This window comes from Dongia sp., assembly GCF_041905885.1.
GTDB lineage: Bacteria > Pseudomonadota > Alphaproteobacteria > Dongiales > Dongiaceae > Dongia.
Genome location: NZ_JAYRKD010000009.1, coordinates 110,308 through 167,978, shown reverse-complemented (window position 1 = coordinate 167,978; position 57,671 = coordinate 110,308). Strand labels below are relative to the sequence as shown.

The 57,671-nt window shown below is 66.2% G+C and carries 49 protein-coding genes (2 of these 49 only partly in view); 20 read left to right on the top strand and 29 right to left on the bottom strand.

Annotated elements, in window-relative coordinates; all coding sequences use genetic code 11:
- Window positions 1-567, top strand: partial view of a response regulator gene (locus ACH2CY_RS12000; RefSeq protein WP_395019308.1) — the 3' portion only. Its footprint begins 87 nt before the window's first position; 567 of the gene's 654 nt are visible here — the last part of the coding sequence; its start codon lies beyond the left edge, outside the window; its stop codon occupies window positions 565-567.
- Here the strand turns inward: ACH2CY_RS12000 and ACH2CY_RS11995 are convergent, their stop codons facing one another.
- Window positions 568-4,140, bottom strand: a complete 3,573-nt coding sequence (locus ACH2CY_RS11995) for an ABC transporter ATP-binding protein (RefSeq protein WP_395019306.1) — start codon at window positions 4,138-4,140, stop codon at window positions 568-570.
- A gap of 1,031 nt (window positions 4,141-5,171) precedes the next feature.
- Between ACH2CY_RS11995 and ACH2CY_RS11990 the strand changes: the two genes are divergently transcribed.
- From ACH2CY_RS11990 to ACH2CY_RS11970, 5 genes are all read left to right on the top strand, one after another.
- Entirely contained in the window at window positions 5,172-5,423 is a 252-nt protein-coding gene (locus ACH2CY_RS11990) for a type II toxin-antitoxin system Phd/YefM family antitoxin (RefSeq protein WP_395019304.1), read from the top strand.
- Entirely contained in the window at window positions 5,420-5,845 is a 426-nt protein-coding gene (locus ACH2CY_RS11985) for a type II toxin-antitoxin system VapC family toxin (RefSeq protein WP_395019302.1), read from the top strand. The genes ACH2CY_RS11990 and ACH2CY_RS11985 overlap by 4 nt, the downstream gene beginning before the upstream one ends.
- Before the next feature lie 778 nt (window positions 5,846-6,623).
- Complete coding sequence (locus ACH2CY_RS11980; RefSeq protein ID WP_395019300.1) at window positions 6,624-6,935, top strand: lysozyme inhibitor LprI family protein; 312 nt, start codon at window positions 6,624-6,626, stop codon at window positions 6,933-6,935.
- 229 nt (window positions 6,936-7,164) lie between these two features.
- Entirely contained in the window at window positions 7,165-8,100 is a 936-nt protein-coding gene (locus ACH2CY_RS11975) for a LysR family transcriptional regulator (protein ID WP_395019298.1), read from the top strand.
- A gap of 99 nt (window positions 8,101-8,199) precedes the next feature.
- Window positions 8,200-9,867, top strand: coding sequence for a glycosyltransferase family 4 protein (locus ACH2CY_RS11970; protein ID WP_395019297.1), 1,668 nt, complete (start codon window positions 8,200-8,202; stop codon window positions 9,865-9,867).
- Here the strand turns inward: ACH2CY_RS11970 and ACH2CY_RS11965 are convergent.
- Window positions 9,864-10,529, bottom strand: coding sequence for a TetR/AcrR family transcriptional regulator (locus ACH2CY_RS11965; protein ID WP_395019295.1), 666 nt, complete (start codon window positions 10,527-10,529; stop codon window positions 9,864-9,866). The genes ACH2CY_RS11970 and ACH2CY_RS11965 overlap by 4 nt on opposite strands.
- 180 nt (window positions 10,530-10,709) lie before the next feature.
- On the opposite strand from ACH2CY_RS11965, the gene ACH2CY_RS11960 reads away from it, so the two are divergent.
- Window positions 10,710-11,819, top strand: coding sequence for an HlyD family secretion protein (locus ACH2CY_RS11960; protein ID WP_395019293.1), 1,110 nt, complete (start codon window positions 10,710-10,712; stop codon window positions 11,817-11,819).
- Between the two features lie 74 nt (window positions 11,820-11,893).
- Window positions 11,894-13,438, top strand: coding sequence for a DHA2 family efflux MFS transporter permease subunit (locus ACH2CY_RS11955; RefSeq protein WP_395019291.1), 1,545 nt, complete (start codon window positions 11,894-11,896; stop codon window positions 13,436-13,438).
- Between the two features lie 57 nt (window positions 13,439-13,495).
- On the opposite strand, the gene glnT is transcribed toward ACH2CY_RS11955, so the two are convergent.
- The 5 genes from glnT to ACH2CY_RS11930 form a co-directional block, all read right to left on the bottom strand.
- Window positions 13,496-14,803: a type III glutamate--ammonia ligase gene (glnT, locus tag ACH2CY_RS11950; protein ID WP_395019289.1), complete on the bottom strand. Its 1,308-nt coding sequence runs from the start codon at window positions 14,801-14,803 to the stop codon at window positions 13,496-13,498.
- 72 nt (window positions 14,804-14,875) lie between these two features.
- Window positions 14,876-16,216, bottom strand: a complete 1,341-nt coding sequence (locus ACH2CY_RS11945; protein ID WP_395019287.1) for an FMN-binding glutamate synthase family protein — start codon at window positions 16,214-16,216, stop codon at window positions 14,876-14,878.
- Between the two features lie 12 nt (window positions 16,217-16,228).
- Window positions 16,229-16,912 (bottom strand): protein glxC, encoded by a 684-nt coding sequence (locus ACH2CY_RS11940; protein WP_395019285.1) that lies wholly within the window; start codon window positions 16,910-16,912, stop codon window positions 16,229-16,231.
- 12 nt (window positions 16,913-16,924) lie between these two features.
- On the bottom strand, window positions 16,925-17,824 hold the full coding sequence (locus tag ACH2CY_RS11935; protein ID WP_395019283.1) for a glutamine amidotransferase family protein: 900 nt from the start codon (window positions 17,822-17,824) through the stop codon (window positions 16,925-16,927).
- Between the two features lie 111 nt (window positions 17,825-17,935).
- Window positions 17,936-18,649 (bottom strand): helix-turn-helix domain-containing protein, encoded by a 714-nt coding sequence (locus tag ACH2CY_RS11930; RefSeq protein ID WP_395019282.1) that lies wholly within the window; start codon window positions 18,647-18,649, stop codon window positions 17,936-17,938.
- A 239-nt stretch (window positions 18,650-18,888) separates the two neighbouring features.
- On the opposite strand from ACH2CY_RS11930, the gene ACH2CY_RS11925 reads away from it, so the two are divergent.
- Window positions 18,889-19,155, top strand: coding sequence for an HU family DNA-binding protein (locus ACH2CY_RS11925; RefSeq protein WP_395019280.1), 267 nt, complete (start codon window positions 18,889-18,891; stop codon window positions 19,153-19,155).
- Window positions 19,156-19,418: 263 nt separating this feature from the next.
- A complete protein-coding gene (locus ACH2CY_RS11920; RefSeq protein ID WP_395019278.1) occupies window positions 19,419-20,906 on the top strand; it encodes a DHA2 family efflux MFS transporter permease subunit in 1,488 nt (495 codons plus the stop codon).
- A 5-nt stretch (window positions 20,907-20,911) separates the two neighbouring features.
- On the opposite strand, the gene ACH2CY_RS11915 is transcribed toward ACH2CY_RS11920, so the two are convergent.
- Window positions 20,912-21,685, bottom strand: coding sequence for an SDR family NAD(P)-dependent oxidoreductase (locus ACH2CY_RS11915; protein WP_395019276.1), 774 nt, complete (start codon window positions 21,683-21,685; stop codon window positions 20,912-20,914).
- A gap of 54 nt (window positions 21,686-21,739) precedes the next feature.
- Window positions 21,740-22,510 carry a FadR/GntR family transcriptional regulator gene (locus ACH2CY_RS11910; RefSeq protein ID WP_395019274.1) on the bottom strand — a complete coding sequence of 257 codons (771 nt, stop codon included), beginning with the start codon at window positions 22,508-22,510 and terminating at the stop codon, window positions 21,740-21,742.
- 382 nt (window positions 22,511-22,892) lie between these two features.
- On the opposite strand from ACH2CY_RS11910, the gene chvE reads away from it, so the two are divergent.
- The 5 genes from chvE to ACH2CY_RS11885 all read left to right on the top strand — a co-directional run bounded on the left by chvE (window position 22,893) and on the right by ACH2CY_RS11885 (window position 28,859).
- Window positions 22,893-23,960, top strand: coding sequence for a multiple monosaccharide ABC transporter substrate-binding protein (gene chvE, locus ACH2CY_RS11905; protein WP_395019272.1), 1,068 nt, complete (start codon window positions 22,893-22,895; stop codon window positions 23,958-23,960).
- A gap of 194 nt (window positions 23,961-24,154) precedes the next feature.
- Window positions 24,155-25,684, top strand: a complete 1,530-nt coding sequence (gene mmsA / locus ACH2CY_RS11900; protein WP_395019271.1) for a multiple monosaccharide ABC transporter ATP-binding protein — start codon at window positions 24,155-24,157, stop codon at window positions 25,682-25,684.
- 2 nt (window positions 25,685-25,686) lie between these two features.
- Entirely contained in the window at window positions 25,687-26,922 is a 1,236-nt protein-coding gene (gene mmsB / locus ACH2CY_RS11895; RefSeq protein ID WP_395019268.1) for a multiple monosaccharide ABC transporter permease, read from the top strand.
- Window positions 26,923-26,945: 23 nt separating this feature from the next.
- Entirely contained in the window at window positions 26,946-27,941 is a 996-nt protein-coding gene (gene araD1, locus ACH2CY_RS11890; protein ID WP_395019266.1) for an AraD1 family protein, read from the top strand.
- A 3-nt stretch (window positions 27,942-27,944) separates the two neighbouring features.
- Window positions 27,945-28,859 (top strand): 2-dehydro-3-deoxygalactonokinase, encoded by a 915-nt coding sequence (locus ACH2CY_RS11885; RefSeq protein WP_395019264.1) that lies wholly within the window; start codon window positions 27,945-27,947, stop codon window positions 28,857-28,859.
- Window position 28,860: 1 nt separating this feature from the next.
- Here the strand turns inward: ACH2CY_RS11885 and ACH2CY_RS11880 are convergent, their stop codons facing one another.
- Both ACH2CY_RS11880 and ACH2CY_RS11875 read right to left on the bottom strand, forming a co-directional pair.
- Window positions 28,861-31,968, bottom strand: coding sequence for an efflux RND transporter permease subunit (locus ACH2CY_RS11880; protein ID WP_395019262.1), 3,108 nt, complete (start codon window positions 31,966-31,968; stop codon window positions 28,861-28,863).
- Complete coding sequence (locus ACH2CY_RS11875) at window positions 31,965-33,143, bottom strand: efflux RND transporter periplasmic adaptor subunit (RefSeq protein WP_395019260.1); 1,179 nt, start codon at window positions 33,141-33,143, stop codon at window positions 31,965-31,967. Before ACH2CY_RS11875 ends, ACH2CY_RS11880 begins: the two co-directional genes overlap by 4 nt.
- 162 nt (window positions 33,144-33,305) lie before the next feature.
- Here ACH2CY_RS11875 and ACH2CY_RS11870 point away from each other — a divergent pair, with 162 nt between their 5' ends.
- Entirely contained in the window at window positions 33,306-33,920 is a 615-nt protein-coding gene (locus ACH2CY_RS11870; RefSeq protein ID WP_395019258.1) for a TetR/AcrR family transcriptional regulator, read from the top strand.
- Here the strand turns inward: ACH2CY_RS11870 and ACH2CY_RS11865 are convergent.
- The 12 genes from ACH2CY_RS11865 to ACH2CY_RS11810 form a co-directional block, all read right to left on the bottom strand.
- Window positions 33,917-35,395 carry an SRPBCC family protein gene (locus ACH2CY_RS11865; protein WP_395019257.1) on the bottom strand — a complete coding sequence of 493 codons (1,479 nt, stop codon included), beginning with the start codon at window positions 35,393-35,395 and terminating at the stop codon, window positions 33,917-33,919. The two genes, ACH2CY_RS11870 and ACH2CY_RS11865, sit on opposite strands and share 4 nt — an antisense overlap.
- A 142-nt stretch (window positions 35,396-35,537) precedes the next feature.
- Window positions 35,538-35,978 carry an SRPBCC family protein gene (locus tag ACH2CY_RS11860; RefSeq protein ID WP_395019255.1) on the bottom strand — a complete coding sequence of 147 codons (441 nt, stop codon included), beginning with the start codon at window positions 35,976-35,978 and terminating at the stop codon, window positions 35,538-35,540.
- A 3-nt stretch (window positions 35,979-35,981) separates the two neighbouring features.
- Entirely contained in the window at window positions 35,982-37,667 is a 1,686-nt protein-coding gene (locus ACH2CY_RS11855; protein WP_395019253.1) for a flotillin family protein, read from the bottom strand.
- Between the two features lie 35 nt (window positions 37,668-37,702).
- Window positions 37,703-38,536, bottom strand: a complete 834-nt coding sequence (locus ACH2CY_RS11850) for a phosphoenolpyruvate hydrolase family protein (RefSeq protein WP_395019251.1) — start codon at window positions 38,534-38,536, stop codon at window positions 37,703-37,705.
- Window positions 38,537-38,540: 4 nt separating this feature from the next.
- Window positions 38,541-40,760 carry an ABC transporter permease gene (locus ACH2CY_RS11845; protein WP_395019249.1) on the bottom strand — a complete coding sequence of 740 codons (2,220 nt, stop codon included), beginning with the start codon at window positions 40,758-40,760 and terminating at the stop codon, window positions 38,541-38,543.
- Entirely contained in the window at window positions 40,753-41,532 is a 780-nt protein-coding gene (locus ACH2CY_RS11840) for an ABC transporter ATP-binding protein (protein ID WP_395019248.1), read from the bottom strand. Before ACH2CY_RS11840 ends, ACH2CY_RS11845 begins: the two co-directional genes overlap by 8 nt.
- A gap of 28 nt (window positions 41,533-41,560) precedes the next feature.
- Window positions 41,561-42,814: an ABC transporter substrate-binding protein gene (locus tag ACH2CY_RS11835; protein WP_395019246.1), complete on the bottom strand. Its 1,254-nt coding sequence runs from the start codon at window positions 42,812-42,814 to the stop codon at window positions 41,561-41,563.
- Between the two features lie 14 nt (window positions 42,815-42,828).
- Window positions 42,829-43,890 carry a branched-chain amino acid ABC transporter permease gene (locus ACH2CY_RS11830; protein ID WP_395019245.1) on the bottom strand — a complete coding sequence of 354 codons (1,062 nt, stop codon included), beginning with the start codon at window positions 43,888-43,890 and terminating at the stop codon, window positions 42,829-42,831.
- 10 nt (window positions 43,891-43,900) lie between these two features.
- Complete coding sequence (locus ACH2CY_RS11825) at window positions 43,901-44,767, bottom strand: branched-chain amino acid ABC transporter permease (protein ID WP_395019243.1); 867 nt, start codon at window positions 44,765-44,767, stop codon at window positions 43,901-43,903.
- 29 nt (window positions 44,768-44,796) lie between these two features.
- Window positions 44,797-46,074 carry an amidohydrolase family protein gene (locus ACH2CY_RS11820; protein WP_395019242.1) on the bottom strand — a complete coding sequence of 426 codons (1,278 nt, stop codon included), beginning with the start codon at window positions 46,072-46,074 and terminating at the stop codon, window positions 44,797-44,799.
- Between the two features lie 53 nt (window positions 46,075-46,127).
- Entirely contained in the window at window positions 46,128-46,904 is a 777-nt protein-coding gene (locus ACH2CY_RS11815; RefSeq protein ID WP_395019240.1) for an alpha/beta fold hydrolase, read from the bottom strand.
- Window positions 46,901-47,818 (bottom strand): fumarylacetoacetate hydrolase family protein, encoded by a 918-nt coding sequence (locus ACH2CY_RS11810; protein WP_395019238.1) that lies wholly within the window; start codon window positions 47,816-47,818, stop codon window positions 46,901-46,903. Before ACH2CY_RS11810 ends, ACH2CY_RS11815 begins: the two co-directional genes overlap by 4 nt.
- Window positions 47,819-47,940: 122 nt before the next feature.
- Between ACH2CY_RS11810 and ACH2CY_RS11805 the strand changes: the two genes are divergently transcribed.
- Together ACH2CY_RS11805 and ACH2CY_RS11800 are read left to right on the top strand one after the other, a co-directional pair.
- Window positions 47,941-48,636, top strand: coding sequence for a FadR/GntR family transcriptional regulator (locus ACH2CY_RS11805; RefSeq protein WP_395019237.1), 696 nt, complete (start codon window positions 47,941-47,943; stop codon window positions 48,634-48,636).
- 37 nt (window positions 48,637-48,673) lie between these two features.
- Window positions 48,674-49,474, top strand: a complete 801-nt coding sequence (locus ACH2CY_RS11800) for a hypothetical protein (RefSeq protein WP_395019236.1) — start codon at window positions 48,674-48,676, stop codon at window positions 49,472-49,474.
- A 12-nt stretch (window positions 49,475-49,486) separates the two neighbouring features.
- On the opposite strand, the gene ACH2CY_RS11795 is transcribed toward ACH2CY_RS11800, so the two are convergent.
- A complete protein-coding gene (locus ACH2CY_RS11795; protein WP_395019234.1) occupies window positions 49,487-50,260 on the bottom strand; it encodes an SDR family NAD(P)-dependent oxidoreductase in 774 nt (257 codons plus the stop codon).
- An 82-nt stretch (window positions 50,261-50,342) separates the two neighbouring features.
- Here ACH2CY_RS11795 and ACH2CY_RS11790 point away from each other — a divergent pair, with 82 nt between their 5' ends.
- Both ACH2CY_RS11790 and ACH2CY_RS11785 read left to right on the top strand, forming a co-directional pair.
- Window positions 50,343-51,125, top strand: coding sequence for a 2-keto-4-pentenoate hydratase (locus ACH2CY_RS11790; protein WP_395019232.1), 783 nt, complete (start codon window positions 50,343-50,345; stop codon window positions 51,123-51,125).
- A 119-nt stretch (window positions 51,126-51,244) separates the two neighbouring features.
- Window positions 51,245-52,816 carry an alkaline phosphatase D family protein gene (locus ACH2CY_RS11785; RefSeq protein WP_395019231.1) on the top strand — a complete coding sequence of 524 codons (1,572 nt, stop codon included), beginning with the start codon at window positions 51,245-51,247 and terminating at the stop codon, window positions 52,814-52,816.
- A gap of 12 nt (window positions 52,817-52,828) precedes the next feature.
- Here the strand turns inward: ACH2CY_RS11785 and ACH2CY_RS11780 are convergent, their stop codons facing one another.
- The 5 genes in view from ACH2CY_RS11780 to ACH2CY_RS11760 are tightly spaced (at most 25 nt apart) and all read right to left on the bottom strand, a layout consistent with a single transcriptional unit that may run on beyond the window.
- Entirely contained in the window at window positions 52,829-53,920 is a 1,092-nt protein-coding gene (locus ACH2CY_RS11780; protein WP_395019229.1) for a Gfo/Idh/MocA family protein, read from the bottom strand.
- Between the two features lies 1 nt (window position 53,921).
- On the bottom strand, window positions 53,922-55,079 hold the full coding sequence (gene nagA / locus ACH2CY_RS11775) for an N-acetylglucosamine-6-phosphate deacetylase (protein ID WP_395019227.1): 1,158 nt from the start codon (window positions 55,077-55,079) through the stop codon (window positions 53,922-53,924).
- A complete protein-coding gene (locus ACH2CY_RS11770) occupies window positions 55,079-56,095 on the bottom strand; it encodes an SIS domain-containing protein (protein ID WP_395019225.1) in 1,017 nt (338 codons plus the stop codon). The genes nagA and ACH2CY_RS11770 overlap by 1 nt, the downstream gene beginning before the upstream one ends.
- A gap of 25 nt (window positions 56,096-56,120) precedes the next feature.
- Window positions 56,121-56,900, bottom strand: coding sequence for a GntR family transcriptional regulator (locus ACH2CY_RS11765; RefSeq protein ID WP_395019224.1), 780 nt, complete (start codon window positions 56,898-56,900; stop codon window positions 56,121-56,123).
- A protein-coding gene (locus tag ACH2CY_RS11760; protein WP_395019221.1) for a BadF/BadG/BcrA/BcrD ATPase family protein crosses the window boundary here: on the bottom strand, window positions 56,897-57,671 show its 3' portion. Its footprint extends 116 nt past the window's final position; 775 of the gene's 891 nt are visible here — the last part of the coding sequence; the start codon falls outside the window, past its right edge; the stop codon is at window positions 56,897-56,899. Before ACH2CY_RS11760 ends, ACH2CY_RS11765 begins: the two co-directional genes overlap by 4 nt.

Below are 57,671 nucleotides of genomic sequence, written 5' to 3'. Positions count from 1 at the left end.
GGCCTGCGCGTCGTCGCCGAGGCCGGCAACGGCGCCGAGGCCTATAAGCTGTTCAAGGCCACGCGACCCGACCTGGTCATCATGGACCTCACCATGCCCGGCGTCAGCGGCATCGAGGGCATCCGCCACATCCGGGAATGGGACCGCGACGCGCGCATCCTGGTCTTCACCATGCACCAGAACGCCGCCTTCGCCCTGCAGGCGATCCGCGCCGGCGCCCGCGGCTATGTCACCAAGATGAGCCCGCCGGAAACGCTGCTGCGCGCGGTTGCCGAGGTGCTCGGCGGCCACATCGCGCTCAGCCCCGACATCGATCATGAGCTCGCCTTGAACCGCCTGGCGGAAGAAGCCAACGCCGCCGATATTCTCTCGGCGCGGGAGTTCGAGGTTCTGGCCCTGCTGCTCGCCGAGCGATCGACCGACGAGATCGCCGGTCTGCTCAACCTGAGTCCGAAGACCGTCGCCAACCTGCATTCGCTGATCAAGAGCAAGCTCGGCGTCGACTCAGACATTGAATTGGTCCGGCTCGCCTTGCGCCAGGGGCTGATGGAACTGAAGGCCGGCTGATCACTGCGCGGCGATGCCGGCGCTGAGCTGGCGCGAGACCAGCCGTGCATAGAGTCCGCCCTTCGAGAGCAGCGCCTCATGCGTGCCGGTCTCGACCAGCCGCCCGCCGTCCAGCACCACGATGAGATCGGCGTCACGCACGGTGGAGAGCCGATGCGCGATGACGATGGTGGTACGATCGGCCTGCAGGCGATCCAGCGCCCGGCGCACCAGCTGCTCGTTGACCGCGTCGAGATGCGAGGTCGCCTCGTCCAGGATCAGCACCGGCGCGTCCTTCAGGAAGGCACGCGCGATCGCCACCCGCTGCCGCTGGCCGCCGGAGAGACTGGTGCCGCGCTCGCCGACCATGGCATCCAACCCGTCCGGCAGTGCTTCCACCAGATCGCCGAGCGCCGCGTGGTCGATCGCGGCCCGGAGCTCGTCCTCGCGGGCATCGGGGCGCGCGATCAGGATGTTGGCACGCAGCGTGTCGTTGAAGAGATAGGTGTCTTGCGAGACCAGGGCGATCTGCCGCCGGAGGTCGTCGAGCTGGTATTGCCGCAAGTCCGTGCCGTTCATGGTGACGCGACCTTGATCGGGATCCCAGAAGCGCATCAGCAGCTGCGCCCCCGTGGTCTTGCCGGCGCCGGACGGTCCGACCAGCGCCACCGTCTGCGCCGCGGGGATGGCGAAGCCCACGCCCTGCAGCGCCGGCCGCGCCTGGCCCGGATACTGGAAGGTCACGTCCTGCAAGGCGAGCGCGACCGGTCCCTGCGCCAGCGCGACCCCCGGCCCGTCGGTCACCGGAACCGGCTCGTGGTAGAGCGCATAGATGCGCCGCGTGGCGCCGAGCGTGTCGGCGAGCTGCCGCCCGACCTGCGCGATCTCCGAGACCGGCAGGAAGGCCGCCATGGCGAGGATGGTCAGCAGCGGCAGGATCGCCGGATCGACGACGCTGTTGACCGCCAGCACGCCGCCCACGACGACAATCGCGAGTCCGCCGAGGCCGGTGAAGATCTCGAGCAAGGCCTGCTGCAAGGTGAGCTCGCGGAAGAACGGCTTCCTGAGCGCGATATGCCGATCCGAAAGCTGGTCGAGCGTGGCACCGCGGCGCGTCTCCTGCTGAAAGGCGACGATCTCGCCCATGCCCTGCAGCGAGTCGATCGCGAAGGCGCCGAGCTCGCCGGCCGCTTCGCGGGCGCGTGAGCCGAGGTGATCGACCCGCTTGCGCATGAGGAAAGGGCTGAGGCCCACCGCGATCAGGAACGGCAGCAGCGCCAGAGCTAGCCAGGGGCTGGCCCAGACCAGCACCGCCAGCACCGTCGCCGGCACCAGCACGGCGACGAAGGCGGGCGCGACGGTATGGGCGAAGAAGTACTCGACCAGCTCGATATCATGGGTGGCGAGCGCCATCAGGTCGCCGGTGCGGCGGCGGGTGAGATAGGCCGGCGCCAGTGCGTCCAGCTTGCGGAAGACCGCGATCCGCATCTCCGCCAGCAGGCGGAAGGCCATCTCATGGGCGATCCAGGATTCCAGCCAATGCAGCACGCCGGAGAGCGGCGCGAGGATGGCGAGCGCGACCAACAGCCCGCCATAACCTTCGCCGTTCTTGAGCGCGGCGAGGATGAGCGCGCTCAGGACGCCGACACCGATGAAGGCGACGACCCGGGTCACGCCGAAGAAGAAGGTCAGCGCCAGGCGGCCCTTCCAGGGCATGATCAGCTTCATCAGCTCGGCCACCAGCTGCGGCCAGCCGAGGCCTTCGGCCTTGATGATGCCTTCGGTCAGCGGCTTCACCGCGGTCTGCGCGGCTTCGCCGGGGCGTTCGAAATTCGCAGCGGGGCTGACGTCGATCGGTTCGCTGCGCGCCGCTTCCGAAGCCTGCTCGGCCATGAGCGTGGCATATACGCCGCCCTGGTGCATGAGATCCGCATGGCGGCCGCTTTCGACCACCTGCCCCTGATCCAGCACCAGGATGCGGTCGCAGCCGATGACACTGGAGAGGCGATGCGCCAGCACCAGGGTGGTGCGGCCCTTCATCAGCCGGTCGAGCGCTTCCTGGATCACCGCCTCGTTTTCGGCATCGACCGCGGAGAGCGCCTCGTCCAGCACCAGGATCGGCGCGTCGCGCAGCAAAGCGCGCGCGATCGCCACGCGCTGGCGCTGGCCGCCGGAGAGCTTCACGCCCTTCTCGCCGATGATGGTCTCATAGCCCTGCGGCAGGCTCGCGATGAAGCCGTGGATATTGGCGGTCTTGGCCGCGGCCTCGATCTCGGCATGGGTGGCCTCGGGGCGGCCCATGCGGATGTTCTCTTCGACCGTGCCGTGGAAGAGGAAGGTGTCCTGGCTGACCACCGCGACCATCGCCCGGATCTGCGCGAAGCTCAATTGCCGGAGATCGCGGCCGCCGAGGCGTACCGTGCCCTGCTCCGGATCGTAGAAACGCAGCAGCAGGCGCACGATCGAGGACTTGCCGCCGCCGGACGATCCGACCACGCCGATCCGCTCGCCGGCCGTGACCTGGAAGTCTATGCCCTGGTGCACGATGCGGGTGGTGCCGGGATAGCGGAACCGCACCTGCTCGAAGGCGATGCTCGGCGTCAGCGGCCGCGCATCGACCGGCGGCAGCGCATCGGCGACCAGCGGTTCGTCCGCCAGGATGTCGAGGATGCCCTTGGCCGCCGCCATGCCGACCATGCCCTGGTGCAGCACCGAGCGCAGCTCGCGCATCGGTCGGAACAGCTCGACGCCCAGCAGCAGGATCATCAGCAAGCCGGCCATCGCCATCGATCCGTCCTCGACCCGGAAGGCGCCGAGCGCGAGGCCCGCCGCCGCACCGCAGGCAATCGCACTGTCGGTGATGCCGCGCGATAACACGTTCAACCCGAGCACCCACATGGTGCGGCGGAACAGTTCCTGCGCCTTCACTTCCAGGCTTGCAGCGCGCGCGCCGCTCTGGCCGAAGGCTTTCAGGGTCGCGAGGCCCTGCACCGAATCCAGGAACTCGGCGGCGAAGGCGCTGTAGGCCTCCTCGTGCTGCGCCGAATGTTTGGAATCGTGCTTGTGCCAGAGCGCCGGGGCGAACAGCGCGACCAAAGCCGCGACCAGCATCACCGCGGCAACCGGCAGGTCGATCCAGGCGATGACGGCGAAGATCAGCAGCGGCGCCAGCAGCGAGACCAGGAACTGCGGCAGGAACTGGCCGAAGTAGACCTCCAGCCGCTCGACGCCGTCGATCAGCGAGAGCGCCAGCGCGCCGCTCCGCCGCCGCGCGACCGCGCCCGGCCCGAGCGCCGCGATCTTATCGTAGATCACGCGGCGAAGATGCTTCTGCACCCGGCCCGCGGTCTCATGCGCCACCATCACGCGCGCATGCTCGAAGGCGCCGCGCAGGATCATGATCGCGGCGACGCCGGCGATCGGCAGCGCGAGGTCGGCGAGATGGCGCCCGGCGAAGACCTCGGCGATCAGCCAGGCGAGCAGCATCAGCTGCGCCATGCCGAGCCCCACCGCGAGCAGGCCGATCAGCGTCGCCCAGGCGATCCGCAGGCGGACGCCGGCGGTGAAGGTCCAGAGCTGGCGGTCGAAATGCATGACGGGGGGACTCCGTGTTCAGAATGGTTCGCAACCATACGCTGGACGTCCGTGTTCACAATCCGACAAAAGCGAACCGCTGCTGGACAAATTTGTTCAGGGATTTGCGCGCCGGGTCGGCGCAGACGGCGAGGTGCTGTTTCCGGCGGGAATCCTTTCTTCCGTCTGTGTCCGGTCTGTGTTGGCTGCGCGTCAAGGTCCCGCCGGCTAACGATAAATTTCTCGCGGTCGACACAGACGGCGAAACTCTTCTCCCGGCGCGAATCTTTTTCCTGTCTGCGTCCGGTCTGCGTTGCAGGTGCGTCAAGGTCCACGATAAGCGGGCCCCGGTCGACACAGACGCCGAAGCTCTGCGCCCGACGGGATTGTCTCTTCTGTCTGTGTCCGGTCTGTGTTGGCGGCGCGCCAAGGTCCCGTCGGCAAACGAGAATCTGGCCCGCGTCGACACAGACGCTGAAGTCCTGATCGCGGCGGGAAAGTCTCTCCTGTCCGGGTCCGGTCCGGGTTGGCTGCGCAGCAAGATCCCGCCGGCGAACGATAATCGGCTCGGGGTCGACACGGACGCGGAAATGCGGCTCCCGGCGGGAATGTTTCTCCTGTCCGGGTCCGGTCCGGGTCGCCGCCCCCGTTTGCTCGGGCGCAGCGTGCTCCGGCGCAGCGACGGGGAACAGCGCGTCTTCGGTGTCGGTGTCGGCTTCGGGCAAGGTCAGCAGGCTTTCCCGCTCGTCCGCCGGATGCCGCGATTCCATGTCCGATCGGCTCTCGTCCGTCGCGGTGTAAGTGAGGTGCATGCTGGACATCCTGGGGCCTCCGGGGATTGGGCGCGGGAGATCGTCGCCCGCTCAGGTTGAGCGAACGGGGTTGGCGCGATGCGCTGAACAACGGCCGCACGAGACGCAGGCGCTTGCCGCGTTGCGGATACTCACACAATAATGTATTATATTTTCCGACTGGCTTCAACAACCGGTTTGGAAACGCGGCGAAATGACTATAATAACCAATTTGGTCATTTGCCTGCAGGGAGCATTGAAATGGCCGACTCCTGGACGGTCGCCGAGGCGAAGGCGAAATTCAGCGAAGTGGTCGAGAAGGCGCGGACGGACGGACCGCAAACGATCACGCGTCACGGCCGCACCGCGGTCGTCGTCGTGGCAGCGGAAGAATGGGACCGTAAGACCAGGCGCACCGGGAATCTGGCGGAGTTCTTCGCCGCCTCGCCGCTGCGCGGCTCCGGGATCAAGATCACGCGCCGGAAGGATCGAGCCCGCAAGGTCGAGTTGTGAGTTTCCTGCTCGATACCAATGTGGTGTCGGAGGCGACGCGACCGCAGCCGCATCCCGGCGTGTTGGAATGGCTCGCCACTGTCGATGAAGATCGCATCCATCTCAGCGTCGTGACCTTGGCCGAAGTTCGGCACGGCATCGAGCGGATGCCCGCCGGATCACGCCGCAAGCGACTGGATGAATGGCTGCGCCATGACCTGGTCTCGCGCTTCGAAGGCAGAATCCTGCCGATCTCACCGGAGATTGCGGATGCCTGGGGAAAGATCGTGGCGCGGCGCGATGCGGTCGGCCGCCCCATCGGCGCGATGGATGCCTTCATCGCCGCAACGGCGGAGACTCATGCACTGACCCTGGTGACGCGCGACGTGGCGGGATTTGAGACGGTCGTGCGGGAGATCGTGAATCCGTGGGATGCGCTGTAGGGATGGTAAACTGTCGCCGGAATGGAAGATCGAGCAGGTGGTTGCCCGGATGCCAGCGTCCGAACTGACTCGTTCGTAGGGTTCGGTGCAGATTGGGGAGCCATGGTTGAGGCACAATCTTGGCATAAGCGTGCATCGTGGCTGGTGCCCAATGCAGCGCGATCTAGGGCGGACTGAAGGAGTGCCTCGCATTAAGTTGCGGTCTATCGTCTTGACTGCCGCTTTGATCGGCGCTGCCGTGGGTTTGGTGCTAACCGGCATATTGGTTAGCCGCGATCCGATCCGCGAACTTTCGAGCTATCCAGACGCTGCGACCTGCATGGTTGTGCAGAACGGCAAGCTCGTTCATTGCGATGCCGCCCTCATTCGGGAAACCGCACTACGGCTAGAGATCGCCCATAGGCTAGCAAGTGGAGCCAGCAGGAGCGAAGTCGCAACCTGGGCGATTGGCATCGGCGTAGATCCCGCGCGGGTCAGCGAGATCTTCGGACTCTCGGTGCATGACTTGGAACCAGGCAATTAACGTTGCTGGCTCAGGTTTGCGAGGTCTCTTCTGACCCTAAGCAAAGGTTTATAGGCATTTTTGGATCAGGGAGAATGCCACGGCATGCGAACACTTTTGGGTTTCACCTCGATCCTGATCTCAGCGGGTGCAGTCTACGCCGATGACACTATTTAACTCGGTTGCGAGGAAACCAGTCTTGCGACCTACAACGAAATCATGAACGAGACGAGGGACATTGACTGTCAGGCGAGCGAATACAACGCCGGTTGATGTATGGCGCGTGACTTGTTTCTTTCAGAGGCGGTATTGGCGAAGGCCAACGACGAGGCTCTCGCCACCATGGACGATCCTCAGGAAAGAGTCGCTTTCACGGAGGCGGCGAACGCTTGGTGCGGCTATCGAGAAGCGATTTGTAATCGGGAACCGAGTGCTCAAGTCGGCGGGAGCATGAGCGGGCAGCTTTCCAGCCAATGCCGCAGAGAGCGCAACGAATCTCACGCCAATATTTTGAGGAAGTGGATCGACTGCGTCACGAATGGAGGCTGCGAGAATCCGCCGCTATTCTTTAAGCTGGATAAGCCCTAACCAGCGTTCTGCTTGAAAACCAGCGAGACGACAGATGTCCGCTCCTGAAGGGCCGTGGAAGTTAGCACCCCCTCCCCCGAGATCGGGGGAGGGGAATGGGGAGAACCTTCGTGATGATCCGCGGCGTTGCGATTGCGCTGTACGCCCACGTTCACAGTTCGACAAAACCGAACCACCGCTGTACAAATTTGTTCAGGGTAGTTGCCGCGATCGGAGCTAGACTTCGGCCATGTTCGAGAACTGGGACGACCTGCGGATCTTTCTGGCCTTGGCGCGCGAGGGGAAGCTCACCGCGGTGGCCAAGAAGCTCAATGTCAGCCATCCGACGGTGGCGCGGCGGGTGAAGCAGCTCGAGGCCACCGTCGGGGCGCGGCTGTTCGATCGGCTGCCCGATCGCTTCGTCTTGACCGCGGCGGGCGAGGCGCTGCTCGGCGACGTGCAGGCGATGGAGGAAGCGGCGGCCTCGATCCACCGCCGCAGCGCCGGCATGAACGGCGACACGCTGGGCACGGTGCGGATCTCCGCCGGCGAGGCGATCACCGATTATCTCGCGCGCAACCTGCCGCGGCTGCGGCACAACCTGAACTGCATCGAGTTCGAGCTGGTGGCCACCCATACGCTGGCCAACCTCTCGCGGCGCGAAGCGGACCTGATGATCCGCGACAAGGTGCCGGAGCTCGCCTCGATCGTGACCCGCAAGCTCGGGTCGGCGAGCTATGCGATCTACGGCGCGGCCGATCTCGCGGTCGGCGGCACCTCGGGCGAGGCCTTGCGCAAGATGAACTGGATCGGCTTCGACGAAGAGCATGCCTATATGCCGGGCCAGGCCTGGATCCACGACCTGCTGGAAGACAAGCGGCCGGTCATCCGTACCAACGACTGGCAGATCCTGGCCGAGGCGACCCGCAGCGGCGCCGGGCTCGCGGTGCTGCCCTGCTATCTCGCCGATCCCGACCCTGCCTTACGCCGCATCGCGCCGCTGAAGGAAGTGGTCGCCGAGCAATGGCTGCTGGTGCATCGCGATCTCCGCGCTTTGCCGCGGGTGCGGGCGGTGATGGATGCGATCATCCGGCTGTTCCACGAGGACCGCGCCCTGCTCGAAGGCCGACAGGCCCGGCGCACAGCAAGATCTAATTCCGGGCCCGCCTTGCGCGTCGCCTCCTGACAGCCCTCGGGCGACCATCGTCACAGCGCTGCAACTTCTCCCTTCGCCCGTCGAGCGGCGCTGGCTATTGTCACGCCAGGGACTGGGGGGAAGCAGAACATGGCACAGGGCGCGAATGCGGCGATTCTCTATCGCCCGGAAGGCTTCGAGACCAGCGGGCCGCGGCTGATGGGAAGGCAGGCCGCCGGCGAGGGCTTCCTCAAGGGCTTCGTGCAGCATGCCGATGTCGACAATCTCTATTGCTACGCGCCACGGCGCGAGCAGGCCGACCACTTCAACGCCGCGGTCAAGGCCAGCGGCAATACGCGGCCGGTGCAGTGGCTGAACGAGATAGACGCGCGCGCGCCGGCCGAGCCCGGCACGCTCTATCTCCCTGATCCCTCGGTCTCGCTGCATGCCTGGCGGCGGCGACATTTCGACCAGCGCGCCTATTCGATCGTCGGCATCACCCATACCACCGCCTCGGCCGGCGCCATGGACTGGATCTCCGGCCTGCAGCTCTCCCCGGCGCAGGACTGGGATGCGTTGATCTGCACCTCGACGGTGGTGAAGCAGACCGTGGATTTCGTGCTCGACGCCCAGGCCGAGTTCCTGGGCGCGCGTTTCGGGGCGCAGAAGTTTCCGCGGCCGCAGCTCCCCGTCATCCCGCTCGGCATCGACACCGCGCGCTTCACGCCCGATGCCGCGAAGCGCGGCCAGGGCCGCGCCGCGCTCGGCATCGGCGAGGACGACATCGTGGTGCTGTTCGTCGGGCGCCTCAGCTTTCACGCCAAGGCGCATCCGCTGCCGATGTATCTGGGGCTGGAGCGCCTCGCCCGCACGATGCCGCAGCGGAAGATCCACCTGCTGCAGGCCGGCTGGTTCGCCAACGAGTTCATCGAGAAGGCGTTCAGGTCGGGGGCCGCGACCTTCTGCCCCTCGGTGCGCTGCCTCTTCGTCGACGGCCGCAACGCCGTGGCGCGGGACCAGGCCTGGGCCGCCGCCGACATCTTCACCTCGCTCTCCGACAACATCCAGGAGACCTACGGACTGGCGCCGGTCGAGGGCATGGCCGCCGGATTGCCGAGCGTGGTGACCGATTGGAACGGCTATCGCGATACCGTCCGCGACGGGGTCGACGGCATCCGGGTGGCGACCGTCATGCCGCCGCCCGGCTGGTCGGAGGATCTCGCCGACCGCCATGCCAACCAGCTCGACAACTACGACCACTATTGCGGCTTCACCAGCCAGTTCGTCGCCATCGATCCCGAGGCCTGCGCCGCGGCCTATGCGCGGCTCGCCCATGATCCCGAGTTGCGCCGGCGGATGGGTGCGGCGGCGCGCGAACGCGCGGTGGCGCAGTTCGACTGGCGCGTCGTCATCCACCAGTACCAGCAGCTCTGGGCCGAGCTCGCCGCGCGCCGGCGGAGCGCGGCGGAATCCGTGCCGCGCGTCGCCGGGCAGCCGGTGCAGCCGACCCGCGCCGATCCCTTCCAGGCCTTCGCTTCCTATGCGACGTCGACCTTGGGCCCGGACGACAAGATCGAGCTGGCGCCGGGCGCGACGCCCGCCACCTTCGACGGCGTCACCAGCTCGGCGCTGATCAGCTTCGCCCGGGCGGTCAACCCGCCGGCCGCGGAGATGCACCGCGTGATGGAGACGCTGAAGGGCGGCAGCCGCTCGGTCGCTGAGATCGCGCAGGACGGGCCGCGCGAATCCCAGAGCTATCGCGCGCGGAGCCTGCTCTGGCTGGCGAAGCTGGGGCTGGTGCGGATCCGGAAGGGCTAGCGCGCCAGCTTCGGCGCGTAGCCTTTCATGAACATCTCGACCGCGCCGGCGACGACGTCGTCGGCGCTCGGCTCGTCCTTCACCAGGTCGCCGAGATCGAGCATGCGCTGCAGGTAAAGCGGGCCGCGCACCAGCCAGATCAGTTGATGGGCGGCGAGCCGTGGGTTGGGGACGTCGAGCGTGCCCCGCCGGTTGTTGGCTTCGAAGAAGGCGGCCAGCATCTTGCGGAACGGCAAGGGCCCGGCTTCGACGAAGGCCTGGACCAGTTCGGGGAAGCGCGGGCCCTCGGCGATGATCACGCGGTAGATGCCGAGCGTCTTCGGCGCCAGCAGGAAGCGTTCGATCTCGCGGCAGATCTGGGTCAGCGCCTCGCGCACATCCTCCATCTCGGTCAGCGCCGGCATCAGGCCCTCGGCGTAGACGCGGCAGGCATTGTGGACCATCGAAGCGAACAGGCGGTCCTTGCTCTCGAAATGGGCGTAGACGGTGGCCTTGGAGACGCCGGCCTCGCGGGCGATCTGGTCCATGCTGACCGCGCCGTAGCCATGCTCGCGGAACAGCTGGCCGGCGGCGTCCAGGATCGCCTCGGTCTTCTCCGGGCGGCGTCCGGCCGAGGGGGCGAAGGTCTCGGCGGCCGGTTGCGCCAGGGGGGCGGAACTCATTCTCTCACTCCAAGGCAGCTGTCCAAACTGTGACGCAGCGCATAGTCCACTGAACTGAACGGTTCAGTTCGCGCTTGACTCTAGGTAGTCCGGCCACCATTCTCCGTCAAGACTAAACTGTACGGTTCAGTTTTACTCCCTGAAACCGACTAAGCCTCTGACGAGGAAAGGATATCCGCCATGGCCAAGCTTACGATTCGTCTTCTCCTGATGCTGATTGTAGCAGCCGGGGCGGTCGGCGGTGGAGCCTATTGGTGGAAGACCGGCCGATTCCAGGAGGGCACCGACAACGCCTATGTCGAGGGCGACATCTCGGTGGTGAGCCCGCTGGTCGAGGGCAAGGTGGCCAGCGTCGCGGTCGGCGACAACCAGGCGGTCAAGGCCGGTGACCTGCTGGTCACGATCGAGAGCGACGATTTCCGCGCCAAGGTCGCCGAGGCCGCGGCCTCGCTCGCCGCCGCGGCCGCGTCGATCGGGACGATCGACAGCCAGATCACCTGGCAGCAGACCAAGATCGACCAGATCGTCGCCCAGCAGCGCAGCGCCGGCGCCGAGCTGACCCGCGCGAAGACGGTCTATGACCGCTACAAGAAGCTGATCGAGAGCAAGGTGATCGGGACCCAGGATCTCGACGAGGCGACCGCCGCTTACGTGAAGGCGCAGGCCGCCGTCTCCGAGACCTCGGCGCAACTGGCCGCCGAGCAGACCCAGCTCGGCGTCTACCAGGCCTCACGCAAGGAAGCCGAGGCCAAGCAGATGGAAGCCGCCGCGACCTTGAAGCTCGCCGAGATCAATCTCGACCGCACCGTGATCAAGGCACCGATCGACGGTGTCGTGGGCAATCGCGGCGTGCGGGTCGGCCAGTATGTGAAGGCGGGCTCGCAGCTCTTGTCGCTGGTGCCGACCGACGTCCATGTGGTCGCCAATTTCAAGGAGACCCAGCTCGACCGCATGCGGCCGGGCCAGGAGGTTGCGATCTCGGTCGATGCCTTTCCGAGCGAGAAGCTGATCGGCACGGTCGAGAGCTTCGCGCCCGCGAGCGGCGCCGAGTTCAGCCTGCTGCCGGCGGAGAATGCGACCGGCAACTTCACCAAGATCGTCCGCCGCGTGCCGGTGCGGATCCAGCTGCCGGAGAACAACCCGCTGCACGGGTTGCTGCGCCCCGGCCTCTCGGTGGTGGTCGATGTCGACACCCGCACCGGGCCCAAGGTTTCGGGCGAAGACCAGGCGCCGAAGATCGCCGCGGGCGGGCTGCTGTTCGGCGCCGCCGTCGCCAGCGACCAGAAGTAAGCGGGTCGTCCGATGCAGCGCGGTTGTCGCACCCCCACCCAACCCTCCCCCAAAGTTGGGGGAGGGCTTAGATCATGAACCGGCCGCTCACCACCCGCGACTGGGTCGGGTTCATGATCATGGTGTTCGGGATGTTCATGGCGATCCTGGACATCCAGATCGTCTCCAGCTCGATCGCCGAGATCCAGGCCGGCCTTGCCGCCAGCGCCGACGAGATCAGCTGGGTGCAGACCTCCTATCTCATCGCCGAGGTGGTGATGATCCCGCTGACCGGCATCCTCTCGCGGCTGATGTCGACGCGGGTCTTCTTCGCGATCGCGGCGGCAGGCTTCACCTTGACCTCGGCCTTGTGCGCGCTGGCCTGGGACATCAACTCGATGATCATCTTCCGGGCGCTGCAGGGATTCCTGGGCGGCGCGATGATCCCGACGGTCTTCGCCACGTCGTTCATCGTGTTCCCGCCGGAGAAGCGCAACTTCCTCTCGGTGCTGATGGGCCTGGTCGCGACCATGGCGCCGACGCTCGGCCCCACGCTCGGCGGCTATCTCACCCAGACCTTCTCCTGGCACTGGCTGTTCCTGGCGAACCTGCTGCCGGGCATCGTCGTCTCCGTCGGCGTCTGGCTGCTGGTCGATTTCGACAAGTCGGACAAGTCGCTGCTGAAGGACTTCGATTATACCGGCCTGCTGCTGATGGCGGTGTTCCTGGGCTGCATGCAATACGCGATCGAGGAAGGCCCGCGCCAGGACTGGTTCGAGGACGCGGCCATCCGCAACGCCGCCGCAGTCGCGGCGCTGTTCGCCGTGCTGTTCTTCTGGCGCAGCTTCACCTACCGCGCGCCGATCGTCGATCTGCGCGGCTTCGCCGACAAGAATTTTGCGCTGGGCTGCATGTACAGCTTCATCATCGGCATCGGTCTCTACGGCTCGACCTATCTCACACCGGTCTTCCTCGGCCAGGTGCGCGGCTTCAACGCGCTGCAGATCGGCCAGATCATGTTCGTGACCGGCGTCTTCCAGTTCATGTCGGCGCCGATCGCCGGCCGGCTCGCCGGCAAGCTCGACCTCAGGGTGATGCTCGCCTTCGGCCTGCTGATGTTCGGCGGCGGCGTCTGGCTGCAGACCTACATGACCTCGGAATGGGGCTTCTGGGAATTCTTCGTACCCCAGGCGGTGCGCGGCTTCGCGCTGATGTTCCTGTTCATCCCGATCAACGCGGTGGCGCTCGGCACGCTTCCTCCTGCAAGACTGAAGAACGCCAGCGGCCTCTACAACCTGATGCGAAACTTGGGCGGCGCGATCGGGCTGGCGGGGATCAACACCATCATCAACGACCGCTTCGCGCTGCATTGGGCGCGGCTGGTCGAGGGATTGACGCCGAGCAACCCGAACCTGCAGGCCTATCTCGACGGTGCCCAGGGTGCGATGGGCGAGGCGCTGGGCGATTCCAGCTCACTCGCCAGCGTCAAGCTGCTGGCGCGGCTGGTTCGCCAGCAGGCCGAGACGCTCACGCTCGCCGACACCCAGCTGGTGATGGCGGCGATCTTCATCGCCGGGCTGCTGGCCATCCCGCTGCTCTCCAAGCCCAGGACCGCGCCGGCGAAGAGCGAGGCGCATTAGACGCACCCCCATCCCGTCCTTCCCCCTGAAGGGGGAAGGGGAAGAACGGAGCCGCTTTCAACAATCCAGAGTGTTGGCGCGTTCCCATTCGGTCAGGTGCTTGGTGAAGCTGTTCCACTCGTCGGTCTTCATCTTGATGTAGCTGTCGACGAAGCTGTCGCCGAACTGCTCGCGCACCGACTTCGACTTGTCGGTGAGGCGCAGCGCGTCCAGCAGGTTCAAGGGCAGCTTCTTCGCGTTCTTCACCGTGTGGCCTTCGGTGTACATGTTGATGTCGAGCCGTTTGCCGGGATCGCGGTTGTTGGCGATGCCGTCCAGGCCCGCCGCCAGAATGCCGGCCTGCAACAGGTAGGGGTTGGTGGCGCCGTCGGCGAGGCGGATCTCGAAGCGGCCGGCATCGGGCACCCGGATCATGTGGGTGCGGTTGTTGCCGGTCCAGGTGATGCTTGAGGGCGACCAGGTGGCGCCGGAGGTGGTGCGCGGCGCGTTGATGCGCTTGTAGGAATTGACCGTCGGGTTGAAGAAGGAGCAGAGGCTGTCGGCATTGTGCAGGATGCCGCCCAGCGCCTTGTAGGCGGTCTTCGAGAGACCGAGCTCGCCCTTCGGGTCGCCGAACAGGTTGGCCCTGCCGGATTTGTCCCAGAAGGAGACATGGGCGTGGCAACCGTTGCCGGTCAGGTTCGAGAACGGCTTCGGCATGAAGGTCGCGCGCATGCCGTGCTTCTCGGCGATCGAGCGCGCCATGTATTTGAAGAAGACATGGCGGTCGGCGGTCAGCAGGCAGTCGTCATATTCCCAGTTCATCTCGAACTGACCGTTCGCGTCCTCGTGGTCGTTCTGATAGGGCTTCCAGCCCAAGGCCAGCATGCTGTCGCAGATCTCGGTGATGACGTCATAGCGCCGCATCAGGGCCTGCTGGTCGTAGCAGGGCTTGTCCTGGGTGTCGGCGCCGTCGGCGATCGCCTTGCCGTCCGGCGTGATCAGGAAGAACTCGCATTCGACGCCGCTCTTCATGCGGAGGCCCTTCTTCTCGGCCTCGGCGATCTTGCGCTTGAGCAAAGCGCGCGGGCTGTCGGCGACCGGCCTGCCGTCCATCCAGAGGTCGCTCGCCAGCCAGCCCACTTCCGGCTTCCAGGGCAGCTGGATCAGGCTTTCCGGGTCGGGCTTGGCGAAGAGATCGGGATGGGCCGGCGTCATGTCGAGCCAGGTGGCGAAGCCGGCAAAGCCGGCGCCGTCCCTTTGCATCGCGCCGATCGCGGCAGCGGGCGAGAGCTTCGCGCGCAGCACGCCGAACAAATCGACGTAGGAAATCAGGAAATACTTGATCTTTCGCTCTTTCGCGATTTTCGCGAGATCGGTCGCCATGGTCCCCTCTTGCTTTTCGGCGCCGCGTCGCTGGTCGCGCGGCGTCTCCCTGTTACGCCATCGTGGAAGTGATCAGTATTTGTCCTGTCCCGGAATCCAGTTGGTCCCCGCCAGCGGCACCCGCGCCATCGCCGCGGATTCCACGGTCAGCGCCACGAGATCGTCCGGCTCCAGATTGTGCAGATGGCTCTTGCCGCAGGCCCGGGCGATGATCTGCGCCTCCATGGTGAGGACGGCGAGATAATTCGCCAGGCGGTGGCCGGCCTTCTCCGGATCGAGCCGGGCAGCCAGCTGCGGATCCTGGGTGGTGATGCCGGCCGGATCGCGGCCTTCATGCCAGTCGTCATAGCAGCCGGCGGTCGAGCCCAGCTTCCTGTATTCCTCTTCCCATTTCGGGTCGTTGTCGCCGAGCGCGATCAGCGCGGCGGTGCCGATCGCGACCGCATCGGCGCCGAGCGCCAGGCATTTCGCCACGTCGGCACCATTGCGGATGCCGCCGGAGACGATGAGCTGCACCTTACGGTGCATGTCGAGATCCTGCAGCGCCTGCACCGCCGGGCGGATCGCCGCCAGAATCGGCAGGCCGACATGCTCGATGAACACGTCCTGGGTCGCCGCGGTGCCGCCCTGCATGCCGTCGAGCACGACCACGTCGGCGCCGGACTTCACCGCCAAGGCGGTGTCGAAATAGGGCCGCGTCGCGCCGACCTTCACGTAGATCGGCTTCTCCCAGTTGGTGATCTCGCGCAGCTCGTGGATCTTGATGGTGAGATCGTCCGGGCCGGTCCAGTCGGGATGCCGGCAGGCGGAACGCTGATCGATGCCGATCGGGAGATTCCGCATCTTGGCGACGCGCTCGGTGATCTTCTGCCCGAGCAGCATGCCGCCGCCGCCGGGCTTGGCGCCCTGCCCGATCACCACCTCGATCGCATCGGCCTTGCGGAGATCGTCGGGGTTCATGCCGTAGCGCGAGGGCAAGAGCTGATAGACCAGGGTCTTCGAGGACTTGCGCTCCTCCGGCGTCATGCCGCCGTCGCCGGTCGTGGTGCTGGTGCCCATGATCGAGGCGCCGCGGCCGAGTGCGTCCTTGGCGGCGCCGGACAGCGAGCCGAAGCTCATGCCGGCGATGGTGACCGGGATCTTGAGCTCGATCGGCTTCTTCGCATAGCGGGTGCCGAGCGTGACGTTGGTCGCGCATTTCTCGCGGTAGCCTTCCAGCGGATAGCGCGAGATCGAGGCGCCGAGGAACAGCAGGTCGTCGAAATGCGGAACCTTGCGCTTGGCGCCGGCGCCGCGGATGTCATAGATGCCGGTCGCCGCGGCGCGGTGGATCTCGGCGATCGAATGGGCATCGAACGTCGCCGAGGGGCGCGGCGGCGTGTAGAACGGGGTGGGGTTGGCGCGATCGCTCATGTGCGGCCTTCGTCAGTAGGCATCGACGTTGTCGATGTGGAAGTTGTAGAGCTTGCGCGAGGAGCCGTAGCGCTTGAAGCTCTTGGGATCGGCTTCGACGCCGGCGGCCTGGAGCAGCCGGGCGAGCTTGGCGAGATGGTGCGGCGTCATCTTCTTCTCGACGCAATCGGCGCCGAGGCTCTCCACTTTGCCGCGGACATAGAGCCTGGCCTCGTAGATCGAATCGCCGAGGTTGGCCCCGGCATCGCCGCAGACCACCAGCGCGCCGGACTGGGCCATGAAGGCGCTCATCGCACCGACCGAGCCCTTGACCACGATGTCGATACCCTTCATCGAGATGCCGCAACGGGTGCCCGCATCGCCCTCGATCACCAGGAGGCCGCCCTGGCCGGTGGCGCCGGCGGCCGCGGAGGCGGTGCCCTTCACCACGACCTCGCCGGACATCATGTTCTCAGCGACGCCGACGCCGCACTGGCCGTGGATCACCACCTTGGCCTTCTGGTTCATGCCGGCGCAGTAATAGCCGATATGGCCTTCGATATGGACTTCGATCGGCGCCGTCAGCCCGACCGCGCAGGCATGCTCGCCATGCGGGTTGGTGAGCTTCCAGAGCCGCTCATTGGTCTCGGCGGGGAGACCCTGGAGCCGCTGGTTGACTTCGCGGAGCGGGGTCTTCTCGAGATCGATCGTGTTCAAGTGAGGCGCGCCTTAATGGAGGGACCAGGTGTAGACGGTGGCGGGCGCCGGCTCCCAGATCTTCGCCTTCTCGATGTTCGGGAGATAGGCGAGGCTGCGGAACTCGGAGGCCATGGCGACCCAGTCGTCGTTCTCGGCCAGCACGGCCGGCTTGCATGCGACCGCGTCGCGCAGGACCGCGAAGCCGTCCTTGGTGCCCATGGTGAAGGTGAAGAAGCCGTCGAGATCGCTTAAGCCCGCTTCCATCGCTTCCTTCAAGCTTGCGCCTTCCTTCAGGCGGTGCGCGAAGTAGCGCGCGGCAACTTCGGAATCGTTGTCGGTCTCGAACTCCTGTCCCTGCTTCCTCAGCCACTTCCTCAAGTTGTTGTGGTTGGAGAGCGAGCCGTTGTGGACCAGGCACATGTCCGACGCCGGGGTGAAGGGATGCGAATGCTCGGTGGTGACGGCGCTCTCGGTCGCCATTCTCGTGTGACCAATGGCGTGGCTGCCTTCCATGCCGGCCAGGCCATACTTGGCCGCGACATCCGCCGGCAGGCCCATGTCCTTATAGACTTCCATGAGCTGGCCGTAGCCCATGATCCGCACGTCCGGATGGTTAGCGCGGATCCAGGGCAACACCCGGTCTTCCGGGCAATGCGCGACCAGGCGGGCATGGTTGCCCTTCTGGTCGATGTCGGTCTCGACGTTGAGCGCGTCGGCGAGATCGCCGGCCAGCTTGTGCCAGTGATAGGTCGTGTCGGCGTTGAACAGGGTGATCTTGCTCTGCCCCTTGGGCACCGCCGAGTGATAGACCGCGATGCCGGCGCTGTCCGGCCCGCGCTCGGTCATGCCGACCAGCATGGTCTCGAGATGCTTCCCGAGCGCCGGCTGGAGCTTGGGGTTCTTCAGAAAGAGGCCGACGATGCCGCACATGGCATTGCTCCCATCAGGCAAAAAAGCTGCAGGATATTAGCGCAGCCTCCGGCCCGATTTCAAGTATCAGGAAACAATTTTTCCTGGCAGGAAAGTCGCGGGCAATCCGCTTCAGCCGCGGTCGGCGCGGGTATAGGTGATGATCGAGAGGAAGCGGATCGGCAGCTTCTTCAGCTGCTCCGGCCCATGCGGCACATCGGAATCGAAGAACAGGCTGTCGCCGGGGGTGAGCTGATAGAGCCGGTCGCCGTGCCGGTAGCCGACCTCGCCCTCCAGCATGTAGATGAACTCGATCCCGTCATGCTGGAACACCGGGAAGACGTCGGAGTCCTTGGTCAAAGTGATGAGATAGGGCTCGACCGCGAGGTCGCGGCTCAAGGAATGGCCGAGCAGCTGGTATTGGTGGCCGGCGCGGGTGCCTCGGCGCTCGATGGTGAGGCCCATCCCCGCCTTCACATAGGTCGCGTCCTTCTCCTCCTCGAACTTCCGGAAGAAGGCGGTGACCGGAACCTGCAGCGCCTTGGAGAGTTCCTGCAGGGTCGCGAGCGACGGCGAGGTCTGCCCGTTCTCGATCTTCGACAGCATGCCGGTGGACATGCCGGCCATGGCCGCGAGCTCGGCGACCGTCATGTTCAGCTTGCGCCGGAAGTCGCGCACCTCGTGGCCGATCGCCAGTTCGAGGCTGTTGCGCTGCGCACTGACGTGATGCGGATCCTGGAAATCGAGCTTGGCGTCGGCCTTCTTCGCCGCATCCGGCGCGCCCTTGTTGCGCTTGGAAGGCGGCGATCGACGCAGCGGCTCGCGCTTCTTCGCTTTGTTGGGCACCATTGTTTCCAGTACTTCGGATCACACCTTCAGAACCTCGGGGTGATCCCAACGCCGGGAGTTTTTTCCGACCGCGACAGTACACGCTCCGCTGTCCGTTTCGCAATGCACAGGCCGAGTCGCGGCGAGCGCGCATTCGCCGCACGATCCCGCGCCATCCGATTGCTGCAAATCGGCGGATTCGTTAGCCTAAAGTCGCAGTGGGCGATTCGCTCTTCGCCAATCAACAGGTGTCTATCATGAACCAGCGTGACATGCTCGCGGCCGTGCAGAAGAAGACCGGCCTCCCCCTCAAGGACTGCAAAGCCGTCGTCGAGGCGTTCTTCGATACCGTGACGAAGACGTCGAAGAAGGAGCCGGTGCGCACCACGCTCGGCACCTTCGTGGTCGCGAAGCGCGCCGCCCGGATGGGCCGCAATCCGCAGACCGGCGAAGCGATCAAGATCGCGGCTTCCAAGAAGTTCCGCTTCCGGCCGTCCAAGGCCACCAAGGAAGCCGTGATGTGATGCAGCGGCGAAGCCCCGCGATGGCTTCGCCTTTCACACCGCACCAACGCCGTTTCGCACCGGACGCGGTGGTTTGATCGGCGATTGGGTATCCGGCGGAGAGCCCCATTTCCGCCCGGACCCAATTGCCCAGCGCCCCTCGGCGAATTTCCCGAAAAGCCGCTAAAACCCAGAGCTTGCAGCAGCGGCGGTTCCCCGCGCCGGCGGCATGGCATCGGCCCGATATTCGCAGGACAAGTGGAACTCGCGCGTTCTATTCTTATATGAACCTGCACGCCCCGATTTCCATTCCCCCGATCCATTCCGTTGTGATGCCGTCCAGCATACCCCGCCCCATCCTGGTTCCGCTGATTGTCGCGACGGCGCTGTTCATGGAGAACCTGGATTCCACGGTGCTCGCCACCGCGCTGCCGGCGATCGCGCAGTCGCTCGGCGAGAATCCGATCCGGCTCAACCTCGCGATCTCGTCCTATCTGCTGAGCCTCGCCGTGTTCATCCCCGCCTCCGGCTGGATCGCCGATCGCTTCGGCGCGCGGCATGTGTTCCGCGCCGCGATCGCGATCTTCATGCTGGGCTCGATCCTGTGCGGCCTGTCGACCTCGCTGTTCGAGTTCATCGGCGCGCGCATCCTGCAGGGGATCGGCGGCGCGATGATGGTGCCGGTCGGGCGCCTGGTCCTGCTGCGCTCGGTTGAGAAGTCCGAACTGGTGCGGGCGATGGCCTACCTCACCCTGCCGGCGCTGATCGGGCCGGTGATCGGCCCGCCGGTCGGCGGCTTCCTTGCGACCTATGTGTCCTGGCGCTGGATCTTCTGGATCAACATCCCGATCGGCATCCTCGGCATCACGCTGGTGACATTGTTCATCGAGAATGTGCGCGAGAAGAATATCCGGCCGTTCGACACCTACGGCTTCATGATGACGGCCATCGGCTTCACGGGCTTGATCTTCGGCTTTGAATCGGTCGGCCGCGGCACCTTGCCGACACCGATCGTGATTGCCCTGTTGGCGACCGGCGCGGCGTCGATCGCCGCCTATGTCCGCTACGCCTATCGCAACCCGCATCCGATCGTCGACTTGCGGCTGCTGACCATCCCGACCTTCCGCGCCGGGGTCTATGGCGGGTTCCTGTTCCGGATCGCGATCGGCGCCCTGCCCTTCATCCTGCCGATGATGCTGCAATTGGGCTTCGGCCTATCGCCGTTTCATTCGGGCCTGCTCACCTTCGCCAGCGCTGCGGGTGCGATGCTGATGAAGGCGACCGCCGGCCCGGTGCTGCGCCGCTTCGGCTTCCGCCGCACCTTGATCGCCAATGCGGTGCTCTCGGGCGCCTTCGTCGCGGTCTATGGCTTCTTCACGCCGACCACGCCGGGCTGGGTGATCCTCGGCCTGCTGCTGGCGGGCGGCTTCTTCCGCTCGCTGCAATTCACCGGCATCAACACGCTGACCATGTCCGACATCCCGCAGCCGCGGATGAGCCAGGCCTCCAGCTTCTCTTCGATCGGCCAGCAATTGTCATTGAGCGTCGGCGTCGGGATCGGCGCCATGGCGCTGCATTTCACCATCGCGCTGCACGGCGCGGGTGCGATCACCGCGGCCGATTTCCCACCGGCCTTCTTCCTGGTCGGCGCCATCGCCTGCACGTCGCTGCTGTTCTATCTGCCGCTCAGCGCCGATGCCGGCGCCGAGGTGACCGGCCACCGCGCCACGCGGCCGGTCGTCGACGAGGTAAAGGCGCGCAGCGCGGAGTAGTCAGATCAGGCCCAGCCGCCGTCGATGGTGAATTCCTGCGCCGTGCACATCCGGGAATCATCGGAAGCGAGGAACAGCACCAGGCGCGCGACATCCATCGGCTGGATCTTGTCCTTCAGGCATTGCGCGGCGTCGCGCATCGCGTCGGCCTCGGGGGTGAGCCAGAGCGTCTTCTGCCGCTCGGTCATGATCCAGCCGGGCAGCACGGTATTGACGCGGATCCGGTCCGGGCCGAGATCGCGGGCCATGCCGCGGCTGAGCGCATGCATCGCCGCCTTCGACGCGGTGTAGGCCGCCATGCCGCCCATCGCCAGCTTCCAGCTGATCGAGCCGAAGTTGACGATCGAGCCGCCGCCGGCGCGCTTCATCTGCGGCGCCGCCGCCTGCATGGTGAAGAAGGTCGGGCTGAGGTTGACCGCGAGCCGCTCGTTCCAATATTCCGGCGTCACCTCTTCCCATTTGTGGCGCTGGTCGTTGGCGGCGTTGTTGACCAGGACCGAGAGGTCGCCGTTCGCCTTGCCGGCCTGCGCGACCGCGGCCTGCAGCGCCGGGATGTCGGTGAGATCGCATTTGATGAACAAGGGCGCGTTTCCATATTGCGCCTTCAGCGCCGCGACCAGCTTCTCGCTGGCTTCGGCGTTGATATCGACGAAGGCGACCTTGGCGCCCTGATCGACGAAGGCTTCGACGATCGCCGCGCCGATGCCGGAGCCGCCGCCGGTGACGAACACGCTGCGGCCCTTGAGGCCCGGATGGCGGGCCAGTTTCGATAAATCCATGCTTGCCTCGAACGATGCTGGGGGATGCTGCTGGCAGGTCGCCCGGCAGGCGGCCTATTTCTTGACCTTCGGTTTCGCCCGCCGCTTCTCGCGGCTGCTATCCCGGGCCTGTTGTGCCAGCACTGCCCCGGTATCCGCAAGTAGAGCGCGCACCGCCTTGCGGGCGGCTTCCGGCCGCCGCTTGCGGATCGCCGTCACGATGTTCTCGTGCAGCCAATAGGCGTCGCGCCAGGTCTGGTTATGCTTCACGGTGAAATCGAACATGGTGCCGAGCGCGGATTCGATCAGGAAACCGAACGGCACCAGCAGCTCGTTGCCCGCCGCCCAGAGTATGGCGACGTGGAACTGCACGTCCGCCACGTTCCAGCCGGCGGGGTCGGTGGCATCCCGCATGCCGTGCAGGGCCTGCTCGATGGTTTTCAGCTGACTCGGCGTGTGATTGAGGGCGGCGAGCGCCGCGGCCTCCGGCTCCAGGATGTCGCGCACCTGGTGCATGCTCGCCAGAAAGTGGCTGCGCTCGGCGGCGGCGCAGTACCAGACCAGCACGTCCCGGTCGAGCAGGTTCCAGGACTCCTTGGGCTGGACCCGGGAGCCGATCTTCGGCCGCGAGATGATCAGGCCCTTGGCGGTCAGCATCTTCATGGCTTCGCGCACGGCGGTGCGGCTGACGCCATAGGCCCGACAGCTTTCTGCCTCGTTGGGAAGAAGATCGCCCGGAGCGAACTCTCCACGCAATATCCGCGCGCCGATGTCCTGGGCGACCTGGTGGTGCAGGCTGCTCTTGCGCACCGCAGCAACCTTGCCGGCCGTTTTGAGCTGGCGCATGGCTAGAACAGGCGCAGCGTTGCGGCTATGCCGGTATTGTCATACATATTGCACCGCAAAACCGCCCCGTCCCAGAAAGTTTGTGGTTATTGATTGCGCCGGAGGTTATCACAACCTCGGGAATTGTCATACATAATGTCGTTGCGGCCCAAAATGGGCTATGATAGTAGCGACCTATCGACGCCATTTTGAGAGAGCCCGGTTGAACGGGCCGGCGGCATCGTAGACGACCTTGGGAGGGATGCACCACGATTATCCGAAGCCGCGCGCTGCTTGCCCGGCGGGATCGATGGATCTGGATGCCTCCGCGCCCGCCGGGCCGCCTCAAACTCCTTCAACTCAAACGCGATCTAACACCCACAATCCCGATGGGAGGACATACGTGAAACATCTGAAATCAATCCTGGCCGCTGCAGCGCTGGGCGTCTTCGCCCTCACCGCGACCGCGCAGGCCCAGGACAAGGGCCTGGTCGGCGTCGCGATGCCGAACAAGTCCTCGACCCGCTGGATCCACGACGGCGACGCCGTGGTCGAGCAATTGAAGGCGCTCGGCTACACCACCGACCTGCAGTATGCCAGCGACGACATCCCGACCCAGCTCGCCCAGATCGAGAACATGGTCACCAAAGGCGCCAAGGTCCTGGTGATCGCCTCGATCGACGGCACCACGCTCTCCGACGTGCTGCAGAAGGCGCATGACGCCGGCATCAAGGTCATCGCCTATGACCGCCTGATCAAGAAGTCGCCGAACGTCGATTACTACGCGACTTTCGACAACTTCAAGGTCGGCGTGCTGCAGGCGACCTCGATCGTCGACAAGCTCGGCCTGAAGGACGGCAAGGGTCCGTTCAACATCGAGCTGTTCGGCGGCTCGCCGGACGACAACAACGCCTTCTTCTTCTACGACGGCGCGATGTCGGTCCTGCAGCCCTACATCGACAGCGGCAAGCTGGTGGTGCAGTCCGGCCAGATGGGCATGGAAAAGGTCGGCACCTTGCGCTGGCTGGCGGCGACCGCCCAGGCCCGCATGGAGAACCTGCTCTCCGCCTTCTACACCGACAAGCATGTCGATGCGGTGCTGTCGCCGTATGACGGCCTCTCGATCGGCATCATCTCGGCCTTGAAGGGCGTCGGCTACGGCAGCGGCGACCTGAAGATGCCGGTGGTCTCCGGCCAGGACGCCGAGATCCCGTCGGTGAAGTCGATCATCGCCGGCGAGCAGTATTCGACGATCTACAAGGACACCCGCGAGCTGGCGAAGGTGACCGTGCAGATGGTCGATGCGGTGATGAGCGGCAAGGAGCCGGAAGTGAACGACACCAAGACCTACAACAACGAGGTCAAGGTCGTTCCCTCCTACCTGCTGACCCCGGTCGCGGTCGATGCCACCAACTGGGAGAAGATCCTGGTCGATGGCGGCTACTACAAGAAGGAAGAGATCACGCAGTAAGCGCGGGATCGCTGCTTCGACGGTCGGGCCCCGCAGCCAAGCGGGGCCCGACTTCGTTTAAGAAGCCCCGAAATCCGCGCCTTTGGCCGCGTTTTGCTTGGCAAAGGGCGGCGGGTTGGGGCAAAGTTACACCCAGGAAATCCGCGAGTTTTGGGCTGTTTTGACGGTTCGCGATCGGAGGTCGCAGGCGACTGATGAATGCCATTCTTGAGATGCGGGGGATCACCAAGACGTTTCCGGGCGTGAAGGCGCTCAGCAACGTCAATCTCTCCGTGAAGGCAGGCGAGATCCACGGCATCGTCGGCGAGAACGGCGCCGGCAAATCCACCTTGATGAAGGTCCTCTCCGGCGTCTATCCGCACGGCTCCTACGACGGCGAGATCCACTTCGCCGGCGAGGAGCGGAAGTTCCGCGGCATCGCCGACAGCGAGCATGTCGGCATCATCATCATCCACCAGGAACTGGCCCTGGTCCCGCTGCTCTCGATCGCCGAGAACATCTTCCTCGGCAACGAGGTCGCGACCGCCGGCATCATCGACTGGAACGCCGCGTTCCGGCGCACCAAGGATCTCTTGAAGAAGGTCGGGCTGCAGGAATCGCCGCAGACCCAGATCGACACCATCGGCGTCGGCAAGCAGCAGCTGGTGGAAATCGCCAAGGCGCTGTCGAAGGACGTGAAGCTGCTGATCCTCGACGAGCCGACCGCCAGCCTCAACGAGAGCGACAGCGATGCCCTGCTGGCGCTGCTGAAGGAATTCCGCGCGCAAGGCATTTCCTCGATCCTGATCTCGCACAAGCTGAACGAGATCCTGAAGGTCGCGGACAATGTCACGGTGCTCCGCGACGGCAGCACGGTCGATTATCTCGACTGCCACGCCGAGCGCATCGACGAGAACCGCATCATCAAGAGCATGGTCGGCCGCGAGCTGACCGACCGCTATCCGGACCGCCATGCGCATCCCGGCGACGTGATCTTCGAGGTCAAAGACTGGAACGTCCATCACGCCGTCCATGCCGACCGGCACCTGATCAAGAACGTCAACCTCAACGTCAAGAAGGGCGAGGTGATCGGGATCGCCGGCCTGATGGGCGCCGGGCGCACCGAGTTCGCGATGTCGGTGTTCGGCCGCTCCTATGGCCAGAAGATCAGCGGCCAGGCGCTGATGCACGGCAAGCCGGTCGACGTCTCCACCATCAACAAGGCCATGGACGCCGGCATCGCCTATGTGACCGAGGATCGCAAGTCCTACGGCCTGGTGCTGATCGACGACATCCGGGGCAACGTCTCGCTGGCCAATCTCGACGGCATCTCCAGGCATACGGTCGTGGATGCGCAGCGCGAGATCATCGTCGCCAACAAATACCGCAAGGACCTCAACATCCGCTGCTCCAGCGTGTTCCAGCAGACGGTGAACCTTTCGGGCGGCAACCAGCAGAAGGTCGTGCTCTCGAAGTGGCTGTTCACCGGACCGGATGTGCTGATCCTGGACGAGCCGACGCGCGGCATCGATGTCGGCGCCAAATACGAGATCTACGGCATCATCAACGCCCTGGCCGAGAGCGGCAAGGCGGTGATCCTGATTTCATCGGAGATGCCCGAGCTGCTCGGCATGTCCGATCGCATTTACGTCATGAATGACGGGCGCATCGTCGGCGAGATGCCGGTGGCGGAAGCGTCCCAGGAGAGAATCATGCATACGATCATGAAGTCGTGGGAAGACTGAGCATGGCCCAGGAAACCACCGTCGCCACCTCCGGCGCGCCGCATGTCTCGCTGGCGACCTATATCCGGCACAATATCCGCGACTATGCGCTGCTGCTGTCGCTGATCGTCATCATGGTGTTCTTCCAGGTCGCGACCGGCGGCATCCTGTTCCGGCCGGTCAACATCACCAACCTGGTGCTGCAGAACTCCTACATCGTGATCATGGCGCTGGGGATGCTGCTGATCATCGTCGCCGGCCATATCGACCTCTCGGTCGGCTCGATCGTCGCCTTCGTCGGCGCGCTGGCCGGCGTGCTGATCGTCCAGCAGAAATGGGATTTCTCGCTGGTGTTCCTGCTCTGCATCGTCTGCGGCGCGGTGATCGGCGCGGCGCAGGGCTTCTTCGTCGCCTACCTCAAGATCCCGGCCTTCATCGTGACCCTGGCCGGCATGCTGGTGTTCCGCGGGCTGTCGCTCTATGTGCTGGGCGGCACCTCCTACGGCCCCTTCCCGACCGGGTTCCAGCTGCTGGCCAACGGCTTCATCCCCAGCTACACCGACGATGCCATCAAGGCCTTCTCGGTTTCCATCGGCCTGCCGGCATCGTTCAGCTGGTTCTCGATGATCGCGGGCGTTCTGGTGACCGCCGCCTTGATCACTTTCAAGATCCGCGAGCGGGTGAACCAGCAGAAGCACGACCTGGCCGAGGAGCCGTTCATCATCTTCGTCGGCCGGAACGTGCTGATCGCGATCGGCTTCCTGTGGCTCACCTACCTGCTCGCCTCCGCGCGCGGCCTGCCGAACGTGCTGGTGGTGATGTTCGCCCTCATTACGCTCTACGCCTTCGTCGCCTCGAATACCACGATCGGCCGGCGCATCTACGCGCTGGGCGGCAACGAGAAGGCGGCGCGGCTCTCCGGCATCCGCACCGACCGGCTGACCTTCTACGCCTTCCTCAACATGGGTGTGCTGGCGGCCTTGGCCGGCCTGGTTTTCACCGCGCGCCTGAACAGCGCCACGCCGCAGGCGGGCCTGGGCATGGAGCTCGACGTGATCGCCGCCTGCTTCATCGGCGGCGCCTCGCCGACCGGCGGCGTCGGCAAGATCATCGGCGCGGTGATCGGCGCCTTCATCGTGGGCGTCATGAACAACGGCATGTCGATCCTCGGCATCGGCATCGACTTGCAGCAGGTGATCAAAGGCCTGGTGCTGCTGGCCGCGGTCTGCCTCGACGTCTATTACAAGCGCAAAGCCTAAGCCCCCGCGGAAGGAACTCGCCCATGCGTCTCATCCAGCTTGAACTCGGTTCCAGCCGCGCGGTGGCGCGCGTCGATGGCGCCAAGCCCGCCGTCGTCCCCGGCGCAAAGTCGATGCTCGAGCTCGCCCAGAGCGCCATCGCCGCGAAGCGCAGCCTGACCGCCGAGGTCGAAAGCCGCGGCGCCGGCGAGAGCTTCGACTATGAGGCCGCGCTGGCCGGCGGCCGCGTGCTGCCGCCGCTCGATCATTCCGACCCGACGCATTGCTGGATCACCGGCACCGGCCTCACGCATCTCGGCAGTGCGGAGGCGCGCGACAAGATGCATGTGAAGCTCGGCGCCGGCGACGAGAACCTCACCGACTCCCTGAAGATGTTCAAGATGGGCCTCGAAGGCGGCAAGCCGAAGGGTGCCGGCGCCGGCGTGCAGCCCGAATGGTTCTACAAAGGCGACGGCACCGCGCTGGTGCGTCCGGGCGGCGCCTTCCCGATGCCCGCCTTCGCCCAGGACGGCGGCGAGGAGCCGGAAGTGGTCGGCCTCTATGTCGTCGGTCCCGACGGCAAGCCGTTCCGCCTCGGCTTCTGCCTCGGCAACGAGTTCTCCGACCACGTGACCGAGCGGGTGAACTATCTCTGGCTGGCGCATTCCAAGCTGCGCGCCTGCTCGATCGGCCCGGAGCTCCGCGTCGGCGCGCTGCCGGAACATGTGGACGGCGACAGCCGCCTCATTCGCAACGGCAAGGTGATCTGGACCAAGCCGTTCCTCTCCGGCGAGAAGAACATGTCGCACACCATCGCCAATCTCGAATACCACCACTTCAAATACACGCAGTTCCGCCATCCCGGCGACGTGCATATCCACTATTTCGGCGCCGCGACCTTGAGCTTCGCCGACGGCATCCGCACCGAGCCCGGCGACATGTTCGAGATCGAGATGAAGGAGTTCGGCGCCCCGCTGCGCAACACGCTGGCCAAGAAGTCGGCGGAGGACTTCGCCTATGGTGGCGTCGCCGTCCTCTAGGCTATGACCGGCATCAGCGCCATCTTCGCCGATTGGGGCACCACCAACCGGCGCGCCTGGGCGGTCGATCGCGACGGCAAGGTGCTCGACCAGCGCAAGGACGACCAGGGCCTGCTCGGCGTGAAAGACCGCGCTTTCGAGGCGTCGTTCCGCGGCTTCATCGGCGACTGGCTGCAGGCCGCTGCACCGAAAGCGCCGGTCGTCATGGCCGGCATGGTGGGCAGCAAGCTCGGCTGGCGCGAGGCGCCCTATGTCGCGACGCCCGCCAGGTTTGGCGACCTCCCCCGGAACCTGGTCGCCCTGCCCGATCTCGACGGCCACCCGATCCGCATCGCGCCCGGCCTCTCCGCCCGAGAGGACGGGCGCCCGGACGTCATGCGCGGCGAGGAATGCCAGCTCTACGGGCTGTGGCTGCATGCGCAAGAGACGCGGCTCTGCGTCCTGCCCGGCACCCATTCCAAATGGGCCGAGATCAAGGATGGCGGTCTCGCGACGTTCCGCACCTATATGACCGGCGAGCTGTTCTCGCAGCTCTGCAGCAGCGGCACGCTCGCCCAGCTGATGCAGAAGGACGCGCCGCATGACGACGACGCCTTCCGCCGCGGCCTGGCCGTCAGCGCGGGCGCCAGCGCCGGGGCGCTGCTCAACCGCTTGTTCAGCGTGCGCAGCCTCGGCCTGTTCGCCGAGCTGCCGCCAGAGGCGCTGGCCTCCTATCTCTCGGGGATCCTGATCGGCGCCGAGCTGCGCGACGCCACCGCCGGTATCCGCGGCAGCGTCGCGGTGATCGGTTCCTCGCGCATGACCGAGCTCTACGTCTCGGCGCTGGATGCGATCGGCATCAAGAGCGCGGCGATCGACGGCGACCCGCTGCTGCGCACCGCGCTGCTGGCGATCGCCCGCGACGCCGGGCTGATGTGAGCTACTCGCCGGGGGCCGGCTGGGCCACCGAGGCTCCGCGGCTGAACATGCCCACCAGCCGCTCGAAGTATATGTAGATCACCGGCGTGATGTAGAGCGTCAGCAACTGCGAGACGATCAACCCGCCGACCACCGCGAGACCGAGCGGCTGCCTGAGCTCGGCGCCGGCGCCGTGGCCGAGCGCGATCGGCAGGGTGCCCATGATCGCCGCCATGGTGGTCATCATGATCGGGCGGAAACGGAGCAGGCAGGCTTCGTGGATCGCGGTCTCCGGCTCGGCGCCCTCGCGCCGTTTCTCCAGCGCCACGTCGATCATCATGATCGCGTTCTTCTTCACGATGCCGATCAGCATGACGATGCCGATGATCGCGATGACGTTGAGGTCCTTGCCGAACACCAGCAAGGTCAGCAGCGCGCCCAGAGCTGCCGCCGGCAGGCCGGAGAGGATGGTGATCGGGTGGATGAAGCTCTCGTACAGGATTCCGAGGATCACGTAGATGACGAAGATCGCGGCCAGGACCAGCAGGGTCATGCCGTTCATCGAATCCTGGAACACCTGCGCCGTGCCCTGGAAGCTGCCCGAGATTCCGGCCGGCAGCTTCATCTCGCGCTCGACCTCACGGATCGCCTCGGTCGCATCGCCGAGCGAGGTCCCGGGCGCCAGATCGAAGGAGATGGTGACCGCCGGCAGCTGGCCCTGATGCTGGACGCTGAGCGGGCCGGCCTGGCGGATGATCTTCGCCACCGAATCCAGCGGCACCAGTGCGCCGTCCGTGCTGCGGACGTAGATCTCGCGCAAGGCCTGCTCGCTCACCGTCCGCGGCTGGACCGCCTCCATGATGACCGAATAGGAATTGGTCGGCTTGTAGATTTCCGAGACCTGGCTCGACCCGAAGGCGCCGTAGAGCGTGGTGCGGATCGCCTCGGTGGTGACGTTCAAGGCCGCGGCGCGGTCGCGGTCGATATCGACCAGGTATTGCGGGTTGTCGACCTCGAGGTCGGAGTTGACGCCCTGCAGGATCGGCAGCTGCGCCAGGCGCTCTTCCATGTCCTGGGCGACCTTCTTCAGCTGGTCGAACTCGACCGCCTGCAAGGTGTATTGATACTGGCTGCGCGAGGAATGGCCGCCGACATTGATGTTCTGGATCGGCGTCATGAAGACGCTGACGCTCGGCAGTGCGGCGAGCTTGCCGCGCAGGCGCTGGATCACCTGGCGCGCCGAGGCGTCGCGCTCGCCGAGCGGCTTCAGGGTGATCCACATCGAGCCGTTGTTCTCGCCGCCGGCGCCGAAGCCCGAGGTGCCGACCGTCGAGCTCACATAGGCCACGGCAGGATCCGCCCGCACGATCTCCGCCACCTGCTGCTGCGCCGGCAGCATGGCGGCGAAGGACATGTCCTGCGGGCCTTGCACCGAGACCGAGATCAGGCCGGTATCCTCCTCCGGGAAGAAACCCTTCGGGGTCGCGACGATCAGCCAGGCACTGGCCCCGATCGAGGCGAAGGTGACCAGCAGGATGATGAAGCGGTGCCGCAGCGACCAGCCGAGCGTCGCCGCATAGGCCCGCAGCATCGCATCGAAGCCGGCTTCCAGCCCGCGATAGACCAGGCCATGCCGCTCGCCCTCGCGATGGGTGCGGAGCAGGCGGCTGCACAGCATCGGCGTCAAGGTCAGCGAGACCAGGCCGGAAATCAGGATGGTGAGGCTGATGGTGACGGCGAACTCGCGGAACAGCCGGCCGACCACGCCGCCCATGAACAGCACCGGGATGAACACCGCGACCAGCGAGATGGTGATCGAGAGAATGGTGAAGGCGATCTCGCGCGAGCCTCGCAGCGCGGCCATCCAGGGCCGTTCGCCCTTCTCGACATGGCGGACGATGTTCTCCAGCATGACGATCGCGTCATCGACCACGAAGCCGACCGAGAGAGTCAGCGCCATCAGCGAGAGGTTGTCGATCGAATAGCCGAGCAGGTACATGCCGCCGAAGGTGCCGATCAGCGAGACCGGCAAGGCCAGTGCCGGGATGATCGTGGCGGTGAGATTCCGCAGGAACAGGAAGATCACCATCACCACCAGGGCGATGGTGAGGCCGAGGGTGAACTGCACGTCGGCGACCGAGGCGTTGATCGAGATCGAGCGGTCCACCAGGGTGGAGAGATGGACCGAGGGCGGGATCTCGTTCTGGATCTGCGGCAAGAGCTTCTTGATGGAATCGATGACCGCGACGGTATTCGCGTCCGGCTGGCGCTGGATCGCCAGCACGATCGAGCGCTCGCCATTGAACCAGCTCGCGGTCTTGTCGTTCTCGACACCGTTGACCACGGTCGCGATGTCGCCGAGCTTGACCGGATTGCCGTTGCGATAGGCGACGATCAGGTCGCGGTACTGCGCCGCGTCGGAAAGCTGGCCGGGCGCCTGCAGGGTCGCGGTCTTCTCCGCGCCGCTCAAGGCGCCGACCGGCGCGTTGGAATTGGCCGCGGCGACCGCATTCTCCACTTCATCGACGCCGACGCCCATCGAGGAAAGCTGGTTGGGATCGACCTTGATGCGGATGGCGAATTTCTGCGCGCCGAACACCAGCACCTGGGCGACGCCTTCCAGCAGCGAAAGCCGCTGCGCGATGTAGGATTCCGCGTATTCATCGACGGCCGAGAGCGGCAAGGTCTTGGAGGTCAGTGCCAGCAGCAGGATCGGCTGGTCCGCCGGGTTGACCTTGCGGAAGCTGGGCGGGTCGGTCATCTCAGTCGGCAGGCGGCGCGCCGCGACGCTGAGCGCCGATTGCACGTCGAGCGCAGCACCGTCGATGTCGCGGTCGAGGTCGAATTGCAGGGTGATCCGGGTCGAGCCCTGGGTATTGGTCGAGCTCATGGAGTCGATGCCGGAGATGGTGGAGAACTGCTTCTCCAGCGGCGTCGCCACCGCCGAGGCCATGGTCTCCGGATTGGCGCCGGGCAGCGAGGCGGTGACCGAGATCGTCGGGTAGTCGACCCGGGGCAAAGCGGCGACGGGGAGCTGGCGGTAGCCGGCGATGCCCAGCATCACCACGGTGATCATGAGCAGGCATGTCATCACCGGCCGGCGGATGCAGAGCTCCGGCAGGCTGATCATTGGCCCACCTTCACCGCGCCTTCAGGCAAGGTTTCGGCTTGCGGGTCCGGCGCGACCGCGGCGGAGACCGCGACCTTGGCGCCGTTCTCCAACCGGAGCTGGCCTTCGGTCACGACCTTCTCGCCGGGCTTGAGCTCGCCCTCAACCACCATGTCCTGGCCGACCTGGCGGGCGACGGTGATCGGGCGCAGCTCGACCGTGCTGTCGTCCCTGACCACCCAGACATAGGCGCCTTCCTGATTCATCTGCACGGCGACGGTCGGCACCACGATTGCGTCGGGATCGACGCGGATGGTCATCACCACGTTGACGAACTGGCTCGGCCAGAGGAACTCGTCGGCGTTGGGGAACTGCGCCTTCACCGACAGCGTGTTGGTGGTGGGATCGATCGCATTCTCGACATAGGAGACCTCGCCCCGTTGCGCGGGCGCGCTGCTGTCGGGGATGGTGACCGAGACCGGCACCTTGCCGCCAGAGAGCGCGCGCTGCAGCTCGCCCATGCTCTCCTGCGGGATCGAGAAGGCGACCAGGATCGGCTGCAGCTGGTTGATGGTGACCAGCGCGGTCGAATCCGCCGAGCGCACCGAGTTGCCGAGCTTCTGCACCACGGTGCCGATCCGGCCGGAGATCGGCGCTGTGATCACGGTGTAGGAGAGCGTCACCCGCGCGGCGTCGATCGCGGCCTGGTCGGCGGCGATGGTGGCCTGCAGGGTCGCGACCAGGGTGGTCGCAGCGTCGTAATCCTGCTTGGTGGTGAAGTTCTTCGCCGCGAGCGGGGTCAGGCGATCGACCTGGCGCTTGGCATTGGCGAGCGAGGCCTGGTCCTTGCCGAGATTGGCCTGGGCCAATTTCAGCGCCGCCTGCGCCTCGCGGTCGTCGATCCGGAAGAGCTCGTCGCCGGCCTGCACCTCCTGGCCGTCGGTGACCGCCACCTTGGCGATCACCCCGTCGATCCGGGAGCGGACCGCAACGCTGGCCAGGGTCTGCACCCGCCCGACGGTGCGGATCTCGACCGGCGCGGCCTTCTGCTCGACCGAAACGACCGAGACCGGGACCGGCTTGGCCTCCGGTTTACCCGGCGCCTGGGCCGCGGTGCCGCGCTGGTGTGAATAAAGGAATACGCCGCCGCCCAGGGCGACGATGAGCACCATCAAGAGAACGAGCCGAGCCCGCATCGGATCTGTCATTTCCCCGCCGGCGTTCGTTCGGACCTCCGAATTTCACACTGCCCGGCACTTTCATTTGCTTAATACGCCAGTCCGGCTTGAACCCGGCGGTCCGCCTCCCTAAAATAGAACCCGAAAGTTTACTTTTCAACGACCGCGCAGTGACAACACATGACTGTGCTCCCACGCCGCGACTGGCGCAACGAACGCCGACAGAAAATCCTCGGTGCCGCCGCCGAGCTGTTCGGGGCAAACCCCTATGATTCCGTGCAAATGCGCGATGTCGCGGCGCGGGCCGAGGTCGGGAAACCGACCCTCTACCGCTACTTTCCGTCGAAGGAAGAGCTGTTCCTGGAAGTGTTCAAATCGGGACTCGACCGCCTCGATGCCGAGGTGGCGGCAATCCTGAAGGACCGCGACCAGCCCGGCCGCTCCCTGGAGCGGCTGCTCCAGGCGCTCTTGAATGCGCTGGGCGGCCAGGTCGCGGCGCTTCGCATGCTGACCGACGACCAGTCGGCGGTGATGCGGCGCTGGCGCAACGAGTTCCGCCGCCGCCGCCGGCCCTTCGTCGAAGCGGCGCGCACCATTCTGGAACAGGGAATCGCCAGCGGCGAGTTCCGTTCCGTCGATCTCGAGACCGTGCCGTCGATGCTGATCGGCATCGTGCGCGGCGGGTTGATCGGCATGGACCGGGTGCCGCGCGACCGCTTCGCCGCGGCGATGATCGACCTGGTCATGCACGCCCTGCTGGCGCGCGCCCAGGCGACCGCCGCCCACGCGGCTTAGGGAATCAGGATCGTCGAGCCGGTGGTCCGCCGGCTCTCCAAGGCCTGATGCGCCGCCGCGGCCTCGCGCAGCGGAAATTCCTGGCCGATCTCCACCTGCAACACGCGGCTCGATAGCGCACGGAACAGGCGATCGCAGATCGCGCGCACTTCCGCCGCCGTGCCGGTGTAATGGCCGAAATTCGGCCGCGACACTGTCGCCGACTTAGCCACGAAGGCCGCGATGTCGACCGGCGGAATCGGACCGGAGGCCTGGCCGTAGCTGACCAGATGCCCGCGCATCGCCAGCGCCTCGTAGGATTTCAGGAAAGTGTCGGCGCCGACCGCGTCGTAGACGATGTTGCAGCCGCGCCCTTCGGTGATCTCCACTACCCGTCCGACGAAGTCGGTCTCGGTGTAAATGATCGGATAGGCGCAGCCGGCGGCGCGGGCGATCTTCGCCTTGTCCAGCGAGCCGATGGTGCCGATAACCGTGGCGCCGAGATGCCGCGCCCATTGGCAGAGCAGCTGGCCGACGCCGCCCGCCGCCGCATGCACCAGGATGGTGTCGCCCTCTTTGACCGGCGCCACCCGGTGCAGCAGGAACTCGGCGCTCATGCCCTTCAGCATCACGGCAGCGGCAACGCGGTCGGAGATCTCGTCCGGCAGCGGCACGACCAGGTCCGCCTTCATGGTGCGGACCTCGCAATAGGCGCCGGGCGGCGGGCAGGCATAGGCGACGCGGTCGCCCGGCATCAACCCATGCACGCCGGGACCGGTGTCGAGCACCACGCCCGCCGCTTCCATACCGGGGATGCCCGGCGGCTCGATCAGCGGGTAGTAGCCGGTGCGGGTATAGACGTCGATGTAGTTGAGACCGATCGCGCTGTGCCGGATCCGCACCTCGCCGGGCCCCGGCGGCATCGCCGTCGTGCGCTCCCAGCGCAAAACTTCCGGCCCGCCATAGCGCTCGATCACCACGGCGCCGCCGTCGAGCGGGCGATGATCGCCCATCGGCGTGACGGCGCGGGTCCGGAGCACGGCGTTGGTGCCCGGTGCCGCTTGCCCGAACATGGCGCGGACCGCGGCGAAGCCGGCTTCGTAGATCCCCTCGCCCACCAGGCGCGTGAGTTCGTCGGCGCGGTCTTCGGGCGCGGCGAAGCTCGACGACCATTCCCAATAGGTGCGGTTGCCGTCGGTGACCGGCTTCAGGCTGACATTGGCGACATAGTCGATCAGCGGGATCGGTGCGTCGAGGATGCAATAGCTGAAGCGGCGATCGCGGTCGGAGAGGTTGAGCAGCTGCTCGCGCAATTCACCGCCGTCGGTCAGGCGGAAGCGCCGCACGCAGCCGGCCTCGTCGGCGGCGCGGCCCTCCTCGATCCGGCTCTCGGCGACGGCGGGATGCCAGCGCTCATGGCCGTTGAAATCGCGCAGGATCGCCCAGACCGCATCGACCGGCGCATCGATGATGGTGCTGCGGCGGACCTGGATCATGCGCGCATACGGATGCAGTCTTCACGCGGCACCCCCTCCCAACCCTCCCCCGAAGTCGGGGGAGGGCTTTGCACGGCGTCGCCATCTTCCTCCCCCGTCTTCGGGGGAGGTGAGGAGGGGGTGCCGCAAACTCGCTGCACGACTACCTTCTCGCCAACGTGCGCTTCAACGCATCGAAGCCGCCCTGGAACACGCCCTGGCCGACCAGCGCCGCCAGCTCGCCCGAACGCCCCGGTTCGCAGTCGAACTCGGCGCTCCATTCGGCGAAGGTGCGGTTGCCGTCGGTGATCGGCGAGAGCTTGAGGGTGGCGATGTAGTCTCGCACCCCCATCGGCGATTCCAGGATCGCGTAGGTGCAGGTGAAGTCGTAATCCGAGAGCGCCAGCAGGCGCTCGCGGATGTTGCCGCCGTCCTTCAGGTTGAAGTTGCGGATGCAGCCGATCTTGTCGCTGGGATGGTTGCCCTCGATGCGGCTGTCGCGGATGGCGGGATGCCATTGCGGCAGGGCGTTGAAGTCGCGCACCGTCGCCCAGACCCGGTCGGCCGGCGCGTCGATGACACTGGACGTATAGACCTTGACCATGGCCTAGCGCTTCGGCTCGTCGTCGCTGCCCGCGGGTTCGAGGATATTGGTCAGCCGGCCGATATCGCCGCCGGAAAGGCCGATTTCCTTCAGCAGCGAATCCACCAGCGGTGCCTGGGCGCGGTAGCGCAGCGCGCTGTTCACCAGGTTGTCGGAGAAATTGCCCGAGCCCTCGCGCATGCCGCCGCCCTGCCCGCCGCCCCCGCCGCCGAGCCCATCGACCTGCAGGATCTTGATGCCGTCGATCTTCTCCATCGGCTTCACGGATTCGCGGATGATGCCTTCCAGCTTCTCCAGGAGCTTCATCCGCATCGCCGACCCGCGCGATTCCGGGGTCAGCACATTCGCCGCCTCGTTCATCAGGCGGTTGCCCTCGGCCTCGATCTCGTAGCGCAGCCGTGCGGCCAGCGCCCGGATCTTCTCGGCCTCGGCATCGCCCTCGGCCTCGATCCGGCGCGCCGCGCTGCGGTCGCTGGCGGACGCCTTCTCCGCCTCGGCTTCGGAGCGCAGCCGGATCGCCTGGCGCTCCGCTTCCTGGCTCGCGGCGATCAGCTCGATCGCCTTCCGGCGCTCGGCGACCTCAGTCTCGCGGGCGGAGAACACCTTCTCCTCCGCCGACACCGCCTTGGCGCGCGCGATCTCCGCCGCCGCCTGCGCTTCGGATTGGGCTTTGGACGCCTGGGCGATGGCAACGGCGCGATCCTGCTCGGCGAGCTCGAGGGCCTTGCGGCGCTCGACCTCGAGCTGCTGGATTTCCTGCTCGCGCTTGATCCGCTCCTCGTCGAGCGCGCGGTCGACCGTGATCCGCGACTTCTCGACCTCCAGACGGGCGACGATCTGGGCCTGCTCGGATTCCTGCTCGCGCAACGCGCGCTCACGCGCCAGGTCGGCACGCTGCACGGCGCGCTGGATCTCCAGCTCCCGCTCATGGCTCAGCCGGGCCTGCTCGCTGTCCTGGTCGATGGCCAGCGATTGCTTCTCCGCCTCCAGGTTCTTGTTGCGGATCTGGATCATCGTGTCTTGCTCGATGTCGTTGCGGATCTTCTTCCGCCGCTCGATCTCCTCGGTGAGGCGCGTCAGGCCCTCGGCGTCGAAAGCGTTCGAGGGGTTGAAGAATTCCATGTTGGTCTGGTCGAGGCCGGTAAGCGAGACCGTCTCCAGCTCCAGGCCGTTCTTCAAGAGATCCTCGGCGACGGCGGCGCGGACCCGCTTCACGTATTCGCCACGCTTCTCGTGCATCTCGTCCATGGTCATCTCGGCCGCGACCGAGCGGAGCGCATCGACGAACTTGCCTTCCAGCAGCTCGCGCAGGGCTTCGGGCTGCATGGTGCGCTGGCCGAGGGTCTGCGCCGCGTTGGCGATGGCTTCGGGGGTCGGCTGGACCCGGACGTAGAACTCGGCCACCACGTCGGTACGCATCCGGTTCTTGGTGATCAGCGCCGATTCCCGGCCGCGCCGCACTTCGAGGCGGAGCGTGTTCATGTTGACCGGGATCACGTCGTGGATGATTGGCAGCACCAGGGCGCCGCCGTTCATCACCACGCGCTGGCCGCCCATGCCGGTCCGCACGAAGGATGTCTCCTTCGAGGAGCGGCGGTAGAACCAGTTGATCAGCCAGACGCCGACCGCGATCAGGATCGCAGCGACGATGATCACGAAGATGATCGTTCCGATGGTCGAGCCAGACATGGTTTCCTCCCTCGGCCGTCGCCGGCCGGTTCTCCTTATTTGCGCGCCAGTGCCTTGAACTTGCGCGTCTGTTCGGTGAGTGCGATTTCGGTCGGCAGCCGCTCCATGCTGGAGGCGCCGTAGAAGCCGTGGCAGTCCGGGCAATGCTTCAGAATATAGGCCGCGTCCTCCGGCATGGAGATCGGCCCGCCATGGCAGATGATGATCGCGTCCTTGCGGATCGCCAAAGCCGCCTTGGACCATTCGTTGATGCGCTGGGCGCAATCATCCAGGGTCAGCGCGGTCTCGGCGCCGATCGAGCCGCCGGTGGTGAGGCCCATATGGCAGACGATGATGTCGGCGCCCGCCTCGGTCATCGCCTCGGTCTCCGACTTCGAGAAGACATAGGGCGTGGTCAAGAGGTCGAGCGCACGGGCCTTACCGATCATCTCGACCTCGAGGCCGTAGCCCATGCCGGTCTCTTCCAGGTTGGCGCGGAAAGTGCCGTCGATCAGGCCGACGGTCGGGAAATTCTGCACGCCGGAGAAGCCGAGCTCGCCAAGTTCTTTGAGGAAGTGGTCGGTGAGCAGGAAGGGATCGGTGCCGTTGACGCCCGCCAGCACCGGCGTCTTCTTCACCACGGGGAGCACCTCGCGCGCCATCTCGACCACGATCTCGTTGGCATTGCCATAGGCGAGGATGCCGGCCAGCGAGCCGCGGCCCGCCATGCGATAGCGGCCGGAATTGTAGATCACGATGAGGTCGATCCCGCCCGCCTCCTCGCATTTGGCGGAGAGGCCGGTGCCGGCGCCGCCGCCGACGATCGGCTCATTACGGGCCATCATGCCGCGGAATTTTTCGAGAATGTCTTTGCGGGCAATCCTGGGCATGAGGTCAGCGTCCGTTTCTGTCGATGAGGTCGAGGAAGGTCTTCACCAGCGCCGCGGCGAAGGCGGGATCGTTGAGGTCGTAAGGCAGACGGATAATCCGGCGCCGCTCGGTCTGCCGCACCGTCGATTCCAGGGTCTTGAATAAGGCGGCATTGGCGGCCGGGTCGTGGAACGGCTTGCCCGGCACGTCCAGCAGCGACACGCCGCGCTCCGGAATGAGGAAGCGCACCGGCCCATCCATGCGGTTCAATTTCTCGCCGATCCAGCGGCCCATCCGCTCGTTCTCGGCGACGGTGGTCCGCATCAGGGTGACCTGCGGGTTGTGGATGTAGAGATTGCGGCTCTTGTATTCCGCCGGGACGGTGTCGATCGGGCCGAAGTTCACCATGTCGAGCGCGCCGGCCGAGGCGACATAGGGGATCTTCGAACGGATGATCGCGTCGAAGCGTTCCTCGCCGGCGCTGAACACGCCGCCGAACAGATGGTCGCAGACCTCGGTGGTGGTGACATCGATGACGCCGGCGAGCAGGCCGGAATCCGCCAGCTTCTCCATTGACTGGCCGCCGGTGCCGGTGGCGTGGAAGACCAGGCAGTCGAAGCGCTCCTCCAGCGCCTTCTGCACGGCCTGCACGCAGGGCGTGGTCACGCCGAACATGGTGAGGCCAATGGCGGGCTTGGCGGTGCTGGCGCCGCGCCGGCCGTGCGCCACCATGCCCGCCAGCGCGTGTGCCGCGTTCGACAGCACCTGTTCGGAGATCCGGTTGATGCCGGAGACGTCGGTCACCGAATACATCATGCAGATGTCCGAGGGGCCGACATAGCGCCGCACATCTCCTGAAGCGACCGTCGAGACCATAACCTTGGGGACGCCGATGGGCAGGCGGCGCATCGCCGGGGTCGCCAGCGAGGTGCCGCCGGAGCCGCCGGCCGAGACGATGCCGCCGACGTCGCGGCGCGAGAGGATGAAGCGCTCGAAGGCCTCGGCCATGGCGGAGACCGCCTGGCCGCGGTCGTTGCTGAAAACCGCGCCCGTGCCCTTCGGGTGGAAGCGCGCCACTTCCTGCGGCCCGACATCGGCGGCCGAGGGCATCTGGCTGGTCGAGAGATCGACCGTCACCGTGCGCAGACCCAGCTTCTGCAGGCAGTTGGCCAGGAAGCCGAGCTCGCGGCCCTTGGTGTCGAAGGTGCCGGCGACATAGCAGGAGCGGCCGACCAGCTGCGAGACCGGCACCTGCATCTCGCTGGGCGCGCTGTCGCGAACTTCCGGAGCGATCTCTCCCGCTTCCGTCGCTATGGTCTGGAGCGGGTTCCCCTGCGACCAACGGGTGGGCGCGCGCGACGTGCTGTAGGCGACCGGCGCGACGGCCGGCGGCAGGGCCGCGGCACCGCCGTCGTCCTCGGCGTGGCGGCGCACCTGGTAGATCACCGTCTGCGGCTGCTCGTCGACGATCTCTTCGGGCGGCGGCGGCGCGTGCTCCTCGCCATGGGTGCGCACGCCGAGCAGGCGCGCTTGCAATTCCTGGTCCTGGGCCAGCTCCTGCGCCGGCATCTCGCGCACCAGGCGGCCGTTGACCATGACCGCGACGCGGCTCGCGACCGAGGTGGCGACACCGAGGTTCTGCTCGATCAGCAGGACCGAGATCTCGCCTTCGTCGGCGAGCTTCTTCAGCATCTCCGAGACCTGGTCGACGATGACCGGTGCGAGACCCTCGGTCGGCTCGTCCATGATCAGGAGCTTCGGGTTGGCGAGCAGCGCGCGGCTGATCGCCAGCATCTGCTGCTCGCCGCCGGAAAGCTGCGCGCCGCCGTTCTTCTTGCGCTCGGCCAGGCGCGGGAAGGTCTTGTAGATGCGGTCGACCGTCCATTTGGCGCTGCTGCCTTGGCCGCGCGCGGAGAGCCGCAGATGCTCATCGACGGTGAGCGAGGCCCAGACCCGGCGGCCCTGCGGCACATAGCCGATGCCGAGATTGACCACCTCGTTGGGGGCGAGGCCGAGGAGATCGACGCCGTGCGAGCGCGCGCTGCCGCCGCTCGCCGGGATGAGGCCCATCAGTGCGTTGCAGAGCGTGGTCTTGCCCATGCCGTTGCGGCCAACGATCGCCAGCACGCCGCTTTCAAGGCTGAAGGAGACGCCCTGCAAGGCATGGGCATGGCCGTAATAGACCTGCAGGCCCTCGACCTCGAGCACCGGCTGGCTGGCCGGCATTTTTGCCGCTTCAGCCATGTTTCCCGCCCAGATAGATGCGCTGCACGTCGGGATCGGTCTGAATCTCCTCTGGCGTACCGTGTCTGAAGACGGTGCCGTTGTGCATGACCGTCACCCGATCGACCACGCGCAAGGCGACGTCGAGATCGTGCTCGATGATCACGAAGCTGATATGCCGCGGCAGCGCCGAGAGAATCTGCACCAGGTCGCGGCGCTCGGCCGGCGAGAGACCGGCGGCGGGCTCATCGAACAGGATGAGGCGCGGCGCGCCGGAGAGCGCCATGCCGATCTCCAATTGGCGTTGCTGGCCGTGCGAGAGATCGGAAACCAGGGTCTCGGCGACGCCGTCGAGATGCACCGCATGCGCGAGATCGCGCGCGCTTTCCAGCGCCGCGTCGTCGGCGCGCGGGCGGATGAAGCTGAACCGCCCGGCGGTGACGCCGCGGCAGGCGAGATAGAGGTTGTCCAGGACCGAGAGGCCCCGGAACAGCATCGAGTTCTGGTAGGTCCGGCGCATGCCGCGGCGGATCCGCTCATACGGCGGCAAGGTCGTCACGTCCTCGCCGAAGAAGCGGATGCGGCCGGCGGTCGAGGGGAAGTCGCCGGTGATCGCGTTGAACAGCGTGGTCTTGCCAGCGCCGTTGGCGCCGAGGACACCGCGGCGCTCGCCGGCGCCCACGGTCAGGTCAACCTTGTCGAGCGCCACCAACGCGCCGAAGGTGCGGCTCACGCCCTCGAGGACGAGGGCATGGGCCGCACCGGCACGGTTCAGTCTGAGCGCTTCGGCCACGCCTTTGCGCTCCGTCACAGGGTCTCGATCACGGGCAGCTCGGGTTGTCGCGGCTGACCGGACCGAGCTTCATGAACTCCTCCTCGGGGATACCGAGGGTCTGGTTTACGTTGTCCACGACCTTGATGACCTTGTTGTAGAGATGACCGTCATCCGCCTTCGCCACTTCGGTGAGGAAGATGCTGGCGACCGCATTGCGGTTCTTGTCCAGGGTCACCGGACCGGTCGGGGTGTCGAGCTTCATGCTCTGCAGCGCGTCGCGGAAGGCCTTCTGGTCGTCGCCGAGATCGCCCTTCACCTGGTCGAGCCCGTTCAGCATGGCGAGGGTCGAGATGTAATAGCCATGCGCGAACAGCGAGGGCGACGGGAAGCCGTCCGGGAAGGCCGCCTTGTAGTCGGCGACGAACTTCTTCCATTCGGCATTGTCCCAGTCGTCGGCGATCGGGCCGGCCGACGGGGTGCCGACCACGTATTCCTGCTGCTTGCCCTTGGAGCCGAGCACGGTCTGGTCGACGGTGATCGAGCCGCCGATCATCGGCTTGTCGCCGCCGGCCTGCTCATACTGGTTGAGGAAGTTGACCGCGTCGGCGCCGCCCAGCGCGACGTAGATCGCGTCGATGTCATCCGGGATCGAGGCGACGATCGAGGAGAAGTCCTTGTTGCCGATCGGGACCCAGAACTTGTTCACCACATGGCCGCCCGACTTGCAGAAGCCGCTCATGAAGCCGAAGACCTGGGTATAGGGGAAGGAATAATCCTCGGCGATGGTGACGACCTTCTTGTAGCCCTTGGTGCCGAAGGCGTATTCGCCGAGGCCCGCCTGCCATTGCGCGCCGTCGGTGGTGAAGCGGAAGAAGTTCGGCGCTGGATCGCGGAGCGTCGTGTCCTGCGCGGCCGAGGTGCCGTTGATGAAGGTGACCTGCGGCTGGGTCTTCGCGTAGTTCTTGACCGCGAGACCCTCGTCGCCTGAGAGCGGGCCGACCAGGATCTGCACCTTGTCCTGCTCGACCAGCTTGCGCGCGGCATTGACCGCGCTGTCCGGCGAGGCGTCCGACGAGCCGGTGACCAGCTCAATCTTCTTGCCCCCCGCCATCATGTTGTGCTGCTGAAGCGCGAGCTTCACGCCGCGCATGCTGTCCTCGCCGAGCACGGTGAAGGCACCTTGCAGGGTCGCGAGCGCGCCGACCTTGATCGTGTCCTCGGCCATGGCGGCCGAGACGCTGAAGCCCACGGTCAGGGCGACCGAGGCCGCGAGGATGTTTCTCCGAGTTAATCCAGTCATCAGTCCCTCCCAGATTATTTGCTGTTGTTGTTACGCCACGAGTTACTGCCCCACTGCCGATTTGAACCGGCAGCCTTCAAGCGATCGGCTGCCTGGCGCCAGAGGCCGAGCAAGCCGTCGGGTGAAACCAGAACGATCCCCAGGAAGATGAGCCCGATGAGCGTGTTGAACCGCTCCGGGCTTATGAGGTCGATCGCGAAATTCTTCATCAGCACGAACAGGACCGCGCCGATGAATGGTCCAATAGGGTGCCGCAAGCCGCCGATCACCGCGATCACCAGGATGTCGATCACCGGCCCGATGTCGATCGTGCCCGGCGAGACCCGGCCGTTCATCCAGACATAGAGCAGGCCGCCGACCGCCGCGATCAGCCCGGCCACGCCATGGGCGACCACGCGGTGCAGGTTGACGTTGAAGCCCAGCGCATTCATGCGCCGCGCGTTGTCGCGGATCGCCTGCAACGTCAGGCCGAAGGTCGAGCGCGCCAGATAGAGGACGGCGAGATAGGCCGCCGCTGCTACAGCTAGGCTCATATAGTAGAACGGCATCGGCTCGCGCCAGTCGAGGCCGAGCCCGACCGGCGCCGGCAAGCCGGCGAAGCCGCTATGGCCGTTGAAGATCGCGTAATTCTGCTGCGCGAAATAGAAGACCGCGACGCCGATCGCCAGGGTGATCATGATCGTGTAGATGCCGGCGGTGCGGACCGAGATTATGCCGATCAGGATCGCGAAGGCGGTGGCGATCACCAGCGCGATCGGCACCGCGGCCCAGAGCGGCCAGCCGAACAGCGGATGGGTGCTGTTGGTGGCGAAGACCGCGACCATGTAGCCGGCGACGCCGGCGACCGTCATCTGCGACAGCGAGACCATGCCGCCATAGCCGGCGAGGAACATGAGCGAGAGCGCGATCACGCCGAGGAACAACGACTGCGCGCCGATCTGCACCGTCCAGAACGGCGAGGCCACCAGCGGATAGGCGACCAGGAACAGCGCGACCAGCACATGCTGCGGCCGGATCGCCTTCAGCCAGGCCGGGGTCGCCGGTTTCGTGGTCGCGTTGGTCGTCGCCCAGCTCATTCTATGACTCTCATGCGGCCTTCCCCATGATCCCCTGCGGCCGGAAGGCGAGGACCACGACCATGATCAGGAAGGTGTAAACGACGCCGTAGGTCGGCGAATAAACGAGACCCAGCTGCTCGGCGAGGCCGATCAGGATGGCGCCGATCGCGGCACCGGTGACGCTGCCCATGCCGCCGACGATGACGACAACCAGCGAGGCCAGCAGATAGCGGGTGTCCTCGCCGGGCGCGATCGAGAGCGCGGTGCCGCCGACCACGCCGGCGAAACCGGCAAGCCCGGCGCCCAGGGCAAAGGTGATGGTGAAGATCCGCTGCACGTTGACGCCCGACGCGGCGAGCATGCCGCGGTCATCGACGCCGGCGCGGATCATCATGCCGATCCGGGTCTTGTTCAGCAGCAGCCAGAGCCCGACGCCGATCACGATGGCACTCCCGAACAGCACCAGGCGGTAGGTCGGGTATTTCACCACCGGCGCGGTCATGAGCTGGGTCGGGCCGGAGAGCCAGGCGGGCGGATCGAATTGGTAGGTCTGGCCACCCCAGACCGCGAGCATGAGATCAGCCATCACGATCGAGAGGCCGATGGTGACCAGGGTCTGCCGCAGGTCCTGGCCCTGCATCCGGCGGAAGATCGCGACCTGCAGGATCGCGCCCACCACCGCCATGCCGAGGAAGCCGCCGGCAACGCCCAAGAACCAGGAGCCGGTCCAGTCGGCGATGTCGAAGCCGACATAGGCGCCCAGGAGATAGAGAGAGCCATGCGCCAGGTTGACGTTGCGCATCAGGCCGAAGACCAAGGTGAACCCGCTCGCCACCAGGAAGTAGAGCGCGGCCAGGGTCATGCCGTTCATCACCGTGAGGATGAAGAGCTTCATGTGCTGGCCATCTCGCCCCCGCGCCTGCCTTAAACCGCGACGCGCAGGCCGGGGCGGTTGGCTTCCGGGGCGCGGAAGAATTCGCCGTCCTTCATGACCGAGAGGATGCGCTTCTTGTCCTGCAGGATCTTGATGTTGGAGAGCGGGTCGCCGTCGACCAGGATGAGGTCGGCGAGATAGCCCTCCTTAACCTGGCCGAGCTCGCCCGGCGCACCCATGATCGCGCCGCCGGTCTTGGTCGCGGCGACCAGCACCTCCATCGGCGTGAAGCCCAGGAGCTCGACGAAATATTCGAAGTCGCGGGCATAGGTGCCGTGCGGGGTCCAGGCGAAGCCGTAATCGCCGCCGGGCAGCACGCGGATGCCGCGGCGCTTCATCTTCTTCGCGGTCTCGATCGCGATCTCCAGCTCGCGGTGATAGCCCATGGAGCGCGCCTTCTCCGGCGTGATGCCCCATTCGCCCGCATGGTTGGAGATCCGGATCAGCCAGGCCAGGCCCGGCGCCACGAAATGCTTGTCCTTGTTGGCTTCCAGGAGATCGAGCGCCTCCTCGTCGGCGAAGCTCGCGTGGTAGATGATCTCGATGCCGTGGCGGATGCACATCTTCACCGATTCCGCCGAGCGGGCATGGGCGCAGAGCCGCCGGCCGCGGCGCTTCGCCTCGCGCACCGCCATCACGCATTCCTCCTCGGACATCGGCGATTCCTCGGCGCCGACATTGGTCAGCTCCTCGCCCGAGAGGTTCAACTTGATGAGATCGACGCCGTAGCCGATCATGGTGCGCACGGTGCGGCGCACTTCCTCCGGCCCGTTCACCACCAGGCCGAAGTTCAGGCCCTCATGGGCGATATGCGGCGGATGCGCATGGCCGAGGCCGCCGATCGTGGTGATCTCCGGGCAGTTGGCGAGATAGCGCGGGCCCGGGATCTGGCCCTTGTTGATCGCGTTGCGGATCACCACGTCGAGCCGCGGTTTCGCCGCCGCGGCGCCGACGCACATGGTGAAGCCGTGGTCGAGGTAGATCTTCGCCACGTCGGCGGCGTAGAGCGTGTGCTCCTCCGGCGGGAGCGTGATCAGCGCCTCCAGGCTCGGCGCATTGTTCCAGGAGAGATGGGTGTGCGCGTCGCACAAGCCCGGCATCAGGGTCGCGCCGGCGCCGTCGATCACGGTGTTGCCGTTCATCGGGATGCTGCGCGTGCCGCGCGCCACCCGCCGGATCCGGTTGCCCTGGATCAGCACCTCGCCGAGATAGGGATGCTCGCCGGAGCCGTCGAAGATCCGGACGTTGGTGTAAAGCACGTTGGCCATGTCGTCGTCCTCCCGCTCTCCGGATTTCTTGATGCTCCGGATGTGCCTTGCGTCTAGGCGCGCCCGCCGAACAACTCCCGTAAGACCTGATTGCATTCCTGCGGCCGCTCGATGGTGCTCCAATGGCCGCAGCGGTTGAGAATGGTGACCCGCGCGTCCGCGAGGCGCTCCGCCATCGCCCGCGCGTTGGAGGCCGGCGCCACCGGGTCCTCGTCGCCGGTGACCAGGCGCACCGGGCATTTGATGCGGTCGAGATTGGCCGGCTGTGCCGCGGCCAAAGCCTCGCAGTTCTTGGCGTAGCCTTCGGCGTCCTGGCGCATGATGAACTCGCGCACCAGGGCGACCGCCACCGGCGCGTTGCTCTTGGTGTCGCCGGAGAGCGTGCCCTGCACGATCTGGTCGGCGATGCCGGGCATGCCTTCGCTCCGCGCCTTGGCGGCGCGGTCGCCCAGGCCCTTGCGCGCCGGCTCCGGCGGCTGGTGGATCGGGCCGAACAGGGCGAGGCTGCGCACCAGCTCCGGATGCTGCTCGGCGACATGCTGGCAGACGATGGTGCCCATGGAATGGCCGACGAAATGCGCCCGCTCGGCGCCGACCGCCCGGGCGGCCTTGGCCACCGCATCGACCATGCTCTGGATCGAGAGGCTGCCGGAAAGCGGGCTGCGGCCGCTGCCGGGCAGGTCGGGGCGGATGGTGCGATAGCGCCCGCCGAGGCCCAGCACCTGCGGGCAGAAAGTATTCGAGGTGCCGCCGAGGCCATGCAGCATGATCACGGGATCGCCGCTCCCTTCGACCTCGACCTGCATGCGCTCGACGGCGAGGCTGCTCACGCGCGCGCCTCCGCCACTTGTCTCGGCTCGACGGCGCTGCCGCGCAGGCGCACCGGGTTCTCCAGCATGCCGATGCCGGAAAGCTCTATCTTCACCGTATCGCCGGCTTTCAGATATTTCGGCGGGTTGAAGCCGATGCCGACGCCGACCGGTGTACCGGTGGCGATGATGTCGCCGGGATAGAGGGTGATGCCGGCCGAGATGGTCTCGATCAGGGTCGGCACGTCGAAGATCAGCAGGCTGGTATTGGCATTCTGCCGGAGCTCGCCGTTGACCCAGCATTTGAGGTCGATGTTGGCGATGTCCAATTCGTCAGAGGAGACCAGCACCGGCCCCATCGGGCAGAAGGTGTCCTGGGACTTGCCGATGTCCCACTGCTTGTATTTGGCCTGCAGGTCGCGGGCGGTCACGTCGTTCACGATGGTGCAGCCCCAGACATGTTTCAGCGCATCCGCCTTCCTGATGCCGCGCCCGCCCTTGCCGATGACGACCGCGAGCTCGGCCTCGTAGTCGATCGCGCTGCTGGCGGCGGGGTCGATCTCGATCGCCGCCCCCGGCGCAATCACGCATTCCGGCACCTTGGTGAAGACGATCGGCGATTCCGGGACCGCCCCCGAGGCGGCGCTGGAATCGAAACCGCTCTTGGCGAATTCATGGGCGTGTTCGTAGTAGTTCTTGCCGACGCAGAAGATGTTCCGCCGCGGGCGCGGGATCGGCGCCTCGAAAGCGAGACCGGCGGTCGGGATCGAGGCACCGAGGCTGGGGGAATCCGCGCGCAAGCCGCGTTCGATGACAGCGAGCGCGCCGCGCTCCTCTGCGTCAGCGCCGAGATCGAACGGACGGATGGTCTTGCCGTCAGCGCTCAGCAGGCCGACACGTCGACGGCTGCCCGCACGAAACGTGGCAATCCGCATGAATCCCTCCCGATTGAGCCAATGTTGAACCATTGACCCGTTTGGTATAGGGTATGGTGTCAGCCTTCCCGCGCCGAGTCAACGGCGGGGGCGCCGAATCATCGATAATGGAATTGGCTCCGATGGCCCTGCCGCAGACCACCAACACCCGCTTCCAGAACGCCGAGGACGTCGTTTCGGACATCCACCGCCGCATCGAAAGCGGCGAATGGCCGGAGGGTCACCGCCTGCCGCCGGAGCGGGAGCTCGCCGCCCTCTATGGCCTGGCCCGCAACACGGTCCGGAGTGCCTTGAACCAGATGGGCGGCGACCTGATCCGGGTGGTCGGCCGCGGCACCTATGTCCGGGCGAAGAGCGGCGGCGGCGTCCCGGGTCTCGGCCGGCATATGAAAGACGCCAGCCCGGCCGAGGTGATGGAGGTCCGCCTGATCATCGAGCCCCAGGCGGCCGCCCTCGCCGCCCACCGGGCCAACAGCGACGACTTGGCCGAGATCGAGGAGATCCTGCGCCGCTCGATCGCCGCCAAGGGCATCGCCGAGTTCGAGCATTGGGACGCGGCGCTGCATCTCGCGGTGTTCCGCGCCACCAAGAACCAGCTCCTCATCGACTATTGCGAGGCGATCAACACCGCCCGCCACCAGCCGCATTGGCACCGCCTGAAGCAGAAGAGCCTGACCGACGGCCTGCGCTCGCAATACGACCGCGAGCACAGCGCCCTGGTCGATGCCCTGAAGCAGCGCGACGCCGAGAAGGCGCGGCGGCTCATCCACCAGCACCTGGTCCGGGTGCGCGACAGCCTGCTGGCGATCGACGCGTGAGGGGTCGAAGATGCGGGGACCGACGATCTTCCTTGCCGTGGCGATGCTCACCGCCATCTGCGGACCGGCGCGTTCCGAGGACGATCTGCATCGCCTGACCGGCGCTGAGATCAAAGCGCGTATCTACGATCATGAAGGAGGCGGCAGCTACGCGCCCACTTATGATCCCGATCGGGTCCGGGTGGTCACCTACTTCAGTCCAGCCGGCAAGGTCCTGATCCAGCAATACAAGGGCCGTTCGCCGGCCGCGGTCTCCACGGCGGTGTTCGAGTTGAAGGAAGATCGCCTTTGCTTCCACGATCTCGGGCTGATGAACGCCGATCGTCCCGATCGATGCTTCGCTGCCTATGCCAAGATGAAAGGCGACGAGGTCCTGACCACTTACCTGCTCGACGAGCAGGACAAGAGGACGGGGATTCCCCTGGATTCACTGCGCCAGCTGGTGCCAGGCGCGGCCTATCAGCGCTGGGCGCGGTGGGAGGTCCTTCGCCAAGACTCCGGCCCGATCGACGGGTTCGGGTCGATGGACGAGATCAGCCGCAATCCCTTCCGCTTCAAGGGCAAGGTTCTGCTCGTTGCCGGCCGGTTCCTGCAGATGATCGGAGAACACCGCGGCTTGTTCGAGTCCCGGCCCGGCTACCAGCAATTCGTCGTCGACGGCATCTCCACCGATTGGTTCCGCTCCGAAGACGACGCGGCGATTTTCGTCGGCAAGTTCTCCGGAAGCCTGAGAATGACCCAGGAAGGAAGCGACCGCTTCTTGCCGATCATGACGGCCAAGGCCGCGCGCCTCTGCCAGGAGAAGAGCTGCGCCGACTTTGTCGAAGACTGGCGATGATCCCGGTTGCCGTCAGCCCGTGGTCCAGCCGCCGTCGACGTGCAGGATGGTGCCGTTCACCAGCGATGCAGCCGGCGACGCCAGGAATACCACCGCGCCGGCGACTTCCTTCGGCTCGCCGATGCGACCCAAGGGAATCTTCGCCACCGTCTGCTTCAGGAATTCCGGGTCCGAGAGCGCGGGTCGCGTACCGTCGGTCCAGATGAAGGTCGGCGCCACCGCATTGACGCAGATGTTGTAGCGTCCCCATTCATGCGCCAGGCAGCGGGTCAGGTGATCGATCGCGGCCTTGGTCATGCAGTAGATCGGCTCGCCGCGCAAAGCCACGCTGCCGGCCTGCGAGCTCATGTTGATGATGCGGCCGTAGCGCCTTGCGATCATCAGCTTGCCGGCCGCCTGGCTGGCGAAGAAGGTGCCCTTGAGGTTCACCCGCAGGGTCAGGTCGAAATCGGCCTCGTTGACGTTCTCGGCCAGGTTCTCCGGGCTGGCCCCGGCATTGTTGACCAGCACGTCGATCTTGCCGAAATACCGGTCGGCCTCGGCGATCGCGCTCTCGATCTCGTCCAGCCGGGTCATGTCCATCTGCAAGGGCAGCGCCTTGCGGCCGAGTTTCTGGATCGCCGCGACCAGCCCCTCGCCGGACTTCTTGTCGCGCAGGCCGAGCGCGATGTCCGCCCCGGCATGGGCGCAGGCGAGCGCACAGGCGCGCCCGAGCCCGCGCGCAGCCGCCGTCACCAGCACCACCTGCCCGCTCAAATCGAAACGCGGAAATTCCGTGTTCGGCATCCCCCAGTCCCCTGCTTTTTTTGATGCTTCCACCGGACCCCATCGAACGCGGTAAGATGCGGGCCGTCAAGCTGGGGGAAAAATGGACCAGACCGCGATCACCCGCGCCGCCGAATTGCTGTGGCGCAGCCGCCATGCCGAAAGCCGCATCGATGCCCTCCCGCCGGAGATCCGGCCCACCACCCTGGCCGAGGGCTATGCGATCCAGGAGGCGATGCTGGACCTGGTCCAGCAGCCGGCGGTCGGCTGGAAGATCGCCGCCACCAGCGCCGCCGGCCAGAAGCATATCGGTGTGACCGAGCCCCTGGCCGGACGGCTGTTCCGCGACTTCGTGCTGAGTGACGGCGCCCGGCGGCCGATCGCCCACAACCATATGCGCGTCGCCGAGGCCGAGTTCGCCTTCAGGATGGCGCGCGACCTCCCGGCCCGCGGGCGCGACTACGACCAGGGCGAAGTCATGGACGCGGTCGCGGCGATGCATCTTGCGATCGAGGTGCCGGATGCGCGCTATGAGGTCTTCGACACGATCGGCGCGCCGTCGATCTGCGCCGACTGCGCCTTCCACGCCTGGTTCCTGCTCGGCCCCGAAGTGTCGGATTGGCGGGGGCTGGATCTCTCCAAACAGCCGGTCCGCGCGTGGAAACAGGACAGGATCGTCGCCGAGGGCAGCGGCGCCAATGCGCTGGGCGATCCCCGGATCGCGCTCACCTGGCTCGCCAATCATCTCAACAGGCGCGGCCTCGGCTTGAAGGCCGGCGAAATCGTCACCACCGGGACCTGCGTGAAGCCGGTCGATGTCACCGCGGGCGACACGGTGGTGATGGATTATTTCGGGCTCGGCAAGATGAGCGCGGGATTCGACTGACGGCGCCGGCGAAGTGCGCTTGGGAAGATTGTGACGGCTCTTTCATCGAAACGCGAAACTTCTGTCACGTTCAAGCGGGATGTTGCGGCCCCGCCTGAACCGCTCCGGAGTCCCAGACCATGAAGATTCGCATCAACGAGACTCTCTCCCGCCGCCGCTTCCTGACCGGCAGCGCCGCGATCGGCGCCGCAACGCTCACCGGCATCGCGGCGCCGCGCATCAGCCGCGCCGCCGCTCGGCCGCTGATCACCCATGGGATTCAGTCGGGCGACGTCGGCAGCGATCGCGCCGTGCTGTGGTCGCGGGCCGACCGGCCGGCCAATGCGGTCTTCGAATGGTCGGCCACGGAAAGCTTCAAGGAGGTGCGCAACCTGCCGAAGCTCGCGGCGCTGCCGGAGACCGATTACACCGTGAAGCTGCTGGCGACCGACCTCCCCGCCAACCAGGACATCTTCTACCGCGTGAAGTTCCAGGATCTCTCCGACCCGAGCGTGGAGAGCGAGCCGCTGACCGGCCATTTCCGCACCGCGCCGACCGAGCTGCGCGACGTCTCCTTCACCTGGTCGGGCGATACCTGCGGCCAGGGGTGGGGCATCGACGAGTCCCGCGGCGGGATGAAGGGCTATTCCACCATGCTGAAACACGCGCCGGATTTCTTCCTGCATTCCGGCGACAACGTCTATGCCGACGGCGCGCTGCTGCCCGAGGTGAACCTGCCCGACGGCAGTGTTTGGAAGAACCTGGTCACGCCGGAGAAGTCCAAGCCGGCGGAGACGCTGGACGAGTTCCGCGGCCAGTATAAATACAACTTCATGGACAAGAACGTGCTGGCTCTCTATGCCGCCGTGCCGGTGCTCTCGCAATGGGACGACCATGAGGTCACCAACAACTGGTCGGATTCGAAGGTGCTGGCCGAGCCCTATGCCGAGAAGTCGATCGCGGTGATGGCGGCGCGGGCGGCGCGGGCTTTCCACGAATACATGCCGATCGCCGCCTGGCCGCAGGAGCCGAACCGGGTCTATCGCAAAGTCGCCTATGGCCCGCTGCTCGATGTCTTCATGATCGACATGCGGAGCTATCGCGATCCCAACGGCGACAACCTCGAGACCGAGCAGAGCAAAGCCAGATTCCTCGGCGCCGAGCAGCTCGCCTGGCTCAAACGGGAGCTGGTCTCCTCCAAGGCGCTCTGGAAGGTGATCGCCGCCGACATGCCGCTCTCGCTGATCGTCTGGAACAACGCCAAGGACAAGAAGGGCCAGGAGGGAGTCGCCAACAACGACGGCGGCAAGCCGCTCGGCCGTGAGTTGGAATTCGCCGACCTGCTGCGCTTCATCAAGGCAGCGAATGTGCAGAACACGGTCTGGCTGACCGCCGACGTGCATTACACCGCGGCGCATTACTACGATCCCAACAAGGCGCAGTTCCAGGACTTCAACGCGTTCTGGGAATTCGTCTCCGGCCCGATCCATGCCGGCACCTTCGGCCCGAACGAGCTCGACATGACCTTCGGCCCGGAGGTGAAATACGTGAAGGCGCCGGAAGCCGGCAAGGTGAACCTGAGCCCGGTCGAAGGCATGCAGTTCTTCGGCCATGTCGCGATCAAGGCCGATTCCGGCGTCATGACCGTGACCTTGCGCGACACGGCCGATACGGCGCTGTGGTCGACGGATTTGGAGCCGGTGCGCGGCTGATACTCCAGCACTTTAGAGAGTAACCACTTCCCCGGCTCTGACCGATCGATCCGCCGCCAGCGCAATGCGCAGGCTGCGGATCGCGTCCGCCATGTGGTCGCTCAGGTCGACATTCTCGCGGATTACCTTCAGCAGATAGCGCTGCTCGCGTTCGCAGAGTGCGTCGTGGTCGGGCTCGTCCTGGGTGTCGAAGGTCTCGTCATGCCTCGCGAGATTACCGGCGGCGTCGAGCGCCGCGTGGTGCAGCAGGATGCGGTTGGTCTTGGTGTGGGTGTTGATATCGGCGGACTTGGTGTCCTTGTTGCCCTCGTCGGCGACGACGATGGAGACGCTGCCCTTGGGGCCGATCACGTCCTTCACGAAGAAGGCGGTCTCGCTCATCATCGGGCCCCAGCCGGCCTCGTACCAGCCGACCGAGCCGTCGTCGAAGGCGACCTGCAGCATGCCGTAGTTGTACATGCCGTTCGGCAGCGTGACGTCCTTCATCCCATCGGTCAGCCGCGCGCCCAGTGCGTGAACGCGCGTCGCCTTGGCCCGGGTGATCTGGCACATGACGTCCAGATAGTGGACGCCGCAATCGACGATGGGCGACAGGCTCTGCAGCAGCTTCTTGTGGTCTTCCCACTGCTTGCCGCTGCTCTGCTGATTGAGGTTCATGCGGAACACCAAAGGCGAGCCCAGGGTCTTCGCGATCTCGATGAACTTGATCCAGGACGGGTGGTGGCGAAGGATATAGCCGATCACCAGCTTCCTGCCGCTGCGCTTCGCCGCCGCGACCACACGCTCGGCATCCGCCACGGTATCGGCCAGCGGCTTTTCGACGAAGACATGGGCCCCCGCCTCCATCGCCGCGATCGCATATTCGGCATGGCTGTCCGACCAGGTGCTGATCGAGACAACGTCCGGCTTCACCGCCTTCAAGGCCTCGCCATAGTCGGAAAACCGCTGCGCCTGCTCCAGCGCCGGCGGCAACCTGCGCTCGGCGATGCGGCGCTCGCAGACGGCCGCGACCTCATAGCCGTCGATCCGCGTATAGGCCATGGCATGGGACATGCCCATGTTGCCCAGCCCAACCGCCAGGACCCGCAGCTTGCCGCTCATCATGCTACCTCTCGTCTTGTCGCGCGCCCGAGATCCAGGTCGCTTTGACTTTATAGTTGTCGTTCAGCAGCACCAGGTCGGCGCGATACCCCAGCGCGATCCGGCCGAGCTCGCTGTCGAGGCGCAGGAAAGCCGCGGGATTGAGCGAAGCCATCCGCAGCGCATCCTCGACCGGGACGCCGAGCTGCCGGACCGTGTTGCGCACCGCGCTCGCCATGTCGAGATCGGAGCCGGCCAGCGTGCCGGCGTCGTTCACCAGCGCGCCGTCGACCCGCATGATCTTCTCGCCCAGCAGCTCGAAATGGTCCTCGGCGCTGCCGACCGAGGGCATGGCGTCGGTCACCAGCATCATCCGCTCAGGGCCGCGCGCCGCCAGCGCCACGCGCAGCGAGACCGCGGAGACATGGTGGAGATCGACGATCAACCCGCACCAGAGCTGCCTGTCCTCGAGCGCCGCGCCGACCGGCCCGGGCTCGCGGCCCATCATTGGCGGCATGGCGTTGAAGAGATGCGTGATGCCGGTCAGGCCGGCGCCCTGCGCCTTGCGGATGGTGGCGAGGTCGGCCTTGGTATGGCCGGCGGCGACGATGATGCCGGACTTGGTGAGCTTGGCGATGGTGGCAGGCTCGGTCTTCTCCGGCGCCAGGGTCACCAGCACGCGCCCGCCGGCCGGCAGGTCGATCATCGCGACATCCTGGTCGGAGATCGATCGCATCAGGTCGGCGCGGTGGATGCCCTTGCGCTCCGGGTTGAGGAAGGGGCCTTCGAGATGGATACCGAGCACGCCGGGAGTGCGCGCCTGCATGGCGGCGTCGGCGGCCTTGATCGCCTCGGCCATGCTGGCCTGGGTATCGGTGATGAAGGTCGGGAGATAGCCGGTGGTGCCGAAGCGCCGGTGCGCCGCGCCGATCGCGGCGATGCCGGCGATGGTGCGCGTCTCGTTGAACAGCACGCCGCCGCCGCCGTTGACCTGGACATCGATGAAGCCCGGCGCCAGCAAGCCGCTGACCGCCTGCTTCTCGACGCCTTTCGGCAGCTTCGCCTCGGGCATCACGCCGGTGATCTTCCCCGCTTCGATCAGCACGGCCTGGCCGTCGCGAAGGCGCGTGCCGTCGAATACCGTGGCGCCGATCAGTGCCGTTGCCATCCCGGAGGGCGCCATTACTGCGTCTCCGTGACTTTTTTCAGGTGCGGCGGCCGGTCGGGGTCGCGGCCGCGGGCCCAGGCGAGGCGTTCGGCCAGCAGATAGAAGCTCTGGATCAGCAGGATCGGCGCCGAGAAGGGGTTGGATTCCGGCAGGCTCGGCAGCGCGATCGCGCCGGTTGCCTTGTCGCCGGCGCCGGCCGCGATCACCGGCACGCCGCGCGAGGCGAGGCCGCGCAGGATCTTCAGGACGCCGCCCTCGGATTTGTCCGGCTGCAGGAAGGCCATGACCGGGAAGTCCTGCCCCGGCAGGGCGAGCGGCCCGTGCATCAGCTCGGCGGCGCTCATCGCCTCCGAATGCAGACCGCAGATCTCTTTGAGCTTCAGCGCCGCCTCTTGTGCGATGCCGAAGCCGGGGCCGCGGCCGATCACGAAAAGATTGCGCACGCCGTTCAGCACCGGCTCCGCGGCCGACCAGTCGTATTGCGTGGCCAGCGACAGCTCCTCCGGGAGCCGATCGACCGCCGCATGCAGCAGGGCGTCGCCCGACCAATGCGCGACGATCTGCAGGATCGAGGCCAGCGAGGCGATGTAGGACTTGGTCGCCGCCACGCTGCGCTCGGGGCCGGCCAGCAGCGGCAGCACGATCTCCGCCTTCTGCGCCAGCGGCGAATCCGTGTCGTTGACCAGCGCCACCGTGATCGCCCCGGCAGCGCGCGCCGCGTCGGTCAGCGAGAGGAGGTCCGGGCTGCGTCCAGATTGCGAGATGGTGAGGCAGAGCGCGCCCTGCATCCGCGGCTTGCCGCCGAACACCGAGCTGACCGAGGGCCCGACCGAGGCGGTCACCAGGCCCTGGTGGATCTCCAGCAGGTATTTCGCATAGGTACCGGCATTGTCCGAGCTGCCGCGCGCGCAGGTGACGGCGAAAGGCGGGGGTGCGGCGCGCAGGCGCTTCGCCAGGTCGGCGCAACGCCCGGTATTGGCGGCGAGCATCTTCGCCACCACCTGCGGCGCTTCCAGCGCCTCACTGCGCATCAGGCTTCCGTTTCCAGATCCCATTCTATTCCTGTTCGGTACTCGGTGATCCAAGGCTCAGTTCGGCGACGAAGTCATAGGCGTCGCCGCGGTAGTAGGAGGAGGTGAATTCGACCGCGACCCCGTCCTGGTCGAAGGAGCGCCGCTCGATATAGAGCGCCGCGGTGCCGTCCGGCACCTGCAGGAGCTTCGCCTGCTCGGAATTCAGCAGCACCGCGTGCAAGCGCTGCAAGGCGCGCCGCGGCGAATGGCCCCGGCCGATCAGCACGGCATAGAGCGAGGTCGCGACCGCTTCCGGATCGGGCACCAGGCGGTTCGGCACCACGGCATGCTCGATCGCCATCGGCACGTCGTCGGCGGTGCGGAGACGGTCGAAGCGGCTGACCAGCTCGCCCGGCGAGAGTCCCAGCGCCATGGATTCCTTCGGCGTGGCCGGCCCGACGCCGCGCCCGAGGAAGACCGCGCCCGGCTGCAGCCCGCGCGCCAGCATGTCGTCGGTGAAGCTGGAGAGCCGCGACAAGGGTTGTTCGACCTGCACCGCGGGCGCAATGAAGGTGCCGGAGCCCCAGCGCTGCACCAGCATGCCCTTTTCGACCAGGCCGGCGATCGCCTTGCGAACCGTCACGCGCGAGATGCCGAGCTGGCGCGAGAGATCGCGCTCGCTGGGCAGCGCCTCGTCGGCACGCAGCTTGCCGGAGCGCACCGCCTGCTGGATCAGATGCTGGAGCTGGAGATAGAGCGGCGTCGGGCTGCTCTCGTCGAGCGAACCTGCGTCGCGGAAATCCGGTTGCGCCGCGGTCTTCAAGGCACTGCCCTCTGCATTAAGGGCCGCGCTTCGCGCGCCAGCAGCAGGGCGCCTTCCATCGCGTCGCCCTTCGGCTTGACCAGCTTCTCCTGGATCCGCCGCGGCAGCCAGGGGCGCAGCGGCTCGCCGAGCCCGCCCAGGAGGCAGATCCCCGGCGCGCCGGCAGCGAGCAGGCGATCGGCGATGCGGGCGGCGCCTTCCGCGGCATGCTCGATCACCGCGACGCCCATCGCATCGCCTTGTCCGGCATAATCCAGCACCAGGGGCGCCAGCTGCGCGAAGTCGGTCGGCCGCGCCTGGTCGGCCCAGGTGACAGCCTTCGGCGGTTCGTGGTCGAAGCGGTCGAGGATCTGCTGAGCGAGCCTGGTCATCGGCGCCATGCCGTCATGGGCCCAGAGCGCGCGGCGGATCGCGTGGCGGCCGATCTCGTTGCCGCTGGCATCGTCGGAGATGACATTGCCCCAGCCGCCGACATTGAAGCGCTGACCCTGCACCACCGCGAGCCCGGCCGAGCCGGTGCCGATGATCAGAATCGCGCCGTCGCTGCCGGCAAAGGCGCCGAGCCAGGCGATATAGGCATCGGTGTCGATGGCGACCCGCGGGAAAGGATGCGGCTGGGCCAGGAGCGCCCCGTTGCGCGCGTCGTCGATGGCGCCCGCCATGCCGAGGCCGACCGAGGCCCGGCCGAGCTCGCCCTCGTCCAAGCCCCCTGCCTTGGCGGCGGCCCTCGCGGCGTCGACGATCGCGGCCATGGCGACCGCGGGGCCGAGG

Coding starts and splice junctions, on each gene's coding strand:
- ACH2CY_RS11850 (WP_395019251.1), bottom strand. CDS start 38,536: ATGCCCAGGATTGCCCGCAAAGACATTCTCGAAAAATTCCGCGGCATG.
- ACH2CY_RS11960 (WP_395019293.1), top strand. CDS start 10,710: ATGGCCAAGCTTACGATTCGTCTTCTCCTGATGCTGATTGTAGCAGCC.
- ACH2CY_RS11785 (WP_395019231.1), top strand. CDS start 51,245: ATGAAGATTCGCATCAACGAGACTCTCTCCCGCCGCCGCTTCCTGACC.
- ACH2CY_RS11920 (WP_395019278.1), top strand. CDS start 19,419: ATGAACCTGCACGCCCCGATTTCCATTCCCCCGATCCATTCCGTTGTG.
- ACH2CY_RS11805 (WP_395019237.1), top strand. CDS start 47,941: ATGGCCCTGCCGCAGACCACCAACACCCGCTTCCAGAACGCCGAGGAC.
- ACH2CY_RS11825 (WP_395019243.1), bottom strand. CDS start 44,767: ATGAAGCTCTTCATCCTCACGGTGATGAACGGCATGACCCTGGCCGCG.
- ACH2CY_RS11790 (WP_395019232.1), top strand. CDS start 50,343: ATGGACCAGACCGCGATCACCCGCGCCGCCGAATTGCTGTGGCGCAGC.
- ACH2CY_RS11910 (WP_395019274.1), bottom strand. CDS start 22,510: ATGCGCCAGCTCAAAACGGCCGGCAAGGTTGCTGCGGTGCGCAAGAGC.
- araD1 (WP_395019266.1), top strand. CDS start 26,946: ATGCGTCTCATCCAGCTTGAACTCGGTTCCAGCCGCGCGGTGGCGCGC.
- mmsB (WP_395019268.1), top strand. CDS start 25,687: ATGGCCCAGGAAACCACCGTCGCCACCTCCGGCGCGCCGCATGTCTCG.
- ACH2CY_RS11795 (WP_395019234.1), bottom strand. CDS start 50,260: ATGCCGAACACGGAATTTCCGCGTTTCGATTTGAGCGGGCAGGTGGTG.
- ACH2CY_RS11925 (WP_395019280.1), top strand. CDS start 18,889: ATGAACCAGCGTGACATGCTCGCGGCCGTGCAGAAGAAGACCGGCCTC.
- ACH2CY_RS11880 (WP_395019262.1), bottom strand. CDS start 31,968: ATGATCAGCCTGCCGGAGCTCTGCATCCGCCGGCCGGTGATGACATGC.
- ACH2CY_RS11970 (WP_395019297.1), top strand. CDS start 8,200: ATGGCACAGGGCGCGAATGCGGCGATTCTCTATCGCCCGGAAGGCTTC.
- ACH2CY_RS11965 (WP_395019295.1), bottom strand. CDS start 10,529: ATGAGTTCCGCCCCCCTGGCGCAACCGGCCGCCGAGACCTTCGCCCCC.
- ACH2CY_RS11770 (WP_395019225.1), bottom strand. CDS start 56,095: ATGCGCAGTGAGGCGCTGGAAGCGCCGCAGGTGGTGGCGAAGATGCTC.
- ACH2CY_RS11870 (WP_395019258.1), top strand. CDS start 33,306: ATGACTGTGCTCCCACGCCGCGACTGGCGCAACGAACGCCGACAGAAA.
- ACH2CY_RS11860 (WP_395019255.1), bottom strand. CDS start 35,978: ATGGTCAAGGTCTATACGTCCAGTGTCATCGACGCGCCGGCCGACCGG.
- ACH2CY_RS11845 (WP_395019249.1), bottom strand. CDS start 40,760: ATGGCTGAAGCGGCAAAAATGCCGGCCAGCCAGCCGGTGCTCGAGGTC.
- ACH2CY_RS11955 (WP_395019291.1), top strand. CDS start 11,894: ATGAACCGGCCGCTCACCACCCGCGACTGGGTCGGGTTCATGATCATG.
- ACH2CY_RS11975 (WP_395019298.1), top strand. CDS start 7,165: ATGTTCGAGAACTGGGACGACCTGCGGATCTTTCTGGCCTTGGCGCGC.
- ACH2CY_RS11990 (WP_395019304.1), top strand. CDS start 5,172: ATGGCCGACTCCTGGACGGTCGCCGAGGCGAAGGCGAAATTCAGCGAA.
- ACH2CY_RS11810 (WP_395019238.1), bottom strand. CDS start 47,818: ATGCGGATTGCCACGTTTCGTGCGGGCAGCCGTCGACGTGTCGGCCTG.
- ACH2CY_RS11820 (WP_395019242.1), bottom strand. CDS start 46,074: ATGGCCAACGTGCTTTACACCAACGTCCGGATCTTCGACGGCTCCGGC.
- ACH2CY_RS11915 (WP_395019276.1), bottom strand. CDS start 21,685: ATGGATTTATCGAAACTGGCCCGCCATCCGGGCCTCAAGGGCCGCAGC.
- ACH2CY_RS11995 (WP_395019306.1), bottom strand. CDS start 4,140: ATGCATTTCGACCGCCAGCTCTGGACCTTCACCGCCGGCGTCCGCCTG.
- mmsA (WP_395019271.1), top strand. CDS start 24,155: ATGAATGCCATTCTTGAGATGCGGGGGATCACCAAGACGTTTCCGGGC.
- ACH2CY_RS11780 (WP_395019229.1), bottom strand. CDS start 53,920: ATGATGAGCGGCAAGCTGCGGGTCCTGGCGGTTGGGCTGGGCAACATG.
- ACH2CY_RS11855 (WP_395019253.1), bottom strand. CDS start 37,667: ATGTCTGGCTCGACCATCGGAACGATCATCTTCGTGATCATCGTCGCT.
- ACH2CY_RS11830 (WP_395019245.1), bottom strand. CDS start 43,890: ATGAGCTGGGCGACGACCAACGCGACCACGAAACCGGCGACCCCGGCC.
- ACH2CY_RS11945 (WP_395019287.1), bottom strand. CDS start 16,216: ATGAGCGATCGCGCCAACCCCACCCCGTTCTACACGCCGCCGCGCCCC.
- ACH2CY_RS11875 (WP_395019260.1), bottom strand. CDS start 33,143: ATGCGGGCTCGGCTCGTTCTCTTGATGGTGCTCATCGTCGCCCTGGGC.
- nagA (WP_395019227.1), bottom strand. CDS start 55,079: ATGGCGCCCTCCGGGATGGCAACGGCACTGATCGGCGCCACGGTATTC.
- glnT (WP_395019289.1), bottom strand. CDS start 14,803: ATGGCGACCGATCTCGCGAAAATCGCGAAAGAGCGAAAGATCAAGTAT.
- ACH2CY_RS11835 (WP_395019246.1), bottom strand. CDS start 42,814: ATGACTGGATTAACTCGGAGAAACATCCTCGCGGCCTCGGTCGCCCTG.
- ACH2CY_RS11885 (WP_395019264.1), top strand. CDS start 27,945: ATGACCGGCATCAGCGCCATCTTCGCCGATTGGGGCACCACCAACCGG.
- ACH2CY_RS11980 (WP_395019300.1), top strand. CDS start 6,624: ATGGCGCGTGACTTGTTTCTTTCAGAGGCGGTATTGGCGAAGGCCAAC.
- ACH2CY_RS11935 (WP_395019283.1), bottom strand. CDS start 17,824: ATGTGCGGCATCGTCGGCCTCTTTCTGAAGAACCCCAAGCTCCAGCCG.
- ACH2CY_RS11865 (WP_395019257.1), bottom strand. CDS start 35,395: ATGATCCAGGTCCGCCGCAGCACCATCATCGATGCGCCGGTCGATGCG.